Origin of the sequence: Antrihabitans cavernicola, assembly GCF_008297975.1 — a bacterium.
GTDB lineage: Bacteria > Actinomycetota > Actinomycetes > Mycobacteriales > Mycobacteriaceae > Antrihabitans > Antrihabitans cavernicola.
The window spans coordinates 1-40,688 of the sequence record NZ_VLNY01000027.1; the positions used below are offsets into that span (position 1 = coordinate 1).

General features: G+C 64.6%; 27 protein-coding genes and 1 pseudogene. 18 read left to right on the forward strand and 10 right to left on the reverse strand.

The features are described 5' to 3' along the window. The 4 genes from FOY51_RS26175 to FOY51_RS26190 all read right to left on the reverse strand — a co-directional run. Nucleotides 1-14,565, reverse strand: a 14,565-nt coding sequence (locus FOY51_RS26175; protein ID WP_149433206.1) for a non-ribosomal peptide synthetase, incomplete at its 3' end; no start/stop codon positions are given. A 225-nt stretch (nt 14,566-14,790) separates the two neighbouring features. After that, nucleotides 14,791-15,978, reverse strand: a complete 1,188-nt coding sequence (locus FOY51_RS26180) for an RtcB family protein (protein WP_149433230.1) — start codon at nt 15,976-15,978, stop codon at nt 14,791-14,793. A 222-nt stretch (nt 15,979-16,200) separates the two neighbouring features. After that, a complete protein-coding gene (locus FOY51_RS26185) occupies nt 16,201-16,842 on the reverse strand; it encodes a VC0807 family protein (RefSeq protein ID WP_149433207.1) in 642 nt (213 codons plus the stop codon). Then, nucleotides 16,839-17,285: a MarR family winged helix-turn-helix transcriptional regulator gene (locus FOY51_RS26190; protein WP_149433208.1), complete on the reverse strand. Its 447-nt coding sequence runs from the start codon at nt 17,283-17,285 to the stop codon at nt 16,839-16,841. Before FOY51_RS26190 ends, FOY51_RS26185 begins: the two co-directional genes overlap by 4 nt. Before the next feature lie 72 nt (nt 17,286-17,357). On the opposite strand from FOY51_RS26190, the gene FOY51_RS26195 reads away from it, so the two are divergent. Then, a complete protein-coding gene (locus tag FOY51_RS26195; RefSeq protein WP_187776484.1) occupies nt 17,358-18,563 on the forward strand; it encodes an FAD-dependent oxidoreductase in 1,206 nt (401 codons plus the stop codon). Here FOY51_RS26195 and FOY51_RS26200 read toward each other — a convergent pair whose 3' ends face one another. Both FOY51_RS26200 and FOY51_RS26205 read right to left on the reverse strand, forming a co-directional pair. After that, the gene (locus tag FOY51_RS26200) at nt 18,564-18,803 is read right to left on the reverse strand and encodes a hypothetical protein (RefSeq protein WP_149433210.1); all 240 of its coding nucleotides are present in this window, start codon (nt 18,801-18,803) and stop codon (nt 18,564-18,566) included. It lies immediately after the preceding gene. Nucleotides 18,804-18,817: 14 nt separating this feature from the next. Continuing rightward, a complete protein-coding gene (locus FOY51_RS26205; RefSeq protein WP_149433211.1) occupies nt 18,818-19,807 on the reverse strand; it encodes a trypsin-like serine peptidase in 990 nt (329 codons plus the stop codon). Between the two features lie 179 nt (nt 19,808-19,986). On the opposite strand from FOY51_RS26205, the gene FOY51_RS26210 reads away from it, so the two are divergent. The 4 genes from FOY51_RS26210 to FOY51_RS26225 all read left to right on the forward strand — a co-directional run bounded on the left by FOY51_RS26210 (nt 19,987) and on the right by FOY51_RS26225 (nt 23,571). Further along, nucleotides 19,987-20,796 (forward strand): SDR family NAD(P)-dependent oxidoreductase, encoded by an 810-nt coding sequence (locus FOY51_RS26210; protein ID WP_149433212.1) that lies wholly within the window; start codon nt 19,987-19,989, stop codon nt 20,794-20,796. Beyond that, entirely contained in the window at nt 20,796-21,425 is a 630-nt protein-coding gene (locus FOY51_RS26215) for a TetR/AcrR family transcriptional regulator (RefSeq protein WP_149433213.1), read from the forward strand. The genes FOY51_RS26210 and FOY51_RS26215 overlap by 1 nt, the downstream gene beginning before the upstream one ends. Nucleotides 21,426-21,511: 86 nt before the next feature. After that, nucleotides 21,512-22,684, forward strand: coding sequence for an NAD(P)/FAD-dependent oxidoreductase (locus FOY51_RS26220; RefSeq protein WP_149433214.1), 1,173 nt, complete (start codon nt 21,512-21,514; stop codon nt 22,682-22,684). Then, the gene (locus tag FOY51_RS26225; RefSeq protein WP_149433215.1) at nt 22,681-23,571 is read left to right on the forward strand and encodes an RNA polymerase sigma-70 factor; all 891 of its coding nucleotides are present in this window, start codon (nt 22,681-22,683) and stop codon (nt 23,569-23,571) included. The genes FOY51_RS26220 and FOY51_RS26225 overlap by 4 nt, the downstream gene beginning before the upstream one ends. On the opposite strand, the gene FOY51_RS26230 is transcribed toward FOY51_RS26225, so the two are convergent. From FOY51_RS26230 to FOY51_RS26240, 3 genes are all read right to left on the reverse strand, one after another. Continuing rightward, nucleotides 23,572-24,318: a pirin family protein gene (locus FOY51_RS26230; protein WP_149433231.1), complete on the reverse strand. Its 747-nt coding sequence runs from the start codon at nt 24,316-24,318 to the stop codon at nt 23,572-23,574. 88 nt (nt 24,319-24,406) lie between these two features. Beyond that, the gene (locus tag FOY51_RS26235; RefSeq protein WP_149433216.1) at nt 24,407-25,471 is read right to left on the reverse strand and encodes an LLM class flavin-dependent oxidoreductase; all 1,065 of its coding nucleotides are present in this window, start codon (nt 25,469-25,471) and stop codon (nt 24,407-24,409) included. A gap of 64 nt (nt 25,472-25,535) precedes the next feature. Further along, entirely contained in the window at nt 25,536-26,597 is a 1,062-nt protein-coding gene (locus FOY51_RS26240; RefSeq protein ID WP_149433217.1) for an NAD(P)H-dependent amine dehydrogenase family protein, read from the reverse strand. A 266-nt stretch (nt 26,598-26,863) separates the two neighbouring features. Between FOY51_RS26240 and FOY51_RS26245 the strand changes: the two genes are divergently transcribed. From FOY51_RS26245 to FOY51_RS27750, 7 genes and pseudogenes are all read left to right on the forward strand, one after another. Further along, nucleotides 26,864-27,505, forward strand: a complete 642-nt coding sequence (locus FOY51_RS26245; protein ID WP_149433218.1) for an ABC transporter permease — start codon at nt 26,864-26,866, stop codon at nt 27,503-27,505. After that, on the forward strand, nt 27,505-28,713 hold the full coding sequence (locus FOY51_RS26250) for an ATP-binding cassette domain-containing protein (RefSeq protein ID WP_149433219.1): 1,209 nt from the start codon (nt 27,505-27,507) through the stop codon (nt 28,711-28,713). The genes FOY51_RS26245 and FOY51_RS26250 overlap by 1 nt, the downstream gene beginning before the upstream one ends. Beyond that, nucleotides 28,710-29,447: an ABC transporter permease gene (locus tag FOY51_RS26255; RefSeq protein ID WP_149433220.1), complete on the forward strand. Its 738-nt coding sequence runs from the start codon at nt 28,710-28,712 to the stop codon at nt 29,445-29,447. The genes FOY51_RS26250 and FOY51_RS26255 overlap by 4 nt, the downstream gene beginning before the upstream one ends. Further along, nucleotides 29,444-30,415 (forward strand): glycine betaine ABC transporter substrate-binding protein, encoded by a 972-nt coding sequence (locus FOY51_RS26260; RefSeq protein WP_149433221.1) that lies wholly within the window; start codon nt 29,444-29,446, stop codon nt 30,413-30,415. Before FOY51_RS26255 ends, FOY51_RS26260 begins: the two co-directional genes overlap by 4 nt. A 4-nt stretch (nt 30,416-30,419) precedes the next feature. Further along, on the forward strand, nt 30,420-31,511 hold the full coding sequence (locus tag FOY51_RS26265; protein ID WP_149433222.1) for a sulfotransferase family protein: 1,092 nt from the start codon (nt 30,420-30,422) through the stop codon (nt 31,509-31,511). A gap of 45 nt (nt 31,512-31,556) precedes the next feature. Continuing rightward, a pseudogene (locus FOY51_RS26270) lies at nt 31,557-33,133 on the forward strand (alkaline phosphatase D family protein). A 54-nt stretch (nt 33,134-33,187) separates the two neighbouring features. Further along, complete coding sequence (locus FOY51_RS27750; protein ID WP_235916789.1) at nt 33,188-33,721, forward strand: hypothetical protein; 534 nt, start codon at nt 33,188-33,190, stop codon at nt 33,719-33,721. A gap of 28 nt (nt 33,722-33,749) precedes the next feature. On the opposite strand, the gene FOY51_RS26280 is transcribed toward FOY51_RS27750, so the two are convergent. Then, a complete protein-coding gene (locus tag FOY51_RS26280; RefSeq protein WP_149433223.1) occupies nt 33,750-34,742 on the reverse strand; it encodes an AraC family transcriptional regulator in 993 nt (330 codons plus the stop codon). Nucleotides 34,743-34,895: 153 nt separating this feature from the next. Here FOY51_RS26280 and FOY51_RS26285 point away from each other — a divergent pair, with 153 nt between their 5' ends. From FOY51_RS26285 to FOY51_RS26310, 6 genes are read left to right on the forward strand one after another with little or no spacing between them, the layout of a single operon-like run. Further along, complete coding sequence (locus FOY51_RS26285; RefSeq protein ID WP_149433224.1) at nt 34,896-35,885, forward strand: quinone oxidoreductase family protein; 990 nt, start codon at nt 34,896-34,898, stop codon at nt 35,883-35,885. Between the two features lie 19 nt (nt 35,886-35,904). Next, a complete protein-coding gene (locus FOY51_RS26290; RefSeq protein WP_149433225.1) occupies nt 35,905-36,789 on the forward strand; it encodes a TauD/TfdA dioxygenase family protein in 885 nt (294 codons plus the stop codon). Between the two features lie 53 nt (nt 36,790-36,842). Then, nucleotides 36,843-37,895 carry a beta-keto acid cleavage family enzyme gene (locus FOY51_RS26295; RefSeq protein ID WP_149433226.1) on the forward strand — a complete coding sequence of 351 codons (1,053 nt, stop codon included), beginning with the start codon at nt 36,843-36,845 and terminating at the stop codon, nt 37,893-37,895. A gap of 18 nt (nt 37,896-37,913) precedes the next feature. Further along, nucleotides 37,914-39,248, forward strand: coding sequence for an MFS transporter (locus tag FOY51_RS26300; protein WP_149433227.1), 1,335 nt, complete (start codon nt 37,914-37,916; stop codon nt 39,246-39,248). After that, on the forward strand, nt 39,245-39,826 hold the full coding sequence (locus FOY51_RS26305) for an RBBP9/YdeN family alpha/beta hydrolase (protein ID WP_149433228.1): 582 nt from the start codon (nt 39,245-39,247) through the stop codon (nt 39,824-39,826). The genes FOY51_RS26300 and FOY51_RS26305 overlap by 4 nt, the downstream gene beginning before the upstream one ends. Next, complete coding sequence (locus FOY51_RS26310; RefSeq protein ID WP_149433229.1) at nt 39,823-40,629, forward strand: CoA transferase subunit A; 807 nt, start codon at nt 39,823-39,825, stop codon at nt 40,627-40,629. Before FOY51_RS26305 ends, FOY51_RS26310 begins: the two co-directional genes overlap by 4 nt. Nucleotides 40,630-40,688 lie beyond the last annotated feature (59 nt).

A 40,688-nucleotide genomic window follows, 5' to 3' on the forward strand; every position in this document is an offset into this window, starting at 1 on the left:
ACCGACAACCAAATCCAACGACCGTCGCATCGCAACCGCAACCAACGATTCCGGACCCACACCATCCGCAATCAACCGCCGCGCAAGGCGATTCACACGGTCACTGAAGTCTCCATACGTCAGAGACATGCCCTCGAACGTGATCGCAACTGCGTCGGGATCCGAAGGCGCCGACAACAACTCTGGCAACGTCAGTCGACCGACCGGGTGCTCCGTTGCGTTCCATTCCGTGACAACGCGATTACGCTCCGACGCGTCGAGCAGGTTCGCGTCACCGACTGGTGTCTGCGCGTCTGCGACCAGCGCACGCAACAGCATCACGTACTGCCGAGCGAATCGCTCCACAGTCTGCTCGTCGAACAGGTCTGCGGCATAGGTGAATCCGGCGGCCAGCCCGGCACCATCGAGCGGTGAAATGGTGAGCTCGAGATCGAATCGAGCGATCGCACCGTCGAGTCGAACCGTGTCGAAGGAGAGTCCGGCGACGTCCAGAAGTGCTTGCGCCAGATTCTGGAACACCAGCGACACCTGGAACAGCGGGTGATGTGCAGGCGAGCGCACCGGGTCGAGCACCTCGACCAGTCGCTCGAACGGAACATCGCTGTTACCGAATGCGGCGATGTCGCGTTCGCGCACGGTCGCGAGAAGATCGGAAAATGTCGCGGCGCCATCGATTTCGGTGCGCAACACCACGGTGTTGACGAACATGCCGATCAACGTGTCGAGCGCTGCGTCACCACGCCCGGCCACCGGCGTTCCGATTGCGACGTCGTCGGTGTTTGCCAACCGTGCGGTCAGCACAGCCAATGCTGTGTGCAGCACCATGAAAAGGGTTGCATCATGTTCCTGAGCAACAGCTTCCAGGGCGCCGCGCAGATCGGCATCGACGGTGAACTCGACAAGGCCACCCGCGCTGGTCGCAGTCGGTGGGCGCGGACGGTCGATCGGCAGCTCGACCCGCTCCGGAAGACCACAAAGGGTGTCCGACCAGTAGTCCAGCTGTTGTGCCGCAATCGAATCGGGGTCGGTTTCAGCACCCAACCACTCACGTTGCCACAGCGTGTAATCGGCGTACTGGACCGACAGCGGCGTCCAGTCGGGTGCGTACCCGCGGAGTCGAGCGCTGTAGGCCGTCACGAGGTCGGTGGCCAACGGCGCGATCGACGCGCCGTCGGCGGCGATATGATGTACCACGAGCGCCAGCACGTGTTCGGTCGGGCTGATGCGCAACAGCGCAGCCCGCAGCGGAACGTCCGTGGCGACGTCGAAGCCGCGTCGCGCGAATTCGGTTATCCAGTCGGTCGATTCGCCAGGATCGACGTTCACCCGTTGCAGTTGCGTCGTCACGCTCCCACGTTCTGCGATCGACTGGTGTCCAATCCCGTCGACATCGGGGTAGGTGGTGCGCAGCGTCTCGTGGCGATCGACGACGTCTGCGAGTGCTGCGGCGAGCGCATCGGCGTTCAGCGTGCCTGACAATCGTAGCGCGAACGGAATGTTGCTCGCTGCGGAGGAAGTGTCGAACCGGTTCAGGAACCACATCCGCCGCTGCGCCGACGACAACGGGATCAGCTCGGGCCGAACCATCGGCTCCAGCGGTGCACGGGCGCCCTCGCCCTTCTGCGGTTCCACGGCGGCGGCAAGCTCGCGCACCGTCGGTGCCTGGAACAGGGTGCGAACGCTGATGGACGCGTCCAGCGCATTCCCCAGTCGAGCTGCCACCTGAGTCGCTGTCAACGAATTGCCACCGAGCGTGAAGAAGTCGTCATCACGGCCCGCCTGGTCGACACCCAGCACATCTGCATATACCGCGGCGACCACTTCTTCGACAGCCGTTGCCGGAGGACGGAACCTGCGCTGCTCGATCACCGGATCCGGCAACGCCTTTCGATCCAGCTTGCCCGCAGAATTCAGCGGCAATCGCTCGAGCACCACGACTGCAGCGGGCACCATGTACGTCGGCAGCGTCGACGAGAGGTCCGTGCGGACCCGCGCGGTATCGACCTCGCCATCGAAATCGCCATCGACAACGACATACGCGACCAACTGATCGCCGACACGATCGTCCGATCGCACCACAACGACAGATCGCCGGATTGCCGGGAGCCGGTCGAGCGCAGCCTCGATCTCGCCCAGCTCGATGCGCTGACCGCGGAGCTTCACCTGGAAATCGCTGCGGCCCAGATAGTCGAGCTCGCCGGAAGTCCGTCGGGTGACCACATCGCCGGTTCGGTACAGCCGATCCCCCGCGTCGCCGAACGGGTTGGCAACGAATCGATCGGCTGTCAGTGCACCTCGCGACTCGTAGCCGTAGGCGAGTTGTCGACCGGCCAGGTAGAGCTCACCTGCAACCCCGATCGGAACCGGCCGGAGCCGCGAATCAAGAACGTAGGCTTGGGTATTCCACACCGGGCTGCCGATGGACACAGCCGCGCCGAGTTCCTCCGCTACCCGCGTCGCGGTGCTGTGCACAGTCACCTCGGTGGGACCGTACAGATTGTGCACGGCTGCACCCGAGATCGACCGGAATGCTGCGACCACATCAGACGTCAACGCTTCACCGGCCACGGCAAGCGCTCGCAGGGACGAGACCGCGTGCTGCTCCGCCGATTCCGCGAAGACGGACAGCATCGACGGGACGAACGATGTGAGCGTGACCCCGTGCGCTGCGATGACCTCCGCGAGGTAGGCGGGATCTCGATGCCCGTCGGGCGTCACAACGACTATGGACGCACCGACCGACAGCGCGCCGAACAACTCCCACACCGAGACGTCGAAGGTCGCCGGCGTTTTCACCAACACGACGTCGTCGGCATTCATATCGAAACGAGCTGTGATCCAGCGGATTTGATTGACCACCGCGGCGTGCGAAACGACTACACCTTTGGGGCGACCGGTCGACCCCGACGTGAAGAGTACGTACGCGGTGTTGTCGGATCGCAGAGCGCCCAGTCGATCGACGTCGGTGAGCGCAGCGTCGTCGTACGAACTCACGTCGAGCGCCGACAGATCGACGACGTCGATGTCCGCGGGCACCTGCACGTCACCCACTCCGATCACGCACACGGGACGCGCCGTGGCAAGCACGTGGGCAATGCGATCGGCCGGGTGTTCCGGGTCGATGGGCACGTAGGCGCCACCCGCCGCCAGCACCGCATGAATTGCCACGACCAGCTCGGTCGACCGCGGAATTGCGACGGCCACCCGTGATTCCGGACCGACACCGCTGCCGATCAGGTAGCGGGCAAGCCGACGCACTCGAGAGGCGAACTCGCTGTAGGTGAGTACCTCGACGCCGTAACGCACGGCGGTCGAGTCCGGCGTGGCGGCGGCTTGCTCGTCGAACAGTTCGACCAGTGTCTGTGTGCCATCGACACTGTGCGCGGTTCGATTGTGCTCGACCAGCACGGTCTGCCGCTCCGCGGCATCGAGCAAATCGATTTCGCGGGTCAGCACGGTCGAATCGTCCGCAATTGTCGCCAGGATCGTACGCAGACCGCGCGCGAACAGTGCCGCGGTCCCCGGGTCCACGCTGTCCGGCTGGTACCGAATCCGCAGCTGCAGGCGCGAATCGAGCTGCGACTGCAGCATCAACGGATAGTGAGTTGCATCGACGCCGTCGATTCCGGTGACGCGAAGCCCGGCGCGGTCCACCTCGACGCCGATCCCGACGGGATCGACCGGATAGGACTCGAACACCGTCAGTGTGTCGAACAGCGCACCGGTGGTGTCACTTTCGCCGACGATGTCGGACAGGCCGAGGTAGTGGTGGTCCAGGACCTGTGATTTGTCGGCCTGCAACGCGGCGAGCGCCTGGGCCAACGTCGCGCTCGGGTCGACATGAGCCGCGACGGGCACAGTGTTGATGAACAACCCGACCATCGACTCGACACCGGCGAGCAGCGCCGGTCGACCGGATACCGTCTCGCCGAACACCACGTGATCACGACCGGTGACAGTGGCGAGCATTATCGCCCATGCCAGCTGCGTCGCCGTGCTCATCGTGATATCCAGCGCGCCAAGGCGTTCCGTCAGCCGACGAGTCGACTCTTCGTCCAGCTCGACCGACAGATCGACGGGGAACCGGCTGTCGCCGGTCGCCGCTCGCGCGATCAGCGTGGGTTCGGCGTCCTGCAGCACGGTCCGCCACGCTTGCCTGCTGAATGCGCTGTTCTGCGACTGCACCCACGACAGGTAGTCGACATACGGCCGGCTCGGTGGCAGGTCGACGTCCGAATTCGCTGTCGCATAGAGCGTCATCAATTCGCGTTGCACGAGTGGCATCGACCAACCGTCGAGCAGAATGTGGTGATTGTTCACGATCAGCACGGAAGCATCGGCCGGCATCTGCACGTAGGTGAAGCGAATCAGCGGCGGAGCAGCCATGTCGAACGGGGCACGCCGGTCCGCTGCGAGGACTCTGTCGAGTTCCGCACGCGCGTCGTCGGGCCGCAGATCGTGAAAATCCAGGGCGTTCCAGGGCACGTCGACATCGGTCGAGATCACTTGGTAGGGACTGCCGTCCGCCGCGTGCAGGAAGGCTGCACCCAGGTTCGGATGTCGGCGCACCAAGAGATCGGCGGACCGACGCAGCCGAGACTCGTCGACTTCTCCGGAGAAGTGGAGCGATGTCTGCGCGGTGTAGACATCCAAGTCGCCACCGCTGAGTTCGGCGTGGAAATACAGGCCGTACTGCAGCGGCGACAGCGGCCAGATGTCGGTGACCGTCGGATACCGGGTTGCAATGTGATCGACGTCGGTCTGCCGAATGCCCTGTGCGGCAACATCGGACGGCGTCAGGCCCGCATCGACGACGTCGACGGCGTAGCGACCGATCGAGTCGAGAGCGTCCGCCCACAGATCTGCAAGCTCCTGCACCGCGGAACGGTCCAGAATGCCGGGCGCGAAGAGGAACTCGGCGGCAAGTCGTTCGCCGTCCGCGGCGCCGCCGACGATCGCGTTGATCCCGATGACTGCCGACAGCGCAAGATCCTCGTCGTTCCCACCACCGAAGGCAATCGTCTCGGGCGCAGGTAGCCACGCACCCTCTCCTGCATCGACCGACCCGGCCCGCCCGAGGTAGTTGAAGCTGATCTGGGGATCAGCGAAGCCACCGAGATGGGAATCGGTGTCGAGGTAGCGCAGTAGTCCGTAGCCAATTCCCTTGTCGGGCAGCGCGAGCAGACTCTCCTTCGCGTGCTTGACGACATCGCCGATCGACGCGCCGAGCGCGAGAGCGTCGAGCCGCACGGGGAACATGGTGGTGAACCAACCCACCGTGTTGGACAGGTCGGCGCCAGGAGCTATCTGCTCCTCGCGGCCATGGCCTTCGACGAAAACGAAGGCGTCGCGCTGCGTGCACTCACGTCTTCGGCGCCACTGCGCAAGTGCCAGTGCGAGACCCGCGAGCAGACCGTCGTTCACCCCGCCACGAAACGCTGCGGGGACGGTGGTCGTCAGCCGCGAAGTGAGCTCCGTCGACAGCGTCAGCCGAACGCGATCCGCTGTCGATTCCAGGTCGACCGTGGGGTCGAGGACACGGGTGCCGAGCAGCGCGTCGGGGGCATCGACGATCTGTCGCCAGAGGTCCCGCTCGCCGATGCGATCGGTCGCAACGTTCCGGAGCTCGTGCGCCCAGCGGCGCATGGACGTGCCGACATCGGGCAGCGAGATCTGTTGTCCCGCAACCAACTGAGACCATCCGGTCACCAGTTCCGGAATGAGGATGCGCCACGAGACGCCGTCGACAGCGAGATGGTGGATCACCAGCAGTACCCGGCCGGCGTCGTTGCGGTCGGAGGTCAGGTGGACCAGCTGCACCAACTTGCCCGTCGCAGGTACCAGTCGCTCGGCGGCTCGGGCATGTTCGGACAGCACTGCCTGCTCGAATGCGGCTGTCCCTGGCGCGGCGTCCAGATGAACCTCGGCGAGCATGTCGGCGGCGTCGACAGAACCGACCTCGCCGACCTCCCAGTGCCATTCGTCGTCGTTGACCGCGTACAGCGCGGATCGCAGCATGTCGTGCCGGTCCATCAGTGCTTGGATCAGCAGGCGCACCGCATCGTGATCGGCATCGCTGGGCAACGTCAGCAGAACCGCCTGCGAGAAGCGATCGTGCGCCCCGGAGCGGCCGACCAACCAGCGGACGATCGGCGTCAGCCGCACCGCTCCGACGCCCGCGCCGGACATCTCTTCCAAGGTGGGAGCGGCGGTTTCGCGCACGGCCACCTGCGCGAGCCTCGCCACCGTCTTGCTTTCGAACACGTCCTTGGGCGTGAAGCGAACGCCGGCCGCGGAAGCACGGGAGACCAGCTGAATGGACAGAATGCTGTCGCCGCCCAAGCCGAAGAACGAATCGTGAATGCCGACGCGCTCGACCCCGAGGACGTCGGCAAATACCGCTGCGATGGCGCGCTCGTCCTCCGTGCGCGGAGCCGAGAACGTGGTCTCACGCTCGATCGGTAGCGCCACCAGCGCTTTTCGGTCGAGCTTGCCGACCGGCGTGAGCGGCACCGCGTCCAGCACGGTGATGCTGGTCGGCACCATGTGAGCCGGCAGGCGCTCCGCCAGGAACGTGGTAACCGCGGCGAGATCGACCGTCCGCCCCTGCGCCGCGACGACGAATCCCGCAAGCGCGGACCGATCTGCGGTGACGACGGCGAAGTCGATCGCCTCGTGCTCGGCGAGCACAGCCTCGATCTCACCGAGTTCGATGCGCAGGCCACGCACCTTCACCTGGAAGTCGCTGCGCCCCCGGTAATCGAGTGTTGCGTCAGCCGTCCAGCGGACGAGGTCGCCGGTGCGATAAAGACGTTCGCCCGCAACGCCGTAGGGATCGGCAACGAAGCGCTCGGCGGTCAAACCCCTTCGCGCGTGATAGCCCCGCGCGAGCTGAATACCCGCGAGAAACAGCTCGCCGACAACGCCGACCGGCACTGGATGCAAGCGCTCGTCGAGCACGACCGCGCGCATCCCGCGGATCGGGCCGCCCATCGTCACCGGCTCGTCGGCGACCAGCGGATCGCTGATGGCGGCCATGATCGTGGTCTCCGTCGGTCCGTAGCCGTTGAACAGCAGGCGTCCGGGCGCCCAGCGCGCGACCACATCTGCGGAGACGGCCTCACCGCCCGCGACAAGCACTTCCAGGGTTCCGATCATGTGCGCCGGGTCCATCGAGGCCAGCACACTCGGCGTGATGAAGGCATGCGTCACGCGACCTCGAACGATCACCTGCTCCAGCGCGTCGCCGGCAAATACCTCGGCAGGCGATATCACCAGCGTGGCAGCGGCATCGACGACCATGAGCAGTTCCAGCATCGAGGCGTCGAAGCTGGGTGACGAGACACCGAGTACACGCGACGATGCGCGAATTCCGTAGCGATGCCGTTGTTCAGCAGCGAAGTTGGCCATTCCGGCATGAGTGACGATGACGCCCTTGGGCGTACCTGTGGAGCCGGAGGTGTAGATCACATAGGCGGGATGTTCGGTACGCAATGTCCGAACGCGCATCGCGTCTGTGATGGCTTCGGTCGTTTCCTCGAGGTCGTCGATACCGAGCCACTCGACGTTGTCCGGCAACGTCTCTCGAACGGCAGCGACCGACAGTCCGAGCACGGCACCGGAGTCCGTGATCATGTGGGTGATTCGATCCGCCGGATAGCTCGGATCGACCGGTACGAATGCAGCACCGGCCTTCGTCACTGCCCACACCGCAACCACGGCTTCCACCGACCGCGGCACCGCGACGGCGATCAGATCTTCGGGTCCGACGCCGCGACGGATAAGGCTGTGCGCCAGCTGATTCGACCGGCTGTCCAGCTCGCGATAGGTCACCTCGGCGCTGCCGGAGATCAACGCGGTCGCTGCGCCGTTCTCGGCGGCCGAGGCCAGGAGGTCGGGCAGCACTCGCGGCGTCTGCGCGGGTGCACCGCGGCGGGGGACGAGACGGCGCCGCTCTGCGTCGTCTAGCAACTCGATGTCGCCGATGGGGACATCTGCGTCGGCGACGATCGCCTCGAGGATCAGCAGGAACCGATCGGCGAATCCGGACACCGTCGCACGATCGAACAAGTCTGTGGCATAGGTGAATTCGGCCGCGCCGTCTTCGCGGAGTGTGAGGAGCAGATCGAACTTGGCCGTATCGATCGCGAGATCCACACCGGACGCCGTCAGACCGGAAAGCTCGAGCGAGATCGGCGGCAGGTTCTCGAACGAGAGCACCGACTGGAAGATCGGGTGCCTGCCTTGCGATCGCTCTGGGTCGATGACCTCGACCAAGCGCTCGAACGGCACCTCTGCATGCGCGAAGGCCTGCAGATCGGTCTCGCGGGCGGCGGCGAGTACATCGGCAAAAGACGCGGACGGATCTTGCCGGGTGCGCAGCGCAAGGGTGTTGACGAACATGCCGATCAGATCGTCGAGATCGGCATCGCCGCGCCCCGCGACCGGCGTCCCGATCACCACATCGGCCGACCCCGTCAATCGCGAGATCAGCACCGCGAATGCGGCGTGCGCAACCATGAACAGCGTCGCATCGCGATCGCGGGCAACCGCGTCCAACCTCGAATACGTCTCTGCCGCAATGTCGAACGAGTAGGTCGCTCCCCGACCGGACGCGACAGCGGGGCGCTGCCTGTCGGCAGGCAGGTCAAGTTGATCGGGAATGTCCGCGAGGTTCTCCGACCAGAACTTCAGCTGTTGGGACAGTAGCGAGTCGGGATCGGCTTCCGATCCCAGCATCTCGCGCTGCCACAGAGCGTAGTCGGCGTACTGCACTGCCAACGGTGCCCACTCCGGTGCGCCGCCGGCTGCTCGTGCCGCATAGGCGAGCATCACGTCCCGGGTCAGTGGTCCCATCGACCAGCCGTCGGCGGCGATGTGATGGACAACCGACACCAGCACGAACTCCGCGGCACCCAACTGGAACAGCGTGATTCGCCATGGCACCTCGACGGCCACGTCGAAGCCGAGCGATATCGTCTCGGCCACCACGTCGGCAAGGTCGGACTCGGCGACCTGAATCGGCGTCAGCTCGGGAAGCTGCTGTCTCGCAGGCAGAACGATCTGCGACGCAACGCCATCGTGCTCCGGGTAACGCGTCCGTAGAGTCTCGTGCCGTGCGACCACGTCGCCAAGTGCCAGTCGCAGAGCGGCAAGGTCGAGAGCTCCCGACAACCGGATGGCGGCAGGGACGTTGTTCACAGCAGACTCGGTGTCGAACCGGTTCAGAAACCACATCCGTTGCTGCGCCATCGACAGCGGAATCCGATCGGGGCGTGGGCGAGCGGTGAGCGTGGGAAGAACGGTGGCGCCGGTGCGCATTTCGGAGCGCGCCGCCAGCGCCTCCACTGTCGGCGCATCGAACAATGCACGCACGGGAAGCCGAACGCCGAGTGCCGCGCCGATACGAGCGACGACACGCGTTGCCACCAGTGAGTTTCCACCGAGGGCGAAGAAGTCGTCGTCCAGCCCTACCTGCTCGATGCCGAGCACGTCGGCAAAGACCTCGGCCACAACTTCTTCCACCGAATTGGTCGGTGCACGAAAGACAGCGACGTCGAAAACCGGAAGTGGGAGTGCTTTGCGGTCGAGCTTGCCCACCGGTGTCAGCGGCACCTCGTCGAGCACCACGATTGCGGCCGGAACCATGTGCGACGCCAACGCTTCGGCCGCGAAATCCGTCAGTTGCTCCACATCGATCGCAGCGCCGGCGGCGGGGCGGACGTAGGACACCAGCATCGTCACACCGGCAGCGGATTCGCGGCCCATGGTGAGCACGAAGTCGACGTCGGGATGCGCCCCGATCACCGCATCGATCTCGCCGAGCTCGATCCGGAAGCCGCGGACCTTGACTTGGAAGTCACTGCGACCCGCGAACACCAACTCGCCGTGCGCATTCCACCGCACCACGTCACCGGTGCGGTACAGCCGCTCCCCCGGTTCGCCGTAGGGGTCGGCGACGAAGCTCGCTGCGGTCAGGTCCGGCCGGTCGCGGTAGCCCCGGGCCAGCGCGTCACCCGCCAGGTACAGCTCGCCCGCAACACCGGGCGGAACGGGTCGCATCCGGGTGTCGAGAACCAGGGCCGACGTGCCGCGCACCGGTGATCCGATCGTCACGGTATCGCCCGGAGCCAACCGCGCGAACGTCGAGATGATCGTCGTCTCGGTCGGGCCGTAGCCGTTGATGTAGCGCCGACCGGGGGCCCATTTCGCCACCAGCTCGGGCGTCGTGACGTCGCCGCCGGCCGAGATCAATTTCAGATCGGACATGCCGTCGGGCGCCATGGTGCTCAGCACGGCAGGCGTCATGACGGTGTGCGTGACCCGCTCGGACTTCATCAGATCCGCGAGATCGGGGCCACCGATGATCGACGCAGGCACGATCACCAGGGTCGCTCCGGCGTAGAAGGTGGCACACCATTCGAGAATCGACGGATCGAAACTCGGAGAACAGATATGGAGGAACCGCGCGGCCGCGGTGAGGTGGTAGAGATCGGTGGCGATGTCGACCAACGGACCGAGACCGGAATGGGTGAGCAGCACACCCTTGGGCATTCCCGTCGAGCCCGACGTGTAGATCATGTACGCGGCATGCCGTGGTCGCAGCGGGAGCAGCCGCTCCGAGTCCGGTACCGGCGAATTGTCCTGCACGGCAGCGGCGTCGATCGTGGCCGGGTCGTCGAGCAAGAGCCAGTCGGTGTCGGTGGGCAGTGCCTCGACGAACTCGCTCGTCGTGATACCGATGATCGCAGCGGAATCCGAGAGCATGTAGCGGATCCGAGCATCGGGCAACGTCGGATCGATCGGCACATACGCGCCACCGGTCTTCGCGACTGCCCAGACGGCGAGCACCATCTGATAGCTACGCGGAAATGCCAAAGCCACAAAGGTTTCCGGCCCGACACCGCGTTGGATCAACAGCCGAGCCAGTCGCGACGATGCCTCGTCCAATTCCCGATACGTAATCGATCGATCTTGGTATCGAACGGCCGTCTTGTCCGGATTGCGCAGCGCGCCTCGAGCGAAGCAATCGACGAGCAAGGTTCGCGTAGACGCTGCCGAACCGTGCACGTGAGTGAGAGTGCGATATTCGACCTCGTCCAACAGCGCGAGGTCACCTATTGGAGTACCTGCGCCTGTGACGATCGAGCGCAGCAGGCGAGTGAAGCGATCCGCAAAAGACTCGACGGTCGACTGATCGAAAAGATCACGGGCATAGGCGAGTTCAGCCGCAATACCGCCGACGTCAACGTTTTCCGTGAGCGTCAGCGCCAGGTCGAACTTGGCCGAGGTAACTTCGGCGTCGACACCGTCGACAGTCAGTTCGGGCAATGTCAGCGAGCTGGGCGCCAGGTTCGCGAACGACAGCGCGACCTGGAACAGCGGATGACGCGCTGTCGACCGCTCCGGATTGAGCGCATCGACAAGTCGCTCGAACGGGACGTCCGCGTGTCCGAACGCTTCCAGATTGGCGTCGCGCGTCTGCCGCACCACGTCGGCGAACAGCGCACCGCCGTCGATGTGACTACGCAGGACCAGGGTATTGACGAACATGCCGATCATGTCGTCCAACGCACGCTCGCCGCGTCCTGCGACCGGGGTGCCGATGGCAATGTCGTCGGTGCCCGACATGCGTGCAAGGAACACCGCCAGCGCGGAGTGCATGACCATGAACAGGGTCGCGCCTTGATCGCGTGCGAGGTCAGACAGGCTCCGATGCAGATCGGCTGCGATCTGGAATTCGACGTTGCCGCCCGCGAACGATTGCACGGCAGGCCGTGGCCGATCCGATGGCAGGTTCAGCTCGTCCGGCAAATCGGCCAGTGCGGTCTGCCAGTAGGTGATCTGCTGCGAGACAATGGATTCTGGATCGTCTTCCGAACCGAGAACGGCACGCTGCCACAGTGAGTAGTCGGCGTACTGGACCGGCAGGGGCGTCCAACTCGGCGCTGCGCCCGAGCACCGTGCCGAATATGCGGCCATCACATCGCGCGTCAGCGGTCCCATCGACCAGCCGTCGCCGCTGATGTGGTGAACGACGAAGACCAACACGAACTGTGCGTGAAGTCGGGTGCCAGGGCCCTGAATTTCACGCACGGGGCCGGAGGCCAACAGCTGCGCGCGCAACGGAACATCGGCGGTGACATCGAAGCCGGCCGACACGATGTCGTGCACACGGGTGGCGATCTCCGACTCGTCCACCTCGATCGGGGTCAGGTCCGGAATCACGTGCGCAGCAGGGACGATCACCTGGTACGCATCGCCGTCGTCGACCGGGAAGACCGTGCGCAGCGATTCGTGGCGCTCGATCACGTCGCCGACCGCGGCTTGTAACGCATCGACGTCGATCTCGCCGCTCAACCGCAGCACCACCGGCAGGTTGTTCACCGCCGACTCTATGTCGAACTGGTTGAGGAACCACATGCGCTGCTGGGCAAGCGACAGCGGGATTCGCTCCGGGCGGACCTGCGGGACCAGCGGCACCGTGCGAACGTGCGTGACGTCGGTTTCGACACGCGCGGCGAGCGCGCCGACCGTCGGAGCCTCGAACAACTCGCGAACCGTCACGCGACTGCCGAGCGCAACGCCCAACCGGGCGACCAACTGCGTTGCCATCAGCGAGTTTCCACCGAGCTCGAAGAAGTCGTCGTCCACTCCGGCCCTGTCGATGCCGAGCACGGCCGAGAACGACTCCGCCACGATCTCTTCGACCGGGTTTGTCGGAGCCGTGAACGTCCTTGCCTCGTACACCGGTTGGGGCAACGCATTTCGGTCGAGCTTGCCCGACGAGTTCAGCGGCAGCCGATCCAGCACGAGCACAGCGGCAGGCACCATGTAGGCGGGCAGGGTGCGGCCGGCATGTGCTGCCAGCTCCGCGGTGTCGATGGAACCGTTGCTCGGCACGACGTACGCGACCAGTTGTTGCTGTCCCGGCTTGTCCTCCCGCACGATCACCACCGAGCGCGCAACCGCGTCGTGCTCGGTCAGCGCGGCCTCGATCTCGCCGAGTTCGATCCGCAGGCCGCGCACCTTCACCTGAAAGTCCGTGCGCCCCAGATATTCCAGTTCACCGAGTGGTCCGGCCCCCGACTTGCCGCTCCACAGCACCAGGTCGCCGGTGCGATACATCCGCTCGCCCGGTTCACCGAACGGGTTGGCCACGAACCGATCCGACGTCAACTCGGGTCGGGTGACATAGCCGCGGGCCAACTGCACGCCGGACAGATACAGCTCGCCTGCCACACCGGGCGGAACCGGACGCAACCGGGAATCGAGCACGAAAGCTCGGGTGTTCGCAACCGGCAGGCCGATCGGCACCGATGCCGTGTCGTTCGGCACCGCCTCGTGGAAGGTCGCCGACACCGCGGCCTCCGTCGGCCCGTACAGGTTGTGCAGGCGAGCCGACGACAGCGAACGAAGTTGCTCGGCCGTCGATGCCGGAAGTGCCTCGCCGATCGCAAGGACACTGTCGAGCGATTCCGCTATCCGGATGCCCGGCTCGGACACGAATGCGGTGAGCATCGTCGGAACAAACGTTGCGACCGTGATGGATTCGGCCTCGATCGTCTGCGCCAGATAGTCGGCATCCGCGTGCCGGTCGGGCTCGGCGATGACCAGTCGGGCACCGATTTGGAAGGGCCAGAACAGTTCCCACACCGACACGTCGAAGGTGACCGGGGTTTTCTGCAGCATCGCATCGGCTGCGGTCAACCCGTATTCCTGCTGAATCCACAACAGCTGGTTCACGACGGCGCCATGGGTCAACGCGACACCCTTGGGTCGGCCGGTGGACCCCGACGTGAAGATCACGTACGCGCAGTTGGCAGGTGTCAGCCCGCGCAGTCGTTCCTGGTCGGTGATCGTCGCGTCGGAGTTGATACCGGCGTCCACCACATCGACGGCGACCGTGGCTGTACCGGCAGGCAGCTCGAAGCCGTCGCGCTCGGTTACCAGCACACAGACCGGCTGGGCGACGTCGAGGATGTAGGCGGTGCGGTCCATCGGGTGATCGGGATCGAGCGGCACGTACGCGCCGCCCGCCTTGATCACCGCATACAGGCCGACAAGCAGGTCGACCGACCTGCGCATGCCGACGCCGACGAGGGACTCCGCGCCGACACCGAGGCCGATCAAATGGCGTGCCAACCGGTTTGCGCGTGCGTCGAACTGCCGATAGGTCAGGGCGATGCCATCGCAGACGATCGCCACCGCGTCGGGTGTCCGCGCTACCTGTTCCTCGAAGAGCGATACCAGCGTCCGAACGTCCTCGGTGCCCGCCGCATCGCCCGCACGCGAGCGGACGTCGATCAAAATCCGCTGAATCCGGTCGGCCACCTCTGCGGGACTACCCTGCGCGATCGTCGGAGCCAACATCGTGACCGCCGACGAGATCGCGGCATCGCCGTCGAGCCCTTGCATCTGCAGGATCGGTCGCAACTGGACCACCCGACCGTGCAGTTGCGCGAACGTCGCCGAGACGTCGTCGACGGCGAACGCCAACAGCTCCGGCGACACGTCAGCCGCATGCTCCAGCAGATCAGTGAGGCTGGGCGCGGCACCTGTCATCGACTCAGGCACACGACACCGATGTCACTGACGACCAACTCCGTTCGACGATATGGACAAACCCGGCACACCTCACAGTTGGGGGCTCGAGACCACCGTCCACCGTACTTCGGCGACGATCCTCTCGGCTCGAACCAGGCCGGACCCCCTGAAGTCCGTATCCCAAAGTAGTAGCGCCGACCAGGCCCGGCCACCCCCAAAAAGCAACGGCAGCCGGGCCCGGTTTCACCCCTTCACGCACACGACCTGACGCAGCTTCGCCACGACCTCGACCAGGTCGGCCTGGGCTGCGATGACGCTGTCGATATCCTTGTAGGCACCGGGAATCTCGTCGACAACGCCGGCGTCCTTGCGGGACTCCACGCCCATGGTCTGCGCGACCAGGTCGTCGACCGTGTACAGCTTCTTCGCCTTGGTCCTGCTCATGCGCCTGCCCGCACCGTGCGATGCCGACTGAAACGACTGCGCCGAACCCAGACCACGAACCACATACGACCCCGTGCCCATCGACCCCGGAATCAACCCCAGATCGCCCCGACCGGCGCGGATGGCACCCTTCCGGGTTACGAGCATCTGCTCGCCGTCGATCGTCTCCTCCGCCACGTAGTTGTGATGGCAGGAGATTGGCTCGTCGAAGGCGACACCGCGCTCGGCGAACGACTCGGCGAACGCCCGCATCACCAGCGCGACCATCACCGCCCTGTTGCGCGCGGCGTACTCCTGCGCCCAGGTGAGATCACGCCGGTACGCGTCCATCTGCGGCGTTCCCGCGAGAAACACGGCTAGATCGCGATCGACGAGGCCCTGGTTGTGCGCGAGGCCCTTCGCGATCGAGATGTGCCGCTCGGCGAGTTCCTTGCCGATGTTCCGCGACCCCGAGTGCAGCATCAACCACACCCGATCGTCGTCGGCGAGACACACCTCGATGAAGTGGTTGCCACCGCCGAGTGTGCCCACCTGTCGCATCGCCCGCGACTCCCGCTTATGAACGGCGGGATCAAGCGCGTCGAACCCACGCCAGAACTCGTTCCAGCCCTTTCCAAGACCCAGCAAGCCGACGTCGACGGCAGCGTCGTGCATCGAGAATCCGACCGGCACCGCAGCCTCGATGCGATCACGGATAGGCCGTAGGTCGTCCGGCAGATCGGACGCCGTCACATCGGTGCGCACCGCTGTCATGCCGCAGCCGATATCGACACCTACCGCAGCAGGCGCGACGGCCTGGCGCATGGCGATGACCGAACCGACCGTCGCACCCTTACCCAGGTGCACGTCCGGCAGCACGCGCACGCCGTGCACCCACGGCAGCGACGCGATGTTGCGCAACTGCCGCAGCGCCGCCTCTTCGATCGTCGACTCGTCCGCCCACATCAATGTCGACGCGGCTGCACCTGACAACTCCACCGGAAACATCCGGCTCACTTCCCTTCTCTCGATTCGGTCGACAACAAAAAACACCCCCGGCATAACGCCGGGGGTGCCTCCAGAATGGAACGAAGTCGTCAGACCTCAATACGACGACGGAGACACGGCTGACCGGCGCGAGGCAGTCTGCGATACGTGCTCGGTTGTTTCCGAAACTCGATCATCGTTGTCTCCCTATCCTTCTCGTGTCCGGCACATTCGCTGTCGGGGCTACACGTTACGCACGTCCGACGGGTCCGGCGAGTGATTTACGAGGTCGTGCTGTACCTGCCACCTGTGTGCACGGTATTGAGTCCAGCCGATCAGGCTGAACAGCGTTCCGGGGCTGAGGATGCTCGTTGCCACCACAGCCACGGTGAGTGGCAACGAGTAGACAAGCGCGACGCCGGCGATACCCTCGCCGATCAGCCCGACCGCCCACACCGCGCTCATCCGTCGATGAAGGGAGCGAAAGCTGGGTTCCCGCGCCCAATTGTCGTCGAATTCCGCAGGCCGCCCGGCAATGTCACGTCGGATGCGCGCAATCAGCGGGCGTTGCCACAGCAGCGACACCGCCGCAACCAGACCGATCGATCCGGTGATCGCGAAGTCCTTCGCCAACTCGAGTTGTGGATCGCCGGTGATGACGGCGACCGCGATATCGAGGGCGAATCGGAGCAGGACCATCAATCCGAGCGTGGTGAGCTCCCGCGTCCGGAGGTAGCCGATCGCCAGCACCACAACCGACGTCGCGGCCGCACCGACCAAAGCCCATACCGGCTGCCACCCGATCGCGTGCAGCAGCAGATACACCGCGACGGGGATTATCACGTTCTCTGTCACGGTCCACGCGACGCGGACTGCGCCGTTCATGTCTGGCGAGACCCAATGAGCTTGTGCAGCAATGCATTCAATGTCGCAGCCTCGTCGGCCGACATACCGAGTGCGGACGGTTGATTGAAGGCGCGAACCGAATCTCCTGCCGACGCCAAAGTGCGTCGTCCTTGATCGGTGAGCGTGACGGGCACCGGTCGACCCCGCCCCCCTGGCCCATGCCGCTCCAGCAGACCGCGCTCCACCAGCGTGCCGATCAGCTCGCCCATGCTCTGCGGCCTGATCAGCACCCGCCTGGCCAGCTGGGATTGAGTCAGACCCGGTGTCGCAGCCAGTTGCGCAAGCACTCCGAACTGGACCGGAGTGAGACGATGCTCCGCGAAGATCTCGCCAAAACCTTGCGCCACAGCGTGATAGGCCTGAACCAATGTCCAGGCCGGCAGCGCGGCCAGGTCGTCGGTGGACCATTCGACATCGGGCACAACTCCAAAGTATCAGGTACCTTATTAAATTGCAGGTCCCTGAAACTCAGCGTCGACAGAATCGGTTGTTTCATGAAGGTGATCGTCATCGGAGCCGGGATCGGCGGCCTCACGCTCGCGCACATCCTGCGCGGATTCGGAGTCGATGTTCGTGTCTACGACCGCGACGCGCACGTCGACGACACCGGGGGCTACCGACTGCATCTGAACTCAGCGGCGACGGACGTCCTGCGTCGTCGCCTGTCACCCGAGGCTTTTCGCGCACTGCAGGCCAGCGCGTCGGGCCCGGAGATGTTCCGGCAGTTCACGTTTCTCGATCAAGGCATGCGGCCGCTCATGCGCATTCCACGCAACGAGACCGACGACGGGATGCTGATCGGCCGCATTCCACTGCGCAAGATCCTCGCGTTCGAACTCGGCGAAGAACTACATTTCGGACGCGAGTACACCCGGTTCACCACTGAGGACGACGCGACGATCACCGCACATTTCGCCGACGACAGTGCCGAGAACGCGAACGTCCTGGTCGGCGCCGACGGCGCCCGATCCCTCGTCGCCGAAGCCCTCGCCGACGGGCCGACGGCAAACGAACTGCACGTGTTCGGACTGGCCGGTCGCACTCCCATCACCGATCGCAGTCTGCTCCCGTCGGCCCTCGGTTCCGGTCCGGCGTTCGCGATCGGCCCGAAGGGTCTCGCCGTGTTTCTGTCCTTCCACGATCCGCGCACGTCGGTCGTCGACCCGACCACGTGCTCGGAGGTACCCGCGCATCGCGAGGAGCCGTACCTGCTGTGGGGTGCCGTTCTCGACGAAAAGCTCAGCAGTACAGGCGATCTGCACAGCCACGCCATCGACAGGTTCGCCGGATGGTCCCCACAGCTGCGCCGACTGATCGACGACGCCGACCCGGAATCCATCACGTCGTTCCCCTACCTTGCGAGCGACCCGGACAATCTTCTCCCCTGGCGACCGGGACCGGTCACTGCGCTCGGCGATGCGGTGCACGCGATGCCGCCCACCGGCGGCCGCGGAGCCGCCACCGCGATCCTCGATGCCGAGCACCTCGGCGTGCAGCTCGCGATCGCGGCGAAGGGCACCACCACCCTCGACGCAGCCTTGCGCGAGTATCACCGAATCGTCGTCCCGTACGCCGCCGACGCGATCCGCGATTCGCTACAGCCCCTGAAATGGCGGAGCCGACTCGACAATCCGGTCAGCTATCAGGTGGTCCGCCGCCTACTGCCGATTGCTGATCGGGTCTTACGAATCGTCGACTGATCACGTCGCATCGCCGCTCTCCGGACGACCTGCCGATTCGCTCTGCCCGTTGCGATTTCGCTCATGTCGGTTGTCTCGGACCTCTCCAGAGACATCCGGCTCCGTTGTCGGCAGCGGGATCGGAACGGCGGCGTCCTGCTCGTCGCGTGTCCAACGACGCACCGGCGTGCCGTCCTGGTCGGGAGAGCACGCCGGTTCCCCGCCGTTGGCGATATTTCCGCTCGAATCATCGGTGCTCATAAGCCGTCTCCCGACTACGAGCCTACCGCCCACACTTTGAGCGAATGGGCGTTGTCACCGAAGTAGGGACTGTAGATCTCGAGCGGTTGACCGTTGATCGAGTAGCTGTTTTCGCCGTTGACGTAGTTCGTGGAGCCGAAGCCCAGCGCCCACGGGCCGCCACTGCACCCACCGGTCATGCTGCAGCCGATTCCGACCGTTGCGGGAGATCCGGGGACGGAGCCGTCGTTCGCGTACGCCGCCGTGTCCTGAAACATGCGCTGACCGTTGAAGGGCGCAGCCGCCGGGTAGCCGAGCGAGGTCCACACCTGATTACGATCGAAATTCCAGGCGAAGCCGAGCCAGCCGACCGTCTGACTGAGGGTCCTGCCGTTCAGCGGATCCGCGATCCCGGCACCCATGTCCTCGTACAGACCACCCGGGTTGCCGTGCTGGTACCACGCGAGGCGCGTCGAAAGCTGGCGAACGGCGAACTGCCCGTACGGTGCAGCGCCGTCCTTGTATCCGGGCACGAAGACCATGTTGGTGGACCACCCGGTGGGCTTGTTGTCACCCGCGTGGACGACGTGGCCTGCCGTCCAGATTGCGTTGTTACCGATGGATGCCGCGGAGGCCACCCAGCTGCCACCGTTCTGATTGAAGAACACCTTCCCCACGGTGCAATAGGGATACGTGGTGTAGGGCACCAGCACCTCGTGCTGATTGAACGGCGGCGGATAGCTGTGGCCGGCAGTCGGTTTGGCGTCGGCGATACCGGCCGACGACCCAGGCTCGCCGCCCGCGCTGGTGCTGCCTGACTGCGATGCCGAGTCCAGTTGCTGTTGCAGAAACTCCTCGACCTGCTCTGGAGTCACGTCGGGAATGGGGTAGGGCTCCGCTGCCAGGAAGTCTTCGGTCAACCACTCGGATTGCGCGACCGCTTCTTGCACGGGCGACACGATGTTTCCGGCCGGAACGCCGACCGATCCGTTCGCGGGCTTCTTGGACTCGGGGTGTTCGGACATGGCGATACTCCTTCGGGTATGTGGCTGATTCGGTTGGCACCGAATCGATTTCGAGCATGTCCACTGCCACCGCCGATGTCCTGAGTAACGAGCTACCCAATGTTCGTACGCAACCAGCGCCGCATACCGCGCGCAACGAGAAATTGACTGATTATCAGTCAGTATGCGAAGGTGGTCATATGGCACTCGAACTCGACGGCACACGAATCCTGCTGACCGGCGCCTCCAGCGGCATCGGCCGCGCGCTCGCGATACAACTCGCGGCGCAGGGGGCAACGCTCGCGGTTTCCGCGCGCCGCGTGGAATTGCTCGACTCCCTTGCTGATCGGATCACGGCGGACGGCCATCTCCGGCCGCACGTCCTCGTAGCAGATCTTGCGAAACCCGGTGCAGCGCAATACCTCGGTGAGCGTGCGCTCGCAGCGTTCGGCGGCAGCGTCGACATTCTGATCAACAATGCGGGCACCAGCCTGACCGGCGCTCAGACCAAGGTCAGCGATACCGCAGCCGCCCGATCGGTGTTCGAGACCAATCTGTGGTCGCCATTGGCGCTGACCGCCGCAGTGGTTCCGAGCATGCGCGCTGCCGGTCACGGCACCATCGCCAACGTCACCTCCACTGTGCAAGCAGTGCCGATCCCCCTGCTCGGCTACTACGCGGCATCGAAATCCGCACTCGCGAAGGCAACCCAGTCGCTGCGACTCGAACTTGCCGACACCCCGATTCGCGTACTCGAAGTGGTGCCCGGCAGCACCGAGACCGCCCTGCGCGACATCGATGACCTGCCATGGAAGACAAGTCCGCCAAGGACTTTGCCGCCGATCGCACCCGAATCGATGGCAGCGGCAATCGTCAAAGCGCTCGAGCGCGGCGACACCAGGCTGGTACATCCGGCGTACTCGCGCATCCCGCTCGAACTGCCGGTCTTCGGTCGACTGGTGGCACGGTTCGCCGGTTCCAAGGTCAACACGCTCGACGCGATCCGCTGATGCCGCCGGTGGATCGGCGTCAGCACTTGATCGATACCGCACGCGACCTCTTCATGCGGCGGCCCTACGAGCAGGTCACCACGTCGGAGATAGCCAAGGCCGCCGGCGTCGCATACGGACTGATCGCGCATCATTTCGAGAACAAACGCGGCCTCTACCTCGCCGTCATGTCCGCCATCGCCGACGAGCTACTGGCCAATCGCGATGCCCCCCTTGCCTCCGGCACCCTGCACGACCAGTTGCGCCATGCGCTGACCAACCACATCACGTTCATCGACAAGCACTCGGCCTCGTTCGTCGCGATCATCACGGGTGGACTCGGCGCGGACCCTGACATGCGCGCGATGGTCGACGCGTTGCGGTGGAGCGGTGCGCAACGCATTCTCGACGGACTCGGCCTCGCCGCCCCCATACCGCCCGCTGTCCGGACCACCATGCGCGGCTGGGTCGGCTACCTGGACGAAATGATGATCGACCGAATCACCCACGCCGACATAGCGATCGACTCGCTGGTCGAGCTGGCGGCGGCGAACCTCGTCACGTCACTGCGAACGGCGCTCCAACTCGATAGCACCGGCGTCGCGTCCACGACAGTCGAGATCGTCGAAACGCTCCATCGAGAGCTATGACGTAGGTCACGCGGGCCCGATGTCACGAATCCGCGCCCTGCTTACGTCTTGTGCTGGTCAGCAACTCGCTACGAAGGGCGACCACCATGAAAACACGCATCCTGATTCTCGGCGCCGGCTACGCGGGAATGGCAACGGCGATCAATCTCGCTGCTCGGACCGCACGTCGCGATGATGTGCAACTAACCCTCGTCAACGCCGACGATAGGTTCGTCGAACGTCTCCGCCTGCACCAAACGGCAAGCGGTCAGGTCCTCGACGATCTTCCGATTCCGGAATTGTTGGCGGGCACGCGAATCGAGTTCGTCCGTGGGTGGGTGACGGCCGTCGACCCCGATGCCAAGGCCGTGTGGATCGACGGTCGCGGCGCCCTGACCTACGACACGCTGGTATTCGGAATCGGCAGTCACACCGACACGACCGCAGTGCCGGGCGTCGACGACTACGCGTTCACTCTCGACACTGTCGGCGATGCCGAGCGCCTCGCGACTCGACTGAACAGCCTGGGCACCGGAACCGTGGTGATCGGCGGGAGTGGCCTGACCGGGGTGGAGGTTGCGGCCGAGATTGCCGAGCAACACCCCGAACTCGATGTGGTGTTGCTCGGCAGGCACGCACCTGGATCGATGCTGTCGCCGAAACTGCGCACCTACCTGCAGGGGGCGTTGGATCGCCTAGGAGTGCAGGTCCGCGCAGGTGTCGACGTGGTCAAGGTACTCACCGACTCGGTCGAGCTGGCCGACGGTGACTCCGTCGCCGCCGACGTCGTGCTGTGGACCAGCGGGGTGCGGGTGTCACCGATGGCGGCCGCCGCAGGCTTGGCGGTGGACGAGCACGGTCGAATCGTCACCGACGAGGCGCTGCGATCGATCTCGCATCCCAACGTGTACGCAGTGGGCGACGCCGCGGCCGTCCGTCAAGAATTCGGCGTCCTGCACGGGACCTGCCAGAGCGGCATGCCTACCGGCGTCCATGCTGCGATGGCGATAGCTCGCGAACTGAAAGGCAAGCATCCCAAGCCGTTTCGGTTCGGGTACTACCACGCGCCGATCAGCCTCGGCCGGCACGACGGCGTCGTCCAGTTCACCAAACCGGATGAGAGTCCGCGGCGGATATCGCTGAAGGGCCGTCCCGCGGTCTGGTACAAGGAAACAGTGAGTTCCTCGCCGTGGCCGACGTACGGCCGGATGAAGAAATACCCGCGCTCGGGTTCGATCTGGCCGCATGGCGGCAGGTACACGCGGGCTGCCCGGCGATGAGCGATCCCTTCGAAGACCACAGAAATCTGTTGTTCTCTGTCGCGTACCGCATTCTGGGCACGGCCACCGATGCCGAAGACGCCGTTCAGGATGCGTGGCTGAAGTGGTCGGCCGCAGATCGTTCGCGGGTGAGCGAACCCAAGGCGTATCTGGCTCGAATCGTGTCCAACATTGCGATGGATCGGCTGCGATCGACGCAACGTCAGCGCGAAACCTACATCGGCCCTTGGCTTCCCGAGCCGATTCTCACCTCGAGCGACCTCGCCGACGATGCCACGACAACCGAGTCGGTATCGATGGCAATGCTCGTCGTACTCGAATCTCTCAGTCCGTTGGAGCGCGCGGTGTTCGTGCTGAAAGAGGTGTTCGACTTCAGCTACGGCGAAATCGCCGACGCCATCGACAGTTCGGAGGCCGCGGTCCGGCAGGCAGCGCATCGTGCGCGTGGGCACGTCCAGTCGCGGCGACCTCGCTTCGACTCGGACCGATCACGGCAGAAAGCGGTGATGGAGCGATTTTTCGCCGCAACGACGGGCGGCGACATCAACACACTCATGGAGCTGCTGTCCCCGGACGTCACGCTCTGGACGGACGGCGGCGGCAAGGTGCGCCAAGCCCTGCGTCCGGTGACCGGATCGAGCAAGGTGGCGACCTGGTTCGCCGGGATCGCTCAGCGTCCGTATCAGGGGATCGACTTCGTGGACATGCGCGCGCAGATCGTCGAGATCAACGGCGGTGCAGGAATGGTGTTCAGCGGGGCCGGGCGCGTGATATCCACTGTGACAATCGATCTCGATTCCGACGGACGTATCGTCGGGATTCACAATGTCGCGAATCCCGACAAGTTGCACGCCATCGGAGGCGGTACTACTCACCCGATCGATTGATCACCGAGCCGATGCGTGCATCTCCCAGACGACGATCTCGGCATCGTCCTTTGCGGTCACCCGATATCCGCCGCCTGCGGTGATGCGAGCAGCGTCGCCCTGCGCCAGGTTGCCGTGTCCCTCGAATTCGGCGGCGCCCTTCGCGACGAAGACGTGCAGATAGGGCGCTTCCGGAATCGTGACGGACTGCCCGGCGCCGAGTCGGGCCACATGCATTGCCGCATTGCGGTTTCCGATGGTGACCGAAGTGTCTTCGCGATGCTTCGCCATGCCGGATGCCACGGTCGTCAAGCCGTTGGCTGCCAGGCGGGTGCCCACATCACTCTCTTGATAGCTGGGCGCCACGCCGTTCTCGTCCGGCGGTACCCACATCTGGATCACATGCAGCGGCTTGCGGTCTCGCCAGCCGGACCCGTTCTTCTCGGAATGCATGATCCCACTGCCTGCGCTCATTCGCTGCACCAGGTCGGGGTAGATCACACCGGAGTTCCCGACCGAATCCTGATGGACGACACTGCCCTCGAGCACCCAGGTGACGATCTCCATGTCTCGGTGCTGATGCGTGTCGAAGCCTGCGCCGGAATCGACCACGTCCTCGTTGTGCACCAGCAACAATCCGTGGGCGTTACCTGCGAGATCGAAGTTTCCGGTGGCAGGGAACGACTGCTTCGAGTCGAGCCACTCGTTCCACCAGTGCGCGCGATCGGCGCTGGGGATCACGGTCACGTTGTTCACATGTAGTTTCAACTTCAATTACTTTGTCGATATTCCGCCGCCCAATGCGCACATATATCGATTCCACTCGGGCGATGCGACAACAAGTGCGCATTCGTGCTCAGTCCTGGAGCAACGGCAGCAACTGATCGCCCTGCCGCTCGATCTCCTGCAGGTACGGCGTATCGGACAGCACGAAATGAGTGATGCCGAGATCCTGATACTTGCGCAATGACTTGGCGACATCCTCGGCCGAACCGACCAGCCAGGTGGTGCCTGCACCGCCGCCCCCGAACTTCCCGGGCGCGGTGTAGAGATTGTCGTCGAGCACGTCACCACGCGTCGCCAAGTCCAGAAGTCGCTGCTGCCCGACCGCGGTGCCCTGGAAGGGATTCGCGGGCCGGGTCCCTTGCGTCGTCGCCAATTCGACCACCTTCGCCTCCGCATCGGCCCACGCTTGCTCGGTGGTGTCCCGAACGAAAGTGGTGACACGCAAACCGAATTGCAGGGGCGCATGCTCGCGACCGAGTTGGTTGCTCAGTGCCGTCAGCCTCTCGATTCGCTTGCGCACTCCGTCGAGTGGCTCACCCCAGAACAATTGAACGTCGGCCTCCGTCGCCGCGACCCGTTCCGCCGCCTCGGACGCACCGCCGAAGTAGAGCGTCGGATGCGGGCGATCGCCGCGCGGCGTGATCCGCGGTGTGACCGTCGAGTCGGTGACGTGGAAGTGGTCACCGCGGTAGGTGACGTTCTCCTCCGTCCACAGCTTCCGAACCAGCTGAAGGAACTCTTTCGTTCGCGCGTATCGATCCGCCTGGTCTCCCTCACTGTCACCGTAGGCGCCCAGGTTGTCCTTTCCGGACACGATGTTCACCCGCACCCGACCGTTCGTCAGATGGTCGAGAGTGGCTGCCGCGGAGGCGAAGTGGGCCGGGCTCCAATACCCGGGCCGAACAGCGACGAGCGGCTCGAACGTCGTGGTCCGCGCTGCGAGTGCGGCGGCGACGGTCAGAGTGTCCGGCCGACCCCAGCCGGTGCCGAGCAACGCACCCTTCCACCGGTGCTTCTCGAGCGCCGTGGCCTGCGTGGTCAAGGTATCGAGGCTGTTGTGGTCGGCGACGATGTCGTCACCGCGGTGCCCGGGTGTGACCTGATTCGGTATGTACCAGAGGAATTCGGAGCTCACCGATGCAGTATCGACTGGCCCCTGACCGGTCCACTACCAATCTACTCACGCAGATTTTCAATCGTCAGCGTGGGAAATGCCGTCCCGCTACGACAGGCAGATCCTTCAGCGTCACCACACCCGGCACGGCAGCGACGACGGCGGGTACGGCGTTGGTCACCGGCATTGCTGTGTAGATCATTCCGGCACCCATGAAGCCTTCCTCGTCCCAATCGGCGGGTGGCAGGCAGTGCAGGACGGTCCGCATGTTGGGACGCCCGAATACCTGGATGACGTGACCGTGCCTCAACGGCTTCGGCGGAACCACGTGGTGGCCCATGGTCCAGTTGAAGCCGACGGACACGACGTTGCGATCGCCAACCCACCCGCTGTGGTAGCCGAACACCCCGGCGACCGTGCCCTTCGGGATCCTCATGAACCCCAGGTCGGAATCGTCGGTGGCCGCGGTGAAGGTGACGTCGAAGGTGATCCGGTCCAGCGTCGCTCCGATCGCGTCGGCCATCATCGCGGCCGACTCGGCGAAGACCTCACTCTCCACGCGGACACTCTCGGCCAGACCTTCGGTGTCGGGTGACTTGCCGAATCCCATGGCGGACTGCGTTTCTGCCGATTCATACGTGGAGCAATCGACGGATTCGGTGATCCGGATCTCGTCGACCCGTTCGCACGCGCCGCTGAGCACCATCGCAACCATATTGGTGATGCCAGGGTGCGCACCGCTGCCGAACATCGTCGACCGGCCGCGGCGGCATGCCTCCGCAATGCGCTGTTGGTCGGCCTCGGTCTGCTTACCGCCGGTGATCCACGCCGCGCTGCTCACCACATTGATGCCCGCCGACAGCAGCGTCTCCAGCGCGTCGATGTCGGGCCACAGCGGGTTGTAGCAGCACGCATCCGGAGCCAAGGCCACCACCGCGTCGATGTCGTCGGTTGCCGTGATGCCAGTCGGCTCCGGCCAATCGCACAGGTCGGCCGCGTCCACCCCGACCTTGTTCGCACCGTGCGCATAGACACCGACCAGCTCCAGGTCCGGTCGAGCCAGAATCGCGTGCAGCGAGCGCTTGCCGATGTTGCCAGTGGTCCACTGGATCACGCGCAGCGGACGATCGGCGGTCGAAGTCGTCATCACGAAAAGATAGAACACGTTCCAGTTCTTTGGAAGCTCCAGTGCACGGAAATCCGATATCGACTCGAGCAGATTTAAAGGTCGCGATCCCCGACTGGCCGCCCATTTCCGCAGCTAGTCAGTTCTTGACGATGCCGGGCCACGTACACCGACGCATCCAGCAGGCCCTCGCAGTTCGCGACCGAGCGGTACGTTCACCCTTCTGCACGATCGGCCTGTGAATGTCGGATCGCCGGCACCCAGCGCTGGCCGCGAGAGGGAGTTTCATGCATATCTGGAATTACCTTCACGGGCGAGGTGAATTTCTCGCGTTCCTGACGTATCAGCATGCGTCGCTTGCCTTTCAGACCGTGTTGGTCGGAACGATCGTCGCCGTGATCATCGCGGTACTGGTGTACCGCCTGCCCGTCTTCTCTGCGCTGACCCTCACCACGAGCCGAGTCGCGTTGACCATTCCGTCGCTCGCACTGCTGGCGCTGCTGATCGTTCCGTTCGGCTTGGGCGTCATACCGTCGTTCCTCATGCTGGCGTTCTTCGCAGCAATGCCGGTGATCGGCAACGCGATCGTGGGACTACGCGCGGTCCCCGACTCGGTCATCGAATCGGCGAAGGGAATCGGGTTGTCGCGGCGCCGCATCCTCTTCTCGGTATCGCTGCCCATGGCATGGCCCGTAATACTCACCGGCATTCGGGTGTCGACGCAGATGATCGTCGGTGTCGCCGCGATCGTCGCCTACGTGCTTGGCCCCGGCCTCGGGTCGTTGATCTTCAACGGCCTCTCCCGATTGGGTGGCACCAATTCCGTCGAAATGGCCGTGACAGGAACCGTTCTCATCGTCGTCATCGCCTTGGTGTTCGACGCCCTGCTCGTCCTTCTCGGGCGCCTCACCATTGCAAAGGGACTGTGATGACCGACAATTCCGCTACTGCCGACCGAAATGTGTCGGGTGTGTCCATCCGTCTCGACGGTGTGGTGAAGCAGTACAAGGGAACGGCGAAGCCTGCCGTGCAGAAGATCGATCTGGACATCGAAGCGGGCCACATCGTTGCCTTCGTCGGACCGTCAGGGTGCGGTAAGACGACCACGTTGAAGATGATCAACAGGCTCATCGAACCCACGCAGGGTCGACTCTTCATCGGCGACCGTGACGTCACCGGCGAAGATCCGGACAAGCTGCGGCAGTCGATCGGCTATGTCATCCAGGCGGGCGGACTGTTCCCACACTGGTCGGTGAGCAAGAACATCGGCGCCATCCCCCGCGTTCTCGGCTGGGACAAACAACGCATAGCCGAGCGAACCGAGTACCTCCTCGACCTGGTGGGCCTCGACGCCGACACGTTCCGCGACCGCTTGCCCAAGGACATGTCCGGCGGCCAGCAACAGCGTGTCGGTGTCGCACGAGCCCTCGCCGCCGATCCACCCGTTCTGTTGATGGACGAACCGTTCAGCGCAGTCGATCCGATCACCCGAGTACGCTTGCAGGACAGCCTCATTGCGATTCAGCACGAGGTCGCGAAGACCATCGTCATCGTCACACACGATTTCGAGGAAGCGACCAAGCTCGGCGACAAGGTGCTCATCCTTTCCGAGGGCGGCAAAATCGAGCAGTACGCGACGCCGGAAGAGATCCTTGCAAAGCCTGCCAACCCCTTCGTCGAAGAATTCATCGGATCGGGTGCCACGCTTGCTCACCTGACACTCACCAGGGTCAGGGACGTCGAACACAATCCGGTGGTGACCGCGCGGGTCGGCGACTCGTCGCAAGAAGTCATCGGCCGGGCGAAGGCGCAGGGTGCGACGTGGGTCGCGGTCGTCGACAGCCAGGGCCGTCCGCAGTCGTGGCCGTCGCTCGACGAGGTGGCGACGAAGGAACGCATCTCCGACTATGTCGACGAACGCCTTCCGACGGTGGCGCCGTCGTCGACGCTCAACGACGCACTCGACTCCATGCTCGCCGCCAGCCAGGGCGGGGTCCTCGTCACCGACAGCCGAGGCGCGGTAACCGGTGCGCTCACCGTCGCGACCGTCATGTCCGTCATTCGTGGACAACTCTCGGATGCCCGAGCCGACGACGAGCAGGTTTCGTACAGCGCTCACACCGAGGGCACGGCATGAACCGACTGCGACGCACACCGATCGACGTATGGTTCGAGCCGCTCATCATTCTGATTCTCGGAATCGGATACATCGCGTGGTATCGATCGACCACGCTGACATCCACCGAACAGGCATCGCTGGGCTGGGACAACCTACGCTCGACGATCATCGACCACATCATCTTGACGCTGACCGCGACAGCGATCGTCGTGCTGATTGCCATCCCGCTGGGCATCCTGCTCACACGGGAGAAGGCGAAACGGCTCAAGCCGTTCGTCATCAACATCGCCAACGTCGGCCAAGCCGCACCCGCTGTCGGTCTGATCGTGTTGCTGACGATGTGGCTGGGCACCGGATTCCGCACTGCCGTAATAGGACTCGTTGTCTACGCCATTCTGCCGATCTTGCAGAACACCATCATCGGCATCGATCAGGTAGACAAGCGAACGATCGAAGCATCTCGCGGAATCGGCTACTCCGGAGCGCGCACACTGCTGCAGGTGGAGTTGCCGCTCGCAGTTCCCGTGATCCTCAACGGTGTTCGGACCGCTCTGGTGATCCTGGTCGGGACGGCCACGCTGAGCACCTTCATCGGTGCCACCAGCTTGGGCACGCTCATCACCACCGGCGTGACGCTGTTCTTGCCGAAGCTGCTCATCTCGGGTGCCATCTTGGTCGGGCTCCTGGCTTTGACGATCGATTGGCTCGGCCGACTGGTCGAACTGGTCGCAACACCGCGAGGAGTGGCATGAGGCGCCTGCGGCTGGCTGCGGCGATTGCCGTCGCCGCGAGCACCTTGGCAAGCTGCGGCCTGGTCAGCTCGTCGGGCACGTTCCACAGTGCGTCGCTGCCCGGCGGCGATCGACCGCTCGCAGGTGCGTCGCTCGTGGTCACGTCGAAGAGCTTCACCGAAGGGGTGCTGCTCGGGAAGATCAGCGCGACATATCTTGCGGCAGCAGGCGCCAAGGTCACCGACCTCACCGGCGCTCCGGGATCAGCCTCGTCGCGCCAGGCGCAACTCAACGGTGACGCCGACATTCTGTGGGAATACACGGGCACCGGCTGGGTGAACTATCACAACGAAACCGAGACCATCGCAGATCCGAAAGAGCTGTGGCAGAAGGTCCACGACATCGAGCTGAAAGAAAACAACCTCGACTGGCTGCCGCCTGCGAACTTCAACGACACCTATGCTTTTGCGGCATCCTCGCCGACTGCGCAACGCTTGGGCGTCACAACGATGTCCGACGTCGCGAAATTGCCCGTCGCCGACCGCACTTTCTGCGTGGACGACGAGTTCTTCAGCCGTGCAGACGGATTCGTGCCGATGTTGAAGACATACGGGATTCCGCTCAACGCGCCCGACGGCGTCCCGTCCGGCAACGTGACAAGAATGGATGCCGGTGTGGTCTACACCTCCACCGAGCGCAGCGCACCCTGCAACTTCGGCATGGTCTACACCACGGACGGTCGCGTGAAGAACCTGAACCTGAAAGTCCTCGACGACGATCGGAAGTTCTTCCTGCCCTACAGCGGCACCGCGGTCGTGCGGGACGAAATCCTGAAGAAGTACCCCAAGGTTGCCGACCTGCTGGGAGTCGTCTCGTCGCACCTGACCGACGACTTGATGCAGGAACTGAACGGGCGCGTCGACATCAAGGGCGAGGACCCGTCGGACGTCGCATACGACTGGCTGAAGAGCGAGAAGCTGGTTAACTGACCGAATGCCCAACGCCTACCAGGCGCCACTGCATTGCGGCGCAACACTTCCGGTTGTTGCGCGCGCGGTGTTGGCCAACCGTGCCCAGATCGATCGTCCTGGCCGCGCCTGGTTGGGGGCTGCCGCCAGCTTGGCGATCGCTCCGTGGCGCGCGACAGAACGTGTGGCCGTGCGACGGCGCTTGGATCGTGTGCACGTGCAGCCGCCCATCATCGTGGTCGGGCATTGGCGATCTGGCACGACGTACCTGCACGAGTTGCTGTCGCAGGACCCCCGTTTCGGCTTCGTCTCTGGTCTGCAAGCCTTCCACCCGTCCACGAGTGTGCTCGGACGGCACACGGCGGCGCGAATGGCCGAGCGTCTTGCACCGCCCAATCGGCCGCTCGACAACATGGCCGCGGGCCCTCGCCACCCGCAAGAAGACGAGTTCGCCGTTGCCGCACTGACGTACGCGAGCTTCTACCACGCAATCCCGTTTCGTCGGCGCGAGCTCGAACTGTTCGACCGCTTCGGATCGTTCGAAACCGCACGCCCGCAAGACATCGCGAACTTCGCCGCAGCATGGCGTTCGGTGTTGGAAAAGGCGACGCTGCTGTCGGACGGTCGGCGGCTGGTTCTCAAGAACCCTGTCGCGATGGCTCGAATGCCGTTGTTGCGCAAGCTTGCTCCCGGTGCGCGATTCGTGCACATACACCGCCATCCCTACGAGGTGCTGCCCTCGGCAGTCCACGCTGCTCGCGTGTCCAACGACTATTGGGGCCTGCAGAAGATCGACGACGGCGAATTGCGGGCCGGCGTGGTTGCCCTCTATCGCCGCGCGGTGCACAAGTACTTCGAGGACCGGAAAGACTTCGCCGACAACGAGGTGGTCGACCTCTCCTTCGACGACCTCCTTGCCGACCCGCACAGTCAGCTGCAACACATCTACGACACGCTGGACCTCGGCCCCTACGAGCCTGCACAATCCTCCATCGCACAGCATGTCTCGTCACAGCGCACCTACCGACGCAACGACTACGCCTTGACTCAGCACGATCGAGAGCTGGTTGCCCGCGAATGGGGATTTGCCGCACAAGCGTGGGGTTACCCGCTCTGAACTGACGAAACGGCGCGGTAGCGATCGCCGTGGATATCGTGGCTTATGTCCGTTTCTCGTCGCCAGCTGTTCCGCATCGGTGCGGGCGGATCGGCGGCGGTGCTGGTGGGGGCGGCTGCGGTGGGCAGCGGGCAGCTGCCGCCGCCACGGTGGCGAGGCAACGACCCCTTCGCTTGGGGGTGGCGTCGGGCGATCCGTCGCCTGACGGCATCGTCCTGTGGACCCGACTGGCGCCGGATCCCCTGCTGCCGGACGGGCACGGCGGGATGAACTGGGATCCGGTGACCGTCGAATACGAAGTCGCACACGACGAGCGGTTCACCCGAGTGGCGGCCCGCGGATCGGCTGTCGCCACCCGCGAATTGGCGCACAGTGTGCACCCGGAGGTCTATGGCTTGGAACCGGATCGGTGGTACTTCTATCGATTTCGCGCGGGCTCGGCGATCTCACCCGTGGGTCGAACCCGCACAGCGCCCGCCCCGGGACAGCCGACGCCGCGCATGCGGTTCGCGTTCGCCTCCTGTCAGTCGTGGAGCTCGGGGTACTGCACGGCGTACGAGCACATGAGCCGGGAAGATCTCGACCTGGTGGTTCACCTGGGTGACTACATCTACGAGGGTGGGTGGCGACGCGGCCGCGAGGGCATGTCGATGGGGGTGGACAGCGTCGAGGCCGTCGATCTCCGGAGCTACCGGTTGAAGTACGCGCAGTACAAGGCCGAGCAGCCGCTGCGTGACGCCCACGCGGCTTTCCCGTGGATCGTGACAATGGACGATCACGAGGTCGACAACAACTGGGCTGTCTACTCGCCGGGATTGGGTATCGATATCTATCTGATCCCGGCGCTGTTTCGCCGACGGCGGGCCGCCGCATTCCAGGCTCTCTACGAGCATCAACCGCTGCGGATTGCACAGCTGCCGTCCGGAGCGAGTATGCGACTGCACCGTCGCTACCGCTTCGGCGATCTCGCGGACATCACGATGCTCGACACCCGCCAGTACCGTGACCCGCAGGCCTGCGGTGACGACGTTTCCGCGACCTGCACCGAGCGGTTCGATCCCGATCGCACGATCCTCGGTGCACAGCAACGGGATTGGCTGCTCGACGGATTCACGGACTCTCCTGCACGTTGGCAGATCATCGGCAATCAGGTGGCGATGGGCCAGGCCGACAACGACCCCGGTCCCGACGTCGTGCTCTCCTCCGATGCCTGGGACGGCTACGTTGCCGATCGCAACGCGGTGCTGGGCGCCGCAGTCGATCGCAATGTCCGGAACCTGGTGGTGCTCACCGGCGATCGACACCAGAACATCGTCTCCGACCTACGCAGCGACTACGCCGATCCGCGATCACCGCTGGTAGCACCAGAATTCACGGTCACCTCGATCACCACCGGTGGCGACGGCGCCGACATGAACGACACCGGACGGCGCCTGCTGGCCGCCAATGAGGACATGAAGTTCTTCAATGCCCAGCGTGGGTACGCGCGTGTCGAGCTGGATCATCGGTTGTGGCGCACAGATTTTCGTGTCGTCCCCTACATCGGCAGACCCGGTGCGCAGATCGATACTCGGGCCGGTTTCGTCGTCGAAGATGGATCGCCGAGCGCTACACAGCTGTAGGTGCCCCTGGAATTCGGGGGTCGCACATCGGAACAATCATCATAAAGTGGACAAATGGCCCTCAAAAACGCGCTGGTGTCCACCGCAGTCATCGCACTCGTCGGAGGCGCGACGTGCGTCGCGACCGCAGGCACCGCGAGTGCCGCCGATCCGTGCATTCTCGGAACGACAAACACCGGCATTCGATCCTGCGCAACCACCTCCACCGGATACCGGCAGGTGTTCACGCTCGGTAACGGCATCTGCGCGGGAATGATCACGACTCAGGGAACCGCATACGACGGCCCACGCGACAAGTACGCGGACATACCCGGAGCATCACATGCCATCGAATTGACCATCTCGCAAGGCTTTACACCACTGGGCCCGTTTCTTCCGCCGATCCTCAACTGCGACGTGACCGCAATCTACGACTGGCACAACGCCGATACCGGTCAGAGTGGATCGGTGAGCCGCTTCGTTCCTGCGAACCTGTCGAGCACGTCGAGGGTCGTCGTCACCGCCGTCACCGGACCGGGACGCGTCCAACTCACCATGCGCACCGATCACCCCAACATCCCCGTGACACTCGACGTCGTCGTGCCCTAGCGCTCGTTGTTCACGCAGCTCTCGCTGTTCATGCCTGTGCGCGCCATTGTCGAGGACTCGCCCCGAATCGCCGCAGGAACCACCGCGAGAAATTGCTCGGCGACGACAACCCCAACAACTCGGCAACTTCGCCGAGCGAATGCCGTTGCCCCGCAACCAGGTGTCTGGCCAGCTCGGCTCGTGCATCGTCGAGCACTCCTGTGAACGTAGCGCCGTCCGCGGCGAGACGGCGATGAACGGTGCGTCGGTCGACGCCCATGCTGATAGCGATCTGCTCGACCGAGCACCGTCCAGTCGGAAGAAGCATCTCGATCAGCTCACGGACGCGCCCGACGGTGTCGATCTGTCGATCGGTAGCCGGTGGCAGCACCTGCTGGATGTACGCCCGCAGCTGTGGGTCGGCCATGGCGTTGGGCCGGTCGAGGTCGGCCTCGTACAGGACCACTCCGTTGAAATCGTGGTCGTAGCGCAGGGACCCCGGAAACATCCGCCGCGCGGTAGTGCCGTCGGCGGGCTCCGGATGTCCGAAACACACAGCCAACGGCCGCCATTCCGGCCCGAGCAGCGCGCGCAGCAGCCCGTGCAGTACCCCGACCGCGAGATCGATCGACTGGTTGTCGGGTTGCACGGTGCCGAGGTCGAGTTCGACTCGCGCGGAAGCGATTCCGTCCATCGTGGTCACACGGGTATGAAGTGCCTCGTTGTACATGTTCTCGTGGCGAACCAGCACCTGAAGCGCGCTACGCACATCGGGTTCTTCGCGCAGCACCAAGCTGAGCGGACCGAGATGCGAGAGTCGTCGCAGCTCCGCGAGGCGTAGGCCGAGGTCTGCCCGACCTGTCTGCGCCGCCGTCCGCTCCAGCAGGTCCACGACCGCCGACGCGGGCACCCACCTGTCTTGCAGTCGAACTCCGGCCGGGTCCAGCCCCGCGGAGCGCAACAGCGCGGCGGAATCGACACCCAAAGCGGCCGTGAGTTCCACGTAGTTGGCCAGCGAGGCATATCGCGCCAGCGGCTTCACCACACCCCCCAGAGGTGACCCGCGTCACCTGTGCGTTCCGATTTGAATAGAAACTTGTCCCGACAAGAACAGTTTAAGCCTTCTTGCCTTCGTAGTGTCATCTGCATCACAAAGTCCGGCCACGTCGGTCGGGCAGGCAGGAAAGGACACACAGTGGCAACGCAGCTGGACGCCAAGGCAATCCGCTTCTACGAGACCGGCGGGCCGGAGGTGCTCCATTGGGAGAGCGTGGCGGTCGACGAACCCGGCCCCGGCGAGGTTCGGGTCCGACACGAAGCCGTTGGATTGAACTTCGCCGACACCTACTTTCGCACCGGCCTCTACCCGTCGCCTCTGCCCGCAGGTATGGGCGTCGAGGCTTCGGGCGTCATCGAGTCGGCTGGTCCGGGCGTCGTCGATTTCGCCGCCGGTGATCGAGTCACCTACACCGGTAGCCCGCTGGGTGCGTACAGCACCGCGCGAGTCATGCCTGCCGAGCACCTGATCGCCCTGCCCGACGCCATCGAGTTCGAGACAGCGGCGGCGATGACAATGCGCGGCCTGACAGCCGCATACCTGATGCGCCGGATCCACTCCTATCGCGACGGGGACACCATTTTGCTGCACGCTGCAGCGGGAGGCGTCGGCCTGATCGTCACGCAGTGGGCAAAGCTGCTGGGCCTCAACGTGATCGGCACCGTATCCACCGAGGCGAAGGCCGAGATCGCCCGCGCCCACGGCTGCGACCACGTTATCCGCTACCGCGACGAGGACGTGGCGGCGCGAGTACGCGAACTCACCGACGGCAAGGGTGTGCCCGTCGTGCTGGACAGCATCGGCGCAACCACCTTTGCTACGTCGCTGGACTCCCTTGCCCGCCGCGGTCTGCTGGTGTGCTTCGGCACTGCGTCCGGCCCCATCCCGCCGATCGACGCCATGCAGCTCGCGATCAAGGGTTCAGTGTTCGTCACCCGGCCCGCCCTCGCCGACTACATCGCCGATCCGGCAGAGCGCGCCGAACTGGCAGGCGAACTGTTCGATCACGTCGCCGCAGGCCGCATCGCGATCGACATCAACCAGCGCTACGAACTCGCCGACGCCGTACGCGCACACACCGAACTCGAAGCCGGCACCAGCGTCGGCTCGTCCGTACTCACCGTCTGACCCGAGAACTGGAACCACCATGACCACAACAACTTTCGCCCCGGCGACCGAACTCATCCGCGCCGAGCGCCTGACCGCCAACCTCGGGGCCGAACTGTTCGACGTCGATCTCGCCGAGGTCGCCCGCGACGACGCCCTGTTCGCCGAATTTCACGCTCTTCTCTTGCGGCACAAGGTGCTCTTCGTGCGCGATCAGCCGATCAGCCGTGCCGACCACGTCGCACTTGCCGAGAGGTTCGGCACCTTGGAAGACCATCCCGTACTGGGCTGCGACCCAGACCACCCCGGCCTCGTGCGCATCTACAAAGACCTCGACAGCCCACCCGAGCACTACGAGAACGCCTTTCACTGCGACGCCACCTGGCGGCAGAACCCGCCCATGGGATCGGTGCTGCGCTGCGTCGAGGGCCCCGCGGTCGGCGGCGACACGATTTGGGTCGACATGGTCGCCGCCTACGAGCGCCTGCCCGAGAACGTCAAGGAGCGCATCGCGGGCCTGCGTGCACGGCACAGCATCGAGTCCACCTTCGGTGCGGCCATGCCGCCGGAGCGGCGTGCGGAACTCCACCAGCGGTTCCCCGACGCCGAGCACCCGGTGGTGCGCATTCATCCCGAGACCGGCGAGAAGGCGCTCTTCGTCAACTCGTTCACCACCCACTTCACCAATTTCCACACGCCCGAGAACGTGCGCTTCGGCATCGACTACGCCCCTGGCGCAGCGGATCTCCTGCAGTACCTGATCAGCCAGGCAACCATCCCCGAGTTCCAGGTGCGGTGGCGCTGGACCCCGAACAGCTTCGCCATCTGGGACAACCGCCACACCCAGCACTACGCGGTGCAGGACTACTTCCCCGGCGTTCGCCGGATGGAACGCGCGGGCATCGCAGGCGATCGACCTTTCTGACCCCAACCAGCTCGATCTTGTTACAGCTCAACACAACACACAAGGAGAATCCCATGCATTTCCACGACGACGCCCTGTTCCCCGAGGTTCAGGACAAGCTGGTCATCACCTGCGCGCCGTACGGCCCCGAGTGGGAGCTCGACGACTTCCGCGAAGACCTGCCCCTCACCATCGAGGAGCACGTTCAGCAGGCTGTCGATTGCTACGAAGCCGGCGCCACGGTGCTGCACATCCACGTTCGTGAGCTGGACGGCCATGGCAGCAAACGGCTTTCGAAGTTCAACGAGCTGCTCGCAGGGCTCCGTGAGGCAGTGCCGGACATGATCCTTCAGGTCGGCGGCTCCATCTCGTTCGCGCCCGAAGGCGACGGTAAAGATGCCAAGTGGCTCTCCGACGACACCCGGCACATGCTGGCCGAGCTGGACCCGAAGCCGGACCAAGTCACCATTGCCATCAACACCAGCCAGATGAACATCATGGAGCTGATGACCGAGGACGACATCGCGGGAACGTCCATGACCCGCCCGGAGCTGTCCGACACCTACCGCGAGATGACGGTGCCCGCAGGACCGGCATGGGTCGAGGAGCACCTGCGTCGGCTCACCGCAGCGGGCATCCAGCCGCATTTCCAGCTGTCGTCGATTCCGCAGCTGGAAACTGTCGAACGCCTGATCCGCCGTGGCAAGTACATGGGCCCCTTCAACGTGACCTGGGTGGGCATCGGCGGAGGCTTCGACGGCCCGAACCCGTACAACATCATGGAATTCGTCAAGCGCGTTCCCGACGGCGCGATCCTCACGCTGGAGACGCTGATGCGCTCCGTGCTGCCGGTGAACGCGATGGCCATCGCGATGGGCCTGCACGCCCGGTGTGGCAACGAGGACACGATCTGGGGCCGTAAGGGCGAGAAGATCAAGTCGGTCGATCAGGTCAAGCAGCTCGTGCGGATCGCTCAGGAGCTCGGCCGCGAAGTGGCCGATGGCAAGGAAGCCCGCGACATCTACCGGATCGGCGAGCAGTACTCCAGCGTCGACGAGACACTCGCCAAGCTGGGCTACGCGCCGAACCGCGTGCTCGGCCAGGTCGGCTTCACCGGTCACGCCTAGCAAGGACGACGAAACAACATGATTGCCATCACCTCGTCGGTGGAAGAATCCATCGGGGCACCGACCGCCGGGACCTCGTCGTCCCGGCGGCGGCTCTACCCCTGGATCGTCTTCGGCCTCGCATTCGCATTGTTGTTGTCGGACTACATGTCTCGACAAGTGCTCAGCGCCGTGTTCCCGTTCCTCAAGGCCGACTGGTCGTTGACCGACTCGCAACTCGCGTCGCTCACCTCCGTCGTCGCACTGATGGTCGGGTTGCTCACCCTGCCGATTTCGATCCTGGCCGACAGGTGGGGGCGGGTGCGCAGCCTGGTCCTGATGGCCGTCCTCTGGAGCGTCGCCACCCTGGCGTGCGCCCTCGCAGGCGGGTACGAGCACATGCTCATCGCCCGTTTCATGGTCGGCGTCGGCGAAGCTGCGTACGGCAGCGTCGGAATTGCGCTGGTGCTCAGCGTCTTTGCGCCTCAAGTGCACGCCGCACTGGCAGGCGCCTTCATGGCGGGCGGGTCGTTCGGCTCGGTGGTCGGTGTGAGCTTGGGCGGCGTGATCGCCACCCAACTCGGCTGGCGCTGGTCGTTCGCGGCGATGGCGGTGCTCGGCCTGTTGCTGGCAGCGGCGTTCAAGGTGCTGATCACCGAACGCCGTCTTGCGAAGTACCAGGTGCGACGACCCGACGGCGGCGTGGTGGTCCGACGGGCACCGTTCTCCAGCCTGTTCACGAATCCGGCGGTGATGTGCGCCTACGTCGGCGGCGGCCTGCAGATGTTCATGGCGGCAGTGATGCTCGCGTGGCTGCCGAGCTTCTTCAATCGCACCTACGATTACCCACCAGCCCGCGCCGCGGTGGTCGCATCCGTGTTTGTTCTGCTGATCGCCACGGGAATGATCGGATGCGGCTACATCGCAGATCGGCTGAGCCGTAACGACATCACCGGAAAATGGACTGTCGGAATCGGTTACTGCGCAATCGGGTTCGTCTGCCTCATGGCGGCGTTCCGACTCGACACCGGAGCGGGTCAGTTGGCGCTGCTCGCCATCGGAGCGTTCTTCTCCGCAGGGTCCTCCGGCACTACCGCAGCGATGGTCGCGGGGCTGACCCACCAGTCGGTGCAGGCCTCCGGGATGGGCACTCTGACGCTGGCCAACAATCTGCTCGGTCTGGCACTGGGCCCGATGGTCGTGGGCATTCTCGCGGACCATCTCGGCCTGCTCGGCGCACTGCAGTGGGCACCGCTCGCGTACCTGCCCGCCGCTGCGGCGATGCTGCTCGGCAAGCGCCTGCATCCGCGCGGGCTGGCAAAGCTTCAGACCTTGGACGCCGCAACAACTATCAAATCCGACGAGGAATCATGAACGACTCGAAGGTCACCGTGGTGATCGTGCCCGGCCTACGCGACCACGTCGCCGACCATTGGCAGACCCACCTTGCCGACCAGCTCGAACACACCGTTACCGTCCCGCCCCTCGAACACGACAAGCTCAGCCGCGCCGCACGGGTAGCAGCACTCGACGAGGTGGTGAACTCGATAGACGGCCCGATCGTGCTGGTGGCGCACAGCGCAGGTGTCATCACCACAGTGCACTGGGCGCAGCAGTCGACCCGACCGATAGTGGGCGCGCTGTTGGCGACGCCTGCCGACCTGGAACAGCCCCTGCCGCATGGGTATCCGACCGCCGATCAACTCGACGACGCAGGCTGGACTCCTATTCCGCGGCGACGTCTCCCCTTTCCCAGCATCGTCGCTGCCAGCAGCAACGATCCGCTCGGAAGCTCGCGGCGGATTGCGGGTATGGCCGAAGCCTGGGGCAGCCGCCTGGTTTCGCTCGGTCCGGTCGGGCACCTGAATCCTGCTGCAGGATATGGCCGTTGGCCGCAGGCCAAGGATCTGGTGCAGGATCTGATCGCTGCTCGCGAGCAGGTTGCGCTGTGACCCGAACGTTCGCAACCGCCGCCGATGCTGTTGCCGATATCTCGGACGGCGCTTCGGTGGCAGTGGGTGGCTTCGGATTGTGCGGCATCCCTGACGTGCTGATCGCCGCCATCGCCGCGGGTACCGCCTGCGACTTGCAGGTGGTCTCCAACAACTGCGGCACCGATGGCTACGGCCTCGGGCTGCTGTTGGCGCAGAAGCGGATCCGGCGGGTCGTCGCATCGTACGTCGGTGAGAACGCCGAGTTCGCGCGCCAATACCTTTCCGGAGAACTGGAGGTGGAGCTGACACCACAGGGCACCCTTGCCGAGAAGCTTCGCGCGGGCGGCGTCGGGGTGCCCGCTTTCTTCACGCCCGCCGGAGTCGGCACCCCGATCGCCGAGGGCGGACTCCCCTGGCGCTATCGCCCCGACGGATCGGTGGCGCTGGCCTCGCCACCGAAAGAGATCCGCGAGTACGGCGGGCGGCGCCACGTGCTCGAGGAATCGATCACGACCGACTACGCCCTGGTCCACGCTCTCGTCGGCGACACCGCCGGCAATCTCGTATTCGACAAAGCAGCACGGAATTTCAACCCGCTTGCTGCCATGGCGGGTCGGATCTGCATCGCCCAGGTGGAGAAGCTCGTACCGATCGGCGAACTCGACCCGGGACAGGTCCATCTGCCAGGCGTGTTCGTCGATCGCATCGTGCACACCGGCGTGCAGGACAAGCAGATCGAAAAGCGCACCGTCACAGCACGAAAGACATCTCACGAAGCTAAATGTCAAGCCGCGAGCTCGGAAGGAGGTGGAAACGCCTGATGTTCGTCGTAGAGCCGGCCGGTTTGCAGGCAGTGGTGCAGCTGGCCGAGGAACTTGTT

Bases quoted from the DNA above. Each gene is read 5' to 3' on its own strand.
- FOY51_RS26180 (WP_149433230.1), bottom strand. From the start codon at position 15,978: ATGTTTCCGGTGGAGTTGTCAGGTGCAGCCGCGTCGACATTGATGTGG.
- FOY51_RS26185 (WP_149433207.1), bottom strand. From the start codon at position 16,842: ATGAACGGCGCAGTCCGCGTCGCGTGGACCGTGACAGAGAACGTGATA.
- FOY51_RS26195 (WP_187776484.1), top strand. From the start codon at position 17,358: ATGAAGGTGATCGTCATCGGAGCCGGGATCGGCGGCCTCACGCTCGCG.
- FOY51_RS26200 (WP_149433210.1), bottom strand. From the start codon at position 18,803: ATGAGCACCGATGATTCGAGCGGAAATATCGCCAACGGCGGGGAACCG.
- FOY51_RS26205 (WP_149433211.1), bottom strand. From the start codon at position 19,807: ATGTCCGAACACCCCGAGTCCAAGAAGCCCGCGAACGGATCGGTCGGC.
- FOY51_RS26210 (WP_149433212.1), top strand. From the start codon at position 19,987: ATGGCACTCGAACTCGACGGCACACGAATCCTGCTGACCGGCGCCTCC.
- FOY51_RS26215 (WP_149433213.1), top strand. From the start codon at position 20,796: ATGCCGCCGGTGGATCGGCGTCAGCACTTGATCGATACCGCACGCGAC.
- FOY51_RS26220 (WP_149433214.1), top strand. From the start codon at position 21,512: ATGAAAACACGCATCCTGATTCTCGGCGCCGGCTACGCGGGAATGGCA.
- FOY51_RS26225 (WP_149433215.1), top strand. From the start codon at position 22,681: ATGAGCGATCCCTTCGAAGACCACAGAAATCTGTTGTTCTCTGTCGCG.
- FOY51_RS26240 (WP_149433217.1), bottom strand. From the start codon at position 26,597: ATGACGACTTCGACCGCCGATCGTCCGCTGCGCGTGATCCAGTGGACC.
- FOY51_RS26245 (WP_149433218.1), top strand. From the start codon at position 26,864: ATGCATATCTGGAATTACCTTCACGGGCGAGGTGAATTTCTCGCGTTC.
- FOY51_RS26250 (WP_149433219.1), top strand. From the start codon at position 27,505: ATGACCGACAATTCCGCTACTGCCGACCGAAATGTGTCGGGTGTGTCC.
- FOY51_RS26255 (WP_149433220.1), top strand. From the start codon at position 28,710: ATGAACCGACTGCGACGCACACCGATCGACGTATGGTTCGAGCCGCTC.
- FOY51_RS26260 (WP_149433221.1), top strand. From the start codon at position 29,444: ATGAGGCGCCTGCGGCTGGCTGCGGCGATTGCCGTCGCCGCGAGCACC.
- FOY51_RS26265 (WP_149433222.1), top strand. From the start codon at position 30,420: ATGCCCAACGCCTACCAGGCGCCACTGCATTGCGGCGCAACACTTCCG.
- FOY51_RS27750 (WP_235916789.1), top strand. From the start codon at position 33,188: ATGGCCCTCAAAAACGCGCTGGTGTCCACCGCAGTCATCGCACTCGTC.
- FOY51_RS26290 (WP_149433225.1), top strand. From the start codon at position 35,905: ATGACCACAACAACTTTCGCCCCGGCGACCGAACTCATCCGCGCCGAG.
- FOY51_RS26295 (WP_149433226.1), top strand. From the start codon at position 36,843: ATGCATTTCCACGACGACGCCCTGTTCCCCGAGGTTCAGGACAAGCTG.
- FOY51_RS26300 (WP_149433227.1), top strand. From the start codon at position 37,914: ATGATTGCCATCACCTCGTCGGTGGAAGAATCCATCGGGGCACCGACC.
- FOY51_RS26305 (WP_149433228.1), top strand. From the start codon at position 39,245: ATGAACGACTCGAAGGTCACCGTGGTGATCGTGCCCGGCCTACGCGAC.